A 57,671-nucleotide genomic window follows, 5' to 3' on the forward strand; every position below is an offset into this window, starting at 1 on the left:
AAACGGCCATGTCGCGATCGACGCTCTGGTGATCCCATTCAGTGTCGCCGGACTGCTTCACGCCGTTGAAACGAATCCCGAACTTGTCGTCTTCGCCAAACCGACGGGCTACATCGACTGCAGCACCCACCTGCCCCTTGGAGGCATAGCTGGTGGTGAGCTCGGTGATCGGTTTATCCGTCGCGCGCTTGGGGACCACGTTGATCCCGCCGCCGACACTGCCTCGCGGCGAAATGCCGTTGATCAACTGGCTCGGCCCCTTGAGGATATCCACCCGTTCGGCCATTTCCATGTCGATCGTGTAAGTGGGCAGAATGCCGTACAGGCCGTTGTAGGAAACGTCGCTGTTGAACAGGCTGAAGCCGCGAATCGTGAACTGCTCGTAACGCCCGCCTGCGGGGTTGGTGGCACGCACTGACGGGTCACTGGCGATCAGGTCGCCCAAGGTTCGGGCCTGCTGGTTTTTCACCGCGTCCTTGGTGTAGGTGGTCATGCTGAACGGCGTTTCCATGAAGTCCCGCGAACCCAGCATGCCCTGCGAGCCTTTGCGTGCCACTTGGCCGCCTGCGTATTCCTGGCCATCGGTAGAGCCGCTGTCACCGACAATCGAGGTGGGTGCAAGTTGCAGGCCTGCGCTGGCGCCGTCAGGTGCCGGGATCAGCGTGTAGGCCTGCTCCCCGACGGGCATCAGTTGCAGGCCGGAACCTTGCAGCAGGCGCGCAAAGCCTTCCTCGACCGCGAACTCGCCGGACAACCCCGAACTGTTCCGCCCATTCACCAGCGCAGGGTCTACCGACAGGTTGACCCCGGCCTGCCCGGCGAAACGGGTGAGCGCAGCGCTCAGGCTGCCGGCCGGCACCTCATAGGCGCGTCTGCCCGATGTGTCGGCCCAACTGGTCGAGACGAATAACGGACTGGAACTCAACGTCAGCAACAGGCTGAAATGCAAAAGTGGACGCAAACGGTAGGAAGACACTGCGGACATAGAGGGAAGCTCTCGTATTTTTTGTGCACTTACCTGGAATGACCAGCGAGACAAAAAAAAGGGACAGCATTACGCACTATTTTTTGTCGAAATGTTTTTTCGAGGCACCAGGGTCACCCAATAACGCGTGCGCATCTGCACGTCCACCGGCAGACTGGCCGCCAGCAAGGACAGCACGCGGTCGGTATTGTCGAGCCTGAAACTGCCCGTCACTCGCAGGTTTTCCAGCTCAGGTTCCCAGCGCAGCAGGCCCGGACGGTAACGACTCAGCTCGCGAAGGAAATCGCCCAGTGACTGGTTCTGCGCGCTCAGCACATCGTCGCGCCAGCCAGGCAGCAAGGCGTCGAAGGCACTGACAGGACCGATGCCGCTCTGCTTCAGCGTGACCTGCTGCTGCGCATTCAAGGCCAGCACCGGCCCGCGCAGGGGATAAAGCTGCACCGTGCCGCTGATGACCGAGACCCTGCAATCGCTGGCGTTGAGACGCACACAGACTTCACTCCGGCCAACCACGATGCGCCCGTAAGGACCGTTGATGGTCAGCGGCGCGCTGCCAGGCACCTTGAGGGCTATTTCGCCCCGTACAAGGGTGATTGCCCGGGCGCCCATGTCCACGTTCACCGCACTGTCGGTATTCAGTTGCAACATGCTGCCATCAGCCAGCGACAGGCGCTTGTGCTCGCCGACTGCGGTTTGCAGGTCGGCACGCCAGACATCCAGCGGCAATTGACGCCCCAGCAGCCAGACTGCAGGGACCAGTGTCACGGCGCCCAACGCTCTTTTTAGCGTCGCACGCCTGGCCTTGTCAGGACGATCCAGCGTCGCCATGGCGAGGTTGGCAGGCAGACCGAAAAAACGCTGACGCAGCTGTTGGGCCTTTTGCCAGGCGCGTTCGTGACTGGCGGAGCTGTCACGCCAGTGTTGCAGCATGGCGTGATCTTCATCGCTGGCACCACCGGATTCCAGAAGCGCCAGCCACTGCGCCGCTTTGCGTACTACCTCGCGTTCTTCGGTAGAAGGTGCCGGACGAATCACCAGTCCACCAGCAAACAGTGCTCGTAGGCTTGTGCCATATAGCGTTTGACGGTGCGTTCGGAAACACTCAGGCGTTCAGCGATTTCCCGATAGCCCAGCCCCTCGAGCTGACTCCAGAGAAACGCCCGCCGCACCACTGCCGACAGACCATCGAGCAGCTCGTCCAGCGCCTGCAGGGTTTCCAGAAGCAACCAGCGCTGCTCCGGCGACGGCACGCTTTCTTCGGGCAACTGCGCCAGCGCTTCCAGATAAGCCTGTTCAAGGCTGCGGCGAGTGTAGAAATTACTCAGCAGCCGCTTGCCCACGGTCAGCAGGTAGGCACGCGGCTCCTGCATATCGGCGATCTGCTGGGAGCTGGAGAGCACGCGCAGGAACGTATCCTGACTCAGGTCAGCCGCATCCCAGGCATTGCCCATGCGTCTGCGCAGCCAGCTTTCCAGCCAGCCATGATGATCGCGGTACAGGGAATGCAAGGTCTGCTGTGATAGCGTCGCTGCTTGAGTCATGTCAAAAGCCTTGAGCGATGGGATGCGCCAAATGAGACTGATTCTAATTAGTGTTATATCCCGAGTCCACGCTCTTTTTTTCAAAAAGCCCATCGCCACTGCGTGAAATCGGGGCTGTCAGCCCGCAACACGTTGATCCGCGCTGCATCCGGGCGATTCACCCGGACGACAAATGAGCGCTGAAAAAGCGTCCTGCGTGTCCTGTTTGTATCCTTTTCGACGTAAAGTCGGACTGTGGCCGATAACCAGGCAGCTTGCCGCGGCTCATTCAAACGAGCGTGACCAGGATGTGGTTCCGCATGTTGGTAGCAGAGGACCTCTTAGGACCTTGGCCAAACAATGCGATCGAGCGCAACTCGTTCATGAATGAGCGCCGCAATCACAGCAACGAGCCCCCTGGCTCTTTTCATGCTGCTTCGAATTTGATGTAAGGTGTGATGGGTAATGAATATTGAGAAGGCCAGTCATTTGGAAGTTTGAGGTTAGGCGTAATCATTGCGCATAAACAGGACGACTATTAAAAACGGACGAACACTGTGCACACCCTTCCCTGCTCAAACAAAAAGATACTGTACATATTTGCTTCGGTGGGCGTGCTGATTGCGCTCTCCGAAGCGGTATACGACTTGGCATTTGCCAACCTGGCCTACACATTGACGGGCTCAACCCTGTCCGTCATGACGACGTATGCAATAGGTTACAGCGCTGAAATACTGGTCACCCTGCTAGGGGCGGGGTTTATTGATCGATTTGATAAATGGAAGCTGTTCATCGCCACGCAGATCATAAATATCATTGTTTTTACAGTGGCTGTTACGACCCTTTCGACGCCAGGCAGTTCTGTCGAACAGGTATGGTTATTTGCTTTCCTGGTTGACCTCGTGCATCAGTACGTCCGGCTTATCATGTTTTCCTTTATTCCTTTCCTCTTTTCAAGAGAGGAGATAATACGGGTCAATGGCTTTCTTGCAATTATCAACGGCGTCGCCAGAGCGGTAGGGCCTGCCATTGGTGCGCTGGTGATTTTCCAGGTCGGCTTGTCCATGGCTCTTACTGCCTCAATCGTCTTCATGATGGGCGCTTTGTTTCTTGCGCTCAGTCTGTGGTCAGTGGCCGCAGGCACGAGTGTTACCCGCCCAGATGTCGAGTCTTCATCATTCAAAGCGCGTTTCCAGGAAAGCGTGACCGGCGCTTCGATGGCAACCGTGAACCTTCTAAGGTCCTCGCAGTGGCGTAATTTCCTTGCCTCTTACTCTACCTGCGTTCTGGTGATAAGCGTGCTGGCGCTCTTATGGATTCCTTTTCTCCGAGATTTCCATGCGTTTTCTCCCGAGCAAACAGGTTATCTTTATGCGCTCGGAACCACTGGCGCAGTGCTGGGAGGATTTACGATGTCGTCTTTCCAGGACAAAAGCCTAATCACCACCATACTGTCCGCCCACGCGTTAATGTTCGCCGGTATCGCAATGACCCTGTGGTTCCGAGGAAGTTTCTTATGGGTGGCTGTCGGTATGTTTCTATTCCAGTTTGGTACCACTGTATACTTTCGCAGTACAGCTAGCGCCATTCAGCTTACGTTACCCAAGGAGATCATTGGAAGCTGGTACGGCGCCATTGATTTCATGAGTCGTTTTGCAGGGCTGGTGGGCGTTATTCTGGCCGGTTGGTCATACGATTGGATCGGCGCGTACTGGGTGTATTCCGTGTTGTTGGGGCTCCTTGTCCTAAGCGGACTGGCATGGAAGGCAGGAAATCAGGTCGCCTGGTTGAGCCCTTCCTGAATGAGGCTCCCGGGTTGTTCGCTATGTAATCGCACCCAGGCGACCAATCAAATCCGGCCCACAACCCCGACCCTTCTATCAACCGCACGCCGGTGCAGCAGCGCTATCAGGCACAAAGCCGATACCGACAGCCAGACGCTGACCAGCAGCACCGGTTGAGCGTTGTCGCCAGACACCCATTGCGACGCCAGCAGCGGTCCGAATGCGCAGCCCAGCAGTTGCATGCCGGGAATGAGCCCTGCGATGCGTCCCGAGGGGTCTATCTGCAGCGCAATGCGCACCTGAAACGGGGTCAGCATCAGGTAGATCAGGGCAAACAGCGCGCACAGGCCCAGAAATACGTTTACCCCCTGATCGGCTGTGATGTACATGCCCAATGCAATGCCAGCCAGAAGAAACGCGGCGGTAGCCAACATCGAGTAATCAGGCACCCTGCGTACCAGCAGAATGCCCAGGCAGCCGCCCAGAACCTGCATGAATAACATCGCGGACACCAGCAATTGCGCCGCATGAGCGCCCAGCCCTGCGTGGATGCCCAGCGGCTCCAGATACGCCCACAACCCGCCAACGGCCGAGAGCTGCATGAACACCAGCATCAGCAGCAGCACTTGCTTCAAATTCCATCTGAAACCTGATGTATCCAGCTGTCTGTCAGGCTGCTGCGGCAAGCGTCCGGGTAGCCAGACAACGAACAGCACTGAGCTTGCGGTCAGCATTCCCAGAAACACGAACCCTGCATGCACGCTACGATCAGGCAGTATCAGGTACGCAAGCGCTGCGGCCATCAGTGCCTGAGCCAGGGTCTGGACGACCATGAACACGCCTGCCACCCGGTCTGGCGCAGGCCCCTGAACGATAAGGCTGACGGCGCCCCAGAGCAGTAGGCCCTCGGCCAGGCCCGCCAGCGCGCGTGCAGCGGTCAACGGCCCGTCGCCGGTGACATTGGCCGTGACCAGATCCATTCCGGCAGCGCACAGGATGGCGATGACCGTCAGCAGGCGCAGGTTGAGCATCGAACGCAGCAGGTCGCCCAGCACCACGCCGGACCCCAGCGCGACGATTTCACCCATTGCGACCAGCCCGACACCTTCCAGTGATACGTGGTCTTGCGCCAGTAACTCGCCAAGAAGCAATGGTTGCAGCCCTACCATCAGCACCGCGACAGAGCCCAGTGCCAAGGCGGCACTCAGGTGCCTGCGAGTTACAGCGGACGACGTTTGCATGGCATGCGCCTCTTCGGAAGTTTCAGTAACCGCGGGTTTCAGGCGGAATACGGCCTTCGGCAAAACACTGCGCCGCCCGCTTCTCGTCTTTCATCAGCCTTCCGTTGGCCACCAGCACCACCCACCAGGGCAGTAACGTAAGGTGCGTGCCACATGCCTTGGCCAGCGTATAGGCCTTGGCGCATTTTTCGAACAACTCTGCATTGAGGACCATTCGCGCCCCTGTAGTACCCATCACCACCGGCGTGCTGTCGATCACCGCAGCATTTCCCCCACGCTTCAACAGTCGCGCCAGTGGTTGCTCGGAACTGGCAGGCGTAGCCATATGGCCTATATGGCGTGCCTGCTCATCAAATAGAATCGGCAGGACTCCGCCAAAATCCACCAGGCTTTTGGCAAAGGCACCGCCGCCGAGCAGAACGGCGCCGACGTCAGCTCGGGCGCGGTAGATCGCCGCGTGCGTCTGGCCGTCGCCCGCTGCCGAGTCGTTGCAATCAACCACCTGCGGCGCCAGGTCGTCGAGCTTGCCCAGCCACATGCTCTGTTCGCCCGGCAATCGCAACGACACACTGCTGTGTGAGTCCACCTGCCCCATCAGGCGTTCACGCAGATCAAACCACTGTTTTCGAAGTGAATCGCGCATGCTGCTCACCTCACACCAGCTGAAAGACAGCGTCGAAGCGTTCGAGCGCGTCGTCGATGACATCGTCGGTGTCAGCCAGGCTGGTGTACAAGCGGCTCCCGGCCAGCGTGATCAGGCCGTGAGCGGTATACGCGGCGCCCATCTCTTCCATCATGTGCTTGCGAGTCTTGGCTTCATTGCGCGCCCTCAGCAGCTTGAGCGGGTTGCCGGTATCGAGCAGCAGGACGCCGGACGTCTGCAGGTGAACGATGGAGCCCATGTTGTACGCCACATAGGGCAAGCCGCGCCGATTGATGATCTCTTCCAGTCCTGCGCGCATACGGTCGCCCGCCCTTCCCGCCAGCGCCGGCGCGTTCAGCCGGCGGGCTTCGACCAGCGCGTAATAACCAGCGACGCATGACAACGGATTGGCCGACAGCGTGCCGCCGACGAACGCCCGTCGCGAGGATGTGCCGATGCCACCGGCAAGCAGTTGCATCACGTCCCGGCGCCCGCCAATGGCACCCGCCATCGGATAGCCCCCGGTCAGGCATTTGCCCAGTACCGTGATGTCCGGCATGACATTGAAATAAGCCTGTGCGCCGCCCAGACCGGCACGGAATCCGGTGACCACTTCGTCGAAGATCAGCAGGGCATCGAATTCGTTGCACAGCGCACGCAGCTGTCGGTTGAAGTCGGCGTGCACCGGACGCGTGCCGCTTTCCGGGCCAAAAGGTTCGACCATAATGGCTGCGGTGCCACCACGCAGACGATTGATTTGCAGCCTGCGACGCAACGCATCGAGATTGTTGGGTGGGCTCTCCTGAGTGTTTGCGGTGGCGCCTCGCGGGATTCCCACTGCCTCCATGCGCCCGGTGCCCGGCAAGCGCATGCCATAGACCAACTGGTCGCTCCAGCCATGGTAGGCGCCGCCGATCTTGATCACCCATTTCTTGCGGGTATAGGCACGGGCCAGGCGAACCGCGGCCATGACCGCCTCGGTGCCCGAGCCCAGCAAGCGCAGCATGTCGACGCCCGGCATCGATTGGCAGACCAGTTCCGCCAGTTTGACTTCATATTCATGCAGCAAGCCGGTCACCGGCCCGCACTCATCGAGAATCCGGTCAACCTGTTCGCGAATGGCCGGATGGTTGGAGCCCAGCAACGTCGGGCCGCCTGCCTGCAGGAAGTCGGTGTAGCGATTGCCATCGACATCGGTCAGGTACGCACCGTTAGCCTGGGCGAAGGCCAGCGGAAACGGATAGTTGAACGCCAGGTTATGTTGCACGCCTCCCGGTATGACCTTTTTCGCCGCCTCGGAAAGCCGCTTCGAGCCTTGGCAGCGCTCGTCGAAATAGCCCATGATCTTGTTCATCGCGTCGCGCTTGATCGGGCGAATCGGCTGTTTCACCAGCTCATCGAAGCGGCGATACAGTGAATCGACATCGGGCCATTGCGACACGGCCGATGCGGGAATGTCAGGGATGTTGGCAGGATCGAGAGGTCTGTTCATGATTGAGTCTCTGAAAAAGTCTGAGGGCTGAGGGCGTGCGAGCCGGCACTGGTCAGGGCGTCGATCAGGCGTGCTATTGCAACGCGTGATTCGGGTTTGCCACGGCTGTTGGCTTTGATCTGGTTGAGAAGATGGTCACGACAGAATGTTTCCAGGTCCTCCAGGCGCTTCAGGGTGGCTTCTATGTCCGGGCCACAGCACAGAACGCCGTGATTGCGCATCAGGTAGGCGTTTTGGTCAGGCCGGATGGTCTTTTCCAGCTTGCCCGCCAGCCAACCGGAACCGGACGGCGCATAACCCACCAGCTGAATTCGCCGCCCCAGCGATTGCCACAGCGGCGGGTATGGCACTTCCAGCGATTTGCCGAACAATGTGCAGGCGCTGGCCAACGGTTGATGGGTATGAATGCTGCAATTGACGTCCGGGCGACTGCGCAGGACTTTCGCGTGCAGCTCGCTTTCAACCGAGGGCGAACGTTCGCCCGACAGCTGTTTGAGGTCCTTGAGTCGCAATACGCAGACGTCCTCTGGCCGCATGCTGAAGTAGTCGGTGGCCGACGGAGTGACCGCGATGTGCAATGCGTCGATACGCAGCGCAAGGTTGCCGCCGGTTGCGGCAAAGAAGCCGCGGCGTGACAGATGCCGCGACAGGTCGACGATCTGCTGTTGAACATTGCTCATGGTGCCGTCTCCTGCGATGGGTTCAACCTGCGATAGAGCGGCGCCAGACGTTTGCGGACTTCCTTGAACGTGGCGAAGCGGTCGTCATACAGGTTTCGGGTTGATTCGGAGGGTTCGTACAGCCGATGCGGCCGTTGCAGGGCCGGCAGATCGTTGAACTGCAGTTTTTCGAGCGCTACTGCAGCAATGAAGGCCGCACCGCGTGCGTTGGTCTGAATCGGGTTATGCGGTTGCTGAATGACTCGCCCGCAGACATCGGCCATGATCTGGCACCACACATCCGATTGCGCTCCGCCCCCGGTGGCGACGATGACTCCGCGCGACTGGCCGATAAATTGCGAGAACGGTTCCAGCATCCAGCGCGTGTTGTGCGCGACGCCCTCCATGAAGGCCCGGATGATGTCTTCCCGCGAGTGCTCGAGTTTCAGGTTGATCAGGCCGGCACGCAGGCTCGGATCACCTACCGGAGAGCGCTCGCCACACAACCATGGCGTGTAGATCAGCCCCCTCGAACCCGGTGGCACTCGGGCGGCGATACGGTCCAGCAAGGCGTACACGTCCGGCTGCTGCTCATCGCTCAGCAACTCGTCCGGGTGATACAGCACCTTGTCGCGCAGAAACGACAGATTGGCGCCCGCCGCCGATTGCATGGCCATTGCCAGATACCGGCCCTTGACCGCACTGGGTACCGCAGCAATGTGGTGGCGAACACTGGATTTCTTGAACGGCACGTGAGCGCCGACCCACGACGAGGTGCCCAGATAAAGATGCGGAGCGAAGTCGCGCACGGTGGCGCCAACGGCCACCGCCGAGGTGTCCACAGCACCCGCCACCACAGGTGTGGATCGAAGCAGCCCTAAAGCATCGGCGAGCTCGGGCTTCAAGGTGCCGATGACTTCCGTCGAGCCCACCAGCTCAGGCAGTTTGCCTGCGTCGATACCCAGAGCCCTGATCAGGCTGGCGTCGTAACGGATGTGATGAGGATCGCGATTGTCGGTTACCCAGGCGGTCAGCATCGAGTCACCTGTGGCGCAGAAACGCCCCGACAAGCGCATGTTCATATAGTCGAGCACATTCAGAAACTTGTGCGTCTGGTCATACCTTGCCGGATCGTGGTCAAAGATATAGGCCATGTGCCCGGCCGAATCCATGCCCGACAGCGACGCTACCCCGCCGGTCAGTCGCAGCGATTTCCAGAGTTTGAGCGGCCCGTAGCCGCCCAGATTGCACCAGCCTCCGCCCATGCGTTTTTTGATCGAGTCGGCGCCGCGTTTGTCCAGCCACAGCAGCGCCCGGCCAATCGCGGTCCCGTCGCGATCGACACAGACCGTGCCTTCGCTTTGCGTCGAGCAACACACGGCCACCACCTGACGACGCCTGAGCGGGTCGGCTGCCAGCAATTCGTGGGCACCAAGCAGAAACGCGTTCCACCAGTCCTCGGGTTCCTGCTCGGCACTCAGACCACTGACGTGCAGCGGTACACCGTGAAACGCCCAGGCGCGGATGTCTCCCTCCATGGAGACCAGCGCGCACTTGCAGCCGGACGTTCCCAGGTCGATCGCGAGGACGAGTTGCTCCAGACCGGTAGCCGCCTCAGGCGTCCGGGAAATGAAAAGCGAAGTCATAAAGGTCTACTCAGAATGTGCGGGAAATCGACGCTACCCAGCGACTGCCGTCCGTGGTGCGCACATGTCCGTCGTCCTCGGCCATATACAGCTCGCGCGCCCTGGTCTTGGTCGTCACCCAGTCAAGCCCCCAGTCGAAGCCCCACCAGTGGTGGACCAGACCTGCGCCATAATCGGCAAAGTCGGCTTCCGAGAAGTTTTCGATCTGTTGATAGCCGGCGTGCAGCTTCAGGTTGGTGTTGATGCCCAGCGCGTATTTGTAATCGAGGTCATAGAGCATGCTGCCCCGGGAGTTGCGGTCACCCTTGGCATAGCAATCGAGGCCTTTGGTCGGGTCATCGCGGAACTGCAATTGCGCGCCGCATACCCCGCCACTGTTGGCACCCCGGTAGTTTTTCGAGAGCACCCGGGCGATTCGCCCTTCGAGCGCGCCGTAACCGATTTCAAGCACGGCGAACTGGCTGTTGTAATTGGTCGAGTGCTCTTCACCTGGCGTGAACGTTTCGAAATCGAACCGGTTCGGTGCCTTGAACTGAGCCCCTGGAAACATCTCGGCCGCAAGCCCGACGCCATAGTGCCAGGCATCCGGATCGCCGAAGCGATAACCGCCCGCCAGCAATACACCTGCACCGTCGCCGTCGAGGAACTGTTTCTTGCTGACCGTGGTAAATTCGGCAAGCGCCACCAGGCCTGTTTCATGGACGACCTGGAGGGTCACCTTGGCCCCGGGCCGATTCAGAGAATCGGAAATCCCACGGGTACGAATGTCCGAGCTGACCTTGGCGGTAACATCCACTGCGTAGCTCGACATTTCATCGGCGATGGCAAGAGTCGGGCCTGCTGCGCAGCACAGGGCTGCAGCCATTACATAACGGGTTGTATACGTGCGCATGATTCTCTCCCACGCTAAAGGGCCGGATTTACGATTTGCAAACCGGGGCAGGAGGCAGTGTTGCGATTCGCTCGAATTGCTCTGTCTTGCCGAGAACTTCGGTGCCGACAAAAGCCCTTACATTGAGGCGTCCATCCTTGACTCGAACGGCGCCCTTATATTTTTTCTGATCACGGGGGTCATACACCCAGCCATCGCGCCAGGCGTCCTGGTCGTAGCGGGTCAGCTGCAGAATCTGTACGCCGCAGTCACTCGACGTCGAAGCAGCATCCTTGACCCAGACAATCTGGCCGCAGATAGCGCCGGTCTTGTCTGCGCAGTCGTCAAGCCTGACTACCGCGTCCTTTTCCGCCGTCAGCCAAAGGCCCTTGGCCTCAAGCGGACCGGCAGCAGCATGAATGCCGGTGGAGCACATCAGAACCGAAGAGAGGAAAAGCCACTGCCGTACGTTCATAGCGTCACCTTTTTTATTTTTTGTTTTGACAGACCGTCACAATAACGACGCTTCAGTTATGATAGTCATCGCTACAAGATAGTTATAACTATCATTTTATCGTGCAGCAACTGTTTTTTTGATCGTCATGCTGGCGCCCCATTCTTCTTGACAGGTACTTATGGCCAGGCTGAAAACCGAAACCCTTCCCGAGCAGGTCGCCGGGAAAAGCGTTGAACGCAAGAAGTTGCCCGCGCAGCAGCGTGCTACCGAAACCTACGAACGCATTCTGGTCGCCACGGCAAACACCCTGTGCGAGGTCGGCATAGAACGTTTGTCGACCAATCTGGTATGCGAACGGGCCGGCCTTACGCCGCCCGCGTTGTATCGCTATTTCCCCAATAAGTACGCGCTGTTGACGGTGCTGGGCGAACGTCTGCTCGAGAAACAGAACGAGCGGATCGATCACTGGATTACCCCCGAGCTGATCGCAGGTCCGCCTCAGGCGCTTGAGCAGGCGCTCGCCGAGCTGATTCTGGATACGTACCGGGTCACCGATGCCACGCTGGGCGGCATGTGGACGCTCAAGGCACTGAGGGCGGTTCCCGCGCTGGAGCATGTGCGGCTCGACTCCCACCGCAGGGTTTCCAAGGCTCAGGCCGCCATCATCGGCAGTGCTTTTCCAGACGCGGCGTCCGAGGACATCGCCATGGTTGCCCGCGTTGCGGTGGAAATGATTCACGCGACCATTGAGTTGTTGTTCGATGAACCGCTGGAGCCCGCAAAAACCTGCGCGATGGTGGCAGCGATGATTGTCAGTCATCTGGATCGCCTGGCGCCCGAACCTGTGCATGGCGAGCAATGATTGCAATACAGGTTGGCCGTTCCAGCCACTTTAACCGGCCGGATCGCCCCTCCATTGGCTTTGCAGTGTCCTATACGGTTAGGTGAGCCAGGACATCGACACATTACCGCTGACACGCCTGCACTTGCGGCAGGTTCGGTCGCAGTGACTATAAAAAACACGCAGCCACAGGAGCAGCGTCATGAATCAACCCGCCAGGGTTCCGCCAGGTACCACGTTCCACGCTGCCGGGCTAACCGAGCTGTTCGAGGCACAGCAGGCTGCATTCCGTGCTCAGGGCGCACCTTCCTACGATCAACGAATCGCAGACCTCAACGCCGTCCTGCGTATGGTCAGCGATAATCAGGACAGGTTGCTCGAGGCGGTCAGCGCAGACTTCGGCAACCGTTCGTTCGACGAGACCCGGCTCGGTGAATTGATGCCGGTGGTCAACGGCATCAAGCACATCCGCTCGCACCTCAAAGCGTGGATGCGTCCGTCCCGGCGCAAGGCGGGTATTGTCTTCAGGCCCGCCGCAGCACGGGTGGTTTATCAGCCGCTGGGCGTCGTCGGCATTCTCGCTCCGTGGAACTACCCGTTGACGCTGACGCTGGTGCCCTTGATAGAGGCGCTGGCTGCAGGTAACCGGGCGATGATCAAACCTTCGGAACTGACACCCCGAACCTCCGAGCTGCTCAGGCAGTTGCTCGGCGAAACGTTTCCCGCCGAGCAGGTTGTCGTGGTCACTGGCGACGCCACGCTGGCGGGCCAGTTCAGTGAGCTGCCTTTTGACCATCTGCTGTTTACCGGCTCGACCCACGTGGGCCGCCAGGTCATGGCGGCGGCGGCACGCCATCTGACACCGGTCACACTGGAGCTGGGCGGCAAGTCGCCAGTCGTGGTCTGCGACGACTTTTCGATCACGAAAGCCGCTCGGACGATCGCTATCGGCAAACTGTTCAACGCCGGTCAGACCTGCGTAGCACCTGACTATGTCCTCGTCCCGCGCGAACAGGTGGACAGCTTTGCCAGCGAGTGGCTGGCTGCGGCAAAAAAACTTTACCCGACCCTCGATGGCAATCCGGACTACACCTCGATCATCTCCCAGCGCCACTACGACCGGCTTATGGCGATGGCCAGTCAGGCCGTCGCGACGGGGGCCAAGGCGTGGCAACACAATGCGCCTGCAACGGCGGGCGAACGCAAGATTGCACCAATGGCACTCACTCAGGTGTCCCTGAACGCAGATGTCATGGGCGAAGAGATTTTCGGCCCGCTGCTGCCGGTGCTCGCGTATGACTCTCTGGATGAAGCCATCGCCTTTATCAATGCTCGTCCGGCACCGCTGGCCCTTTATTGCTTTTCCAACGTTCAAACGTCTGTGGACAGGGTGCTGAACCGCACGCAGTCCGGCGGCGTGACCATCAATGGCACCATGCTGCACGCAACCCAGGATGACCTGCCCTTTGGCGGTGTCGGCGACAGTGGCACCGGGGCCTATCACGGCTACGAAGGCTTCGTTCGCCTGTCCCATGCCCGCGGCGTTCTCAAGCTCGGTCGTTTCAACATGTCCGACAAGGTCTCGGCACCTTACGGACGGCTTACGCGTCTGGTCACCCGACTCATGATCGGAAAGTAGGCGCCTGCCGAACGATGTTACCCCGCCATATCACGACGTTTACATGCATATGCGCGGGGGGGGGGGGGTATTCACTTTCTACTTCCCGTCACAACATCAGGCACCATGAGCTAACGCCGGCCAGCCCGCCCCACTTCTGCGACGCCATTGTCCGCCGTCCGACCGATGACCATCACTCTTTCTGATAGTGAAGTATTTAGGTAACCTCAGGACGATACTCTTTGCTGTACTCCACTAGAGATGATCTAGTGGGCATCTAACGCTGATCTCGCGCCGAAGACACCAGCGACTAAGTTGATGTGACTGCGCCATGCTTACAGCGTCTATAACATTGTCAGCAGTTCTAAACTCATGGATGACTAAATGCCTCACACACTACTTCCGCAGATTGGCAGGGCCATCGCCAGCATCGGTAGCGGGAATTTTTCCAGCATGTTCCACAAGCTGATCGATACTCAGCTTGCCGTAGATGCCACGCACCTCTCATCACTGCCGCAGCCCTGGCAAACGCCGCCTGCCTCTGCACCAACGGTCTTTAACGAGACCGTCACATCATCGCGGGGCACGCTGTTGCTCAGTGACTCCATTCATCTTTACCCTGATCAGGCCTCGGAAAGCTTTAGTTGTAAAATAACGGTATTTCGGGCGCTTCCCGCGCACGAATTCTCAGAAAAGGAACGCCGGCAGCTGGGCGACATTTCCCCTCTGCTGTTTTCGATACTTGAAAAACATGTCAATGCCCTGCAATCGGCAATGCCCGGCATCGAGCATAAAAAGCCCGAAAGCATTGAGAAGCGCTTCCAGGAACGACTGCGCGAAACGGGTCTGACGTTGTCCGAACGCGAAACCCAGGTGTGCCTTGGGCTGCTCGCCGGTCATACCGCGCTTGAGCAGGCCGAGCGGCTCGCACTCAAGGTCAATACCGTGGGCAGTTACCAGCGCCGTGCGGCGATCAAACTGGGCATCAGCGGTCGTAATTCACTGATGCGCTGGATGTATGGCTCATCAGCGGGCGTTTTTTCAACCTGCTGACCGCCCGATGCAACGGAAGGGGCGATACCGATCGCCCCTCCCGGATCCACCCTCACCGCCTCCGATGCAAGACCTCCCTGCGCCTGCAATCACGCTTTATCAATACCCACCAAGTCATTGCGTTTCCCCCACACCGACTGTCAATCCGTCATACCACCAGGCCGCCAGGCTGTAGACGTCCGGAGCTTTCAGGACGCTGAAGTGGTTACCCGGCCCCTCCCAAAGCGAAAGTTGCGGCAGCAAATGCTGCCATTGGCTTGCGCAAGCGGCATGTTCGAGTTGATTGTCCAGCGCATCCAGATGCGGGTCATTCACCAGTACCAGACTTGCCCTGCCGCTGTAGCCTCCCGGCTCAGGTCGATAGACCGTGCGCAAGGCGCTGGCAAACGTGCGGACGATCCCTTGCAGGGCCTGTGCCGCCAGACGTGGCGGCAATAACCCGACGCGCACCATGGCCTGCTGAAGCAGGTGCATTTGCGCGACTGTGTCGCTGTCGGCAAACGCCAGTGGGGCGAGCTCCAGGCTTCTTCCACTGGACAGCTGCAGCGCCTCGATCAGGCGTTCCAGCACGGCGGTGGCGGTATAAGGCTTGCTGCTCAGACCCTCGCCGCCAGGCGCCTCGCTGTCGATCAAGGTCAACGAGACAACCTCGCGGCCTCGGGCCTGAAGCTTGACCGCCATGGCGTGCGCCGCCCAGCCTCCGAACGAATGCCCAACCAGATGCAGCGGGCCTTTCGGATACAGCGCTTCGATGGCCTGCACATGGCTCTGCGCTGCCGCTTCCACCCTGCTGTGCGGAACACTGCGACCATCCAGGCCGCGCGGTTGCAGGCCGTGGATCGGCCAGTCCGGCCCCAGCGCCTCTGCCAAGCCAATGAAGCTGGTGACGCTGTCACCGGCGCCCGGTACACAAAACACTGGCGCATGCCCGTCACGCCCGCTCTGGATCGCCAGCAGCGATTGATGAGCCGGTGCCGGCGGTGGCGTGGCGGGCACGCTGTGCAACGCCTGAACGATGCTCCGACCGAGCACGGCCACGTGCGGTGCCTGCATCATCGTCATGTGATCCCCCGGGACATCGACGCACTGCAGTTGATTTCTGGGGAGAATCTCACCCCAGCCCAGGGTCGAACTGCTTCCGATCGGCGCCATTGGACGCTGTTCGGCGCGGAACAAATGGATCGGCAGGCTGAGCGGTTCCAGCTGGTAATGCGCCAGGGCCTGACCATGCGCCACTTCCCGGTCCAGGTAATGGTGCAACTGCTGATCGCTCGCCAGCGCCAGCTCCTCGTACAACAGACCTTCGTCGCGGCACAGTTGCAACAGCGTCGCGAAGTCCGGCAGCGGTGCTTGCTCGCTCAATGAGGTGAGGCGCGCCAACCTGGCGGCACCCTCACCCGCCTGGGCTTGCCAGTGCGCAGTGCAGTGCGAGAGCAATTGCCGCTCAAGCAAGTCAGGTCCCTGCCAGCGTGCCTTGCCCTGATCGGTCAGGCGTGGCACATAGCTGTCGATCAGGCCGAGGAATGTGACGGCCTCGTCCATGCCCAGCAGTTGAGTAGCCACTTCGTAGGCCAGAACCCCACCAAACGACCAACCGGCCAACCGATACGGACCGCGCGGCTGGACCTGACGAATGCGCTCCACCATCCGCGCAGCCAAGCACTCCATGGTGCGTAATTGCTGCTGCCCAAGGCCAATGCCCGGCAAGCCGTAAATCGGAAAGTCGCCCTGAAGATGTTGCCCAAGCACAGGGAAATAAGCATCCAGCCCTGTGAAATCGTGGAGCAGAAACAACGGTGACTCGCTGCCACCGGCACGCACTGTGATCACCTCGCGAGCTTCGTCCGGTGATCCTGGACGCTGGTCGAGCAACCCTGCCAGCGCTGCGACGCTAGGGTGCTGAAACAGTTCGGCCAGTGTCAGTGACACGCCTGCTTTTTGCAGCAGGCTGACCAGACGAATGGCCGATAGCGAATGACCGCCCAATTCGAAGAAACTGTCGTGCCTGCCTATTTTTCCGACTTCAAGAACCTCGGCCCACACCTCCGCCAGACGCTCTTCCAGCGCTGTCGATGGCGCTTGGTAGGCGAGGTTCGCAAGAGCGGCCAGGTCCGGCGCAGGCAACGCCTTGCGGTCGACCTTGCCGTTCTGGGTCAATGGCAGCGTATCAAGACCTACAAATACCGCAGGCACCATGTATTCCGGGAGCTGCCCCAACAGATGCGCACGCAAGGCGGCACTGTCGAGCGATGCATCGCGACGGGTGAAGTAGCCCACCAGACGCAACGAACCATCGTCCAGACGCTGGGTGGTCACCACCGCTTCGCCGACGCCCGGGCATTGCGCCAGGTGCTGTTCGATCTCGCCCGGCTCGATACGCACGCCACGGATCTTCACCTGATCATCGTTGCGGCCCAGGTATTCAAGCGTCCCGTCGGACAGCCAGCGCACCAGATCGCCGGAGCGATACATTCGGGCGCCGGGGCTGTCGCTGAACGGATCGTCGAGGAAGCGTTCTGCGGTCAGGTCCGCACGGTTCAGATAGCCGCGAGCCACGCCTGTGCCGCCGATGTACAACTCGCCGGGCACCCCGAGTGGCACTGGCTGTCCACGCGAATCCAGTACGTACAGTCGGGCATGGGAAACCGGCTTGCCGATGTGCAGCACCTTGCCCGGCTGCATCCGGCCAGAGCTGGCCACCACCGTGGTCTCTGTCGGGCCATAGTTGTTGACCACGGCGAAACCCGGATCACGGTTGAAATGGCGTAAACGATCACCGCCAATCAACAAAGTCTGCAGCGTCGGATGGTGTAATTCACGGCTGAAGGCGTATTCGGCCACCGGGGTCGGCAGAAACGCCACCTGCAGCGGCTGAGCCAGCCACCAGTCGAGCAGCACATCGAGCTGTTCGTTGCCAATCTCAGCTGGCGGCAGGTGCAGCACCGCACCGGCACACAGCGCAGGCCAGACTTCCCAGGCCATGGCGTCGAAACCAAACCCGGCAACGCTGGCGGTATGACTGCCGGCACGCAGGTTGAACGCTTCACAGTGCCAATCCACCAGATTGTTCAGCGTGCGGTGCTCGACCATCACGCCCTTGGGCAGCCCGGTGGACCCCGAGGTGTAAATCACGTAAGCCAGATGGTGCGTGGTCATTTCCGGCACGGACGGGTTGTCGGTGCGCTGTGACCAGTCCGGGCGATCAAGCGCGATCACCGGCACCTGCAGTTCGGGCAGACGCGTCAGCAGGTCGAATTGAGCCAACACCACCACGGGCGCGCTGTTCTCCAGCAGATAGCTGATGCGTTCATCCGGGTGGGCCGGATCGACCGGTACGTAGCTCGCCCCGGCTTTCAGCACTGCCAGCAGCCCCGTCAGCGTCTCCAGACCGCGCCGCGCGACCACCGCCACCCGGTCGTCAGGACGTACGCCCAGTCCGATCAGATGATGGGCCAATGCGTTGGCACGGGCATTCAACTCGCCGTAGCTCAAATGCTGGTCGCCCGCCTGAGCAGCCAGTGCGTTCGGCTGGTCAAGCGCCTGCTGTTCGATACGTAGGTGAACGGGCAGCGGGTACTCCGCCGTAAGGCGATCGGCATTGAAGCCATCGAGCAGTTCGGTTCGCTCGGTGCCGGGCAGAATATTCAGTGTTTGAATCGGTTCCGCCGGTGACTGCTCAAGGGCATCGACCAGCCCGTTCACGGCACTGGAAAGGTACGCACAAATACGTCGGGCATCGATACCTGTCGAGGTCAGCGCAGTCAGGTCGAACGCTTCGCCCAGATCATCGACGCTGAGCGTCAACGGATAGCTGCTGCGCTCGCCGGACTGCAACAGCTCGATACCCTGCCAGGCCTCGCCGGCAGCCTCGTTTACCTCACTGGGCACCGCGCTGTGGCGGTAATTCAACAGCGCACTGAACAGCGGTACGCCCGCAGGCAAGGCGCTGCAACGCTGAGCGATTGCCAGAGAAGCCTGTTCGTGGGCAAGCAATCCGGTCAGGCGGCGGTGAGTCTGGGACAGAGCATCGCGTGCACTCTGATCGGCCAGGTCGATGCGCAGCGGCAAGGTGTTGATGAACACCCCGAGTGTACGTTCTGCACCCTCGCTGCCATTCAAGCGACCCAGCAGTACGGTGCCGAACACCACGCTGTCACGCCCGGACAATCGGCCCAGTACCTGCGCCCACGCCAGGTGCATCAGGCTGGCAGGACTGACACCCAGCTGCCGCACCTGATGGCGTAGCCGCCTGCTCAGGTCCGCATCCAGACGCACTCGGGCCTCGCCTGCAACCTCCGGCCCTGGCAACCAGGTCTGAGCGTACGCCAGGGTCGGCTCATCCAGATCGCCCAATTGCTCGCGGAAGAACGCTTCGTGCGTGTCGTCCCCCGCCCCCAGCAAGGTCTGCGCGATGTAGTTGCGGTAAGGCACTGGTGCAGGCAGTTGCGCTGCCTGATCGAGCAGTACCGCCTGCAATTCCTGGCTCAGCAGGTCCAGGGCAACGTGGTCCATGATCAGGTGATGGAACAGCAGGACCGCGACGATACGCCCGTTTTCCGGGTCATCGGCATGAACCAGACGCAACAGCGGTGCACGCACGAGCTCCAGTGGCTCGGGCGCATCCAGCGCCGCCAGCGGCACCTCGATCACCGGCAGATCGGCATGCCGCCAGACCACTTGCACAGGCGTTTCCAGACCTTCCCAGCACAGTGAAGTCCGCAACACGTCGTTGCGGGCGATGACCTGTTGCAGCGCCTGGCTGAAGGCATCCAGTCGCGAGCGGTCGGCAAAGGCGAAGCGTGCCTGCAAGCGATAGGGATCATCCTCAGCGGCGGACAGGTAGTGATAGAAAATGCCCGCCTGCAGAGGCCCCAGCGGGTAGATGTCCTGAATATTGCTCGCCCCCCCGGTAACGCTCGCGACAATGCGATCAATCCCTGCCTGATCCAGTTTCACCAGCGGCAACAGGTCCGGGGTGATTGATGTGCAATCCACACCGATCAGGTTGGCCGGAATCTTCACCTGAGCGCCGCTGCCGACGGCACGCGCCAGGGCGGCCAGGGTCGGCTGGGCAAACAACACGCGAATATCGGCATCCATGCCACGGCGACGCATGCGCGCGATCAGGGTAACGGCGAGCAGTGAATGGCCGCCGAGTTCGAAGAAATGATCGTTGCGCCCTATTTGCTCGACTTGCAGCAGCTCGCTCCAGATGTCGGCCAGGGCCATTTCCAGCTCGCCTTGCGGCGGCTCGTATTCGCGCCCTGGCATGGCGTCGCGATCCGGCACCGGCAAAGCACGTCGATCGACCTTGCCGTTGGCGGTCAGTGGCCAGGCATCAAGGCGCACGAATGCACTCGGCACCATGTAGCCCGGCAGGCGATCCAGCATGTCGGCACGCAGCCTGGCGATATCAAGCGCCGGGCGCGGGCCTTGTTCAATGAAATACGCCACCAGACGTGACTGTCCAGGTTCGTCCTCGCGCGCGACCACCAGCGATTCCTCGATACCCGGCAACGAGGTCAGTTGCGCCTCGATTTCGCCCAGTTCGATGCGCATACCGCGGATTTTCACCTGATCGTCGTTACGCCCCAGATAGTCCAGCGTGCCGTCGGCATTCCAGCGTGCCAAATCACCGGTGCGGTACATGCGCGCCTGCGGGTGCTCACAGAACGGATCGCTGAGGAAGCGCTCGGCAGTGAGTTGCGGCTGATTCAGATAACCGCGCGCTACGCCTTCTCCGCCGATGTACAACTCGCCAGCAACACAGGTCGGCACCAGTTGCTGGTGGTCATCCAGCAGGTACACGCGGGTGTTGGCGATCGGCTTGCCGATGTCGAGGCTGCCGTCAGGCAACAGACGACCGGAAGTGGCGACCACCGTGGTTTCGGTCGGGCCATAGTTGTTGATCACTGCGAAACCTGGCTCGCGGTGGAACTGCCGCAGGCGGTCGCCACCGATCAGCAGCGTGTGCAGCGTTGGGTGATAGAGCTCGCGGCTGAACGCATATTCAGCCACCGGTGTCGGCAGAAACGCCACGTGCAGCGGCTGCGTGAGCCACCAGTCGAGCAGCAGATCGAGCTGTTCATTGCCGATCTCGGCGGGCGGGATATGCAGCGTTGCCCCTGCACACAGCGCCGGCCAGACTTCCCAGGCCATGGCATCAAAGCCGAAACCGGCCACCGTGGCCGTGTGACTGCCGGCGTGCAAAGCGAACGCCTGGCAATGCCAGTGGACGAGATTGGCCAGCGTGCGGTGTTCGACCATCACGCCTTTCGGTTGCCCGGTCGAGCCGGAGGTGTAAATCACATACGCCAGATCGCCGGGCGTCAGCCCCGACACCCGCGGATTTGCCGGTTGCTCAGGCCATTGAGGTCGATCAAGCGCGAGCAGCGGCACTGTCAGTGCAGGCAGGCGCGCCATGAACGCCTGTTCCGCGAGCACCACTGCTGGCGCGCTGTCGGTCAGCAGGTAGCTTATGCGCTCATCGGGGTGCGCCGGATCCACCGGCACATAGCAGGCACCGGACTTGAGCACGGCCAGCAGGCTCACCAGCGTGTCCAGCCCACGACGCGCCACCACCGCGACGCGATCATCCGGGAGCACGCCCAGGCTGATCAGATGATGGGCAAGGCTGTTGGCCTGACGGTTCATCTGCGCGTAGCTCAGTGACTGCTCGCCGACCCTGGCGGCAACGGCTTCGGGCGTGCCTTCGGCGCGTGCTTCTATCAGGGCATGAATGGTCTGACCTTGCGGCAGATTCACCGCGCTGGCATTGAGGCTTTCGAGCAGATACTCGCGTTCCTGCTGGCCCACCAGCGGGATATCAGCAAGCACCACCTGCTGGTTATTCACCAGCGTGCGCAGCAACTGTTCGAAATAACCGCAATAACGCTGCACTGTTGCCTCGTCGAACAGCGCAGTGGCGTAGTCCAGCGTGCCGAACAAGGCATCACCCTGCTCGCCGAGGTTAAGCGACAGATCGAACTTGGAGACCTGACTCTGCTGCTCGACCGTTGCCAGCAACAGCCCGTCCATCTCCGGTAACGTCGTTTCCCCGGCCAGCCAGTTCAGCGTCGTCTGGAACAATGGACCGTGGGCCAGACTGCGTGTCGGGCGGACGATTTCCACGACCTGCTCGAACGGCAGGTCCTGATGGTCCTGAGCCTCCAGTACTCGCGTCCTGACCTGTGCCAGCAGCGCCTCACCGGTGGGTGCCGATGCGGTGTCGATGCGTATGGCCAGCGTATTGACGAACAGACCGATCAGCCCTTCCAGCTCGGCCCGGCCACGGCCCGCGATCGGGCTGCCGATCACCACCTCGGCCTGACCGGAAAGACGCGACAGCAGTGCGCCCCACGCAGTCAGCAAGGTCATGTACAGCGTGACACCTTGCCGCTGTGCCAGCGCACGCAGACCTGCGGTCAGTTGCCCATCCAGCCGCACGTTGAGGCTGGCACCGGCGAAATCCTGCTGCGCCGGACGCGGCCGGTCTGCAGGCAGGGTCAGCAGTGTCGGTGCGCCTTCCAGCGCCTGCCGCCAATAGGCAGCCTGATGTTGCAGACGTTCGCCGCTCATCCAGCCCTGCTGCCAGACCGCATAGTCGGCGTACTGGATGCTCAGCGCCGGCAGTGGATCGGCCTCGCCGCGACGCAGCGCCGGGTACAACGCCAGTAATTCGCGGGTCAGAACTCCCATCGACCAACCATCGGAGACGATGTGGTGCACGGTCAGCAACAACACGTGCCGCTCGTCCTCCACCTGTATCAGGCAGCCACGGATCAGCGGCCCACGCGTCAGATCGAACGCTGCGGTGGCCTCTGTTACGACGCGTTCGGTCAGGGTGTGCGGGTGTTGACGCAGGTCTTCGATCTGCAGGAACGACATGGCCGTCGGAGCTGTAAACACCACTTCGGCACCCTCCTCGCGGGCGATGAAGCGGCTGCGCAGGGTTTCGTGGCGCTCGACGATCCGCCCAAGCGCGGCCGTCAACGCCGCCACATCCAGCGATCCTTGCAGACTGAGGGCCAGCGGGATGTTGTAGGCCTGATTGCCGCCCTCCATTTGTGCCAGAAACCACAAACGCTGCTGGGCAAACGACAGCGGTAGCGACTGATCACGCGGCGCAGGCAGGATCAGTGACAGTTCACTGCGTCCCGTACCAGCCAGCGCACTGGCCACGGCTGCCAGTTCGCCCAGCGCGAAGAGTTCGCCCAATGGCAATTCCATCCCCATCTGCTGACGCACCTGCGACACCATGCGCATGGCCAGCAGGGAGTGCCCGCCCAGATCGAAAAAGTGATCGTGGCGACCGACCCGCTCGAGCTGCAGAACTTCAGCCCAGATCTGCGCCAGAGCGATTTCAATCTCGCCCTGCGGTGGCTCGTAGGCCAGCCCCAACAGCGACGAATGATCCGGTTTGGGCAGTGCACGGCTGTCCAGCTTACCGTTGGCCGTCAGCAGCAGAGCGGTCAGCTCGACAAAGGCTCCAGGCACCATGTATTCCGGCAGGTTGGCCTGCAAGTGAGCCCGTATTTGCTCTGTGGCAGGCGCTTCGGTGTCCAGTCGGCTGGTGAAATAGGCAACCAGACGCACATTGCCCGGCTCATCCTCGCGCGCCAGAACGACAGCCTCCCTGATGCCCGGCAACTGGTGCAGGCAGTTGACGATCTCGCCCAGCTCGATACGGAAACCGCGGATTTTCACTTGATCGTCGTTGCGTCCCAGACATTCCAGCTGGCCGTCCTCCAGCCAGCGGCCCAGATCGCCGGTGCGGTACATCACCGCGCCGGGCTGATCGCTGAACGGGTCGGCGATAAACTTCTCTGCGGTCAGGTCCGGGCGATTCAGATAGCCCAGCGCTACACCGTCACCACCAATGTAAAGCTCGCCAATCGCGCCCAACGGCGTCAGGTGCTGATGAGCATCGAGTACGTAGACCGTCGTGTTACCGATAGGCCTGCCGATCGGTATTGATTCGGCATTATCGTTCAGCGTTCGTACATCGCTGGCGGTCGCGAAGGTAGTCGTTTCTGTGGGGCCATACACATTCAACAAGTGCAGGCCCGGAGCCTGGGCAAGCAGCGTGCGGAAGCTCGCCGTGTCGGCACGCTCACCGCCGGAAAGCAACAGCCGAAGGCCGCCGAGTGCCTCGGGGATCAGTTGCACGTACTGGTTGAACAGCGCGCTGGTCAAAAACAGCACGCTGACATTGCCCTGACGCAGGGCTGCACTGAAACGCGTCGGGTCGATCAGCGTGGTGTGTTCGATCACCAACAGTTGCCCGCCGTTGAGCAAGGCACCCCAGACTTCCATGGTGCTGGCATCGAATGCCGGGTTGGAGGCAAAGGCGATGCTGTCCTGCTCGTTGAAGTCGGCATAACCGTTGTTCAATACCAGCCTGGCAATGCCGCGATGGGCCACGCGGACGCCTTTCGGGGCGCCCGTCGAACCGGAGGTATACATGACGTAAGCCGCTGTGTCGGACGCCTGTGGCAGGCCCGGGTCATGCGCAGGCTGGTCATCAAGGTTCAACCGGTCCAGATCGATGCGCTGCACCGTCGAGCCCATCGAGGTGGCGCTCTGTGTCAGCACACATTTCGCCTGGCAATCATCGAGCATGTAATGCTGGCGCTCGGCAGGCGCGTTGACGTCCAGCGGCACGTAGGTCGCTGCGCACTTGCAGATCGCCAACTGGCTGATGAGCAGCTCCAGCGAGCGCGGCAGCAGGATTGCCACGTGTTCGTTCGGCCGCACACCTTGTCCCAGCAGGTAGTGAGCCAAGTGGTTGGCGCGTTCGTTCAACTCACCGTAAGTGAGTGAACGACGGCCATGTACGGCAGCCACTGCATGCGGGTGAAGTGCAGCGCGGCGTTCGAACAGAAGGTGCACGGGCTGTTCGCGGGGGTAGTCACGCCGGGTATCGTTGAACGTTACCGACAGACGCTCGCGTTCTGCCTCCGGCACCACTGACGATTCGATCAGGGCTGCTGCCGATTGCTGCTCCAGGGCCTGCACCAGGTGGACAAGGGCTTGTTGTACGTAGACGCAAATCCGTTGCGGATCAATGCCCGGCGCAGCCTGGGCTGTCAGGCTGAAACCATCGCCGAAGTCATCGATACTCAAGGTCAGCGGGTAGTTGCTGCGCTCCTCTGCATGCACCACCTCAATCCCCTGCCATGCCGTGTTGTTCGCCTGGTCATCGACCTCAGGCACAGCACTGTGGCGGTAATTGAGCAGCGTATTGAACAGTGGCGCGCCAGCCGGCAAGGCACTGCAGCGCTGGGTCAAAGCCAACTGAGCGTGCTCGTGGGCAAGCATCCCGACCAGACGACCATGAAGGTCGAGCACCGCACTGCGCGCGCAATGCCCGCCCAGATCCATGCGCAATGGCAAGGTATTGATGAACACACCCAGGGCGCGCTCACCGCCTTCACCGCCGCGTAACCGTCCAAGCAGCACGGTGCCGAATACCACGCTGTCACGCCCGGACAACTGGCCCAGTACCTTCGCCCAGGCAAGGTGCATCAACGTGGCAGCGCTGACCCCCAACTGCCTTGCCTGATCGCGAACCTGACGGCACAGGCCGCCGTCCAGCGTGAGACGGGCTTCGGCAGGAATCTGCTCTGCGGATGCCGTTACCAGGCCGTAAGGCAAGGTCGGCTCATCGATATCGCCTAACTGCTCGCGGAAGAACGCTTCATGAGCGTCGTCGCCAGGCCCTTGCACAACGTGGGCGATGTAGTTCCGGTAAGGCACGGGCGCTGCGAGCTGAGCTTCGTTGTCCAGCAGTATGGCCTGCAACTCATGGCTCAATATATCGAGGCCGATATGGTCCATGATCACATGGTGGTAGCGCAGCACCGCTGCGATCCTTTTGTTGGCTGGATCATGGGCATAAACCAGCTGCAACAGCGGCGCCTGCGTCAGGTCCACGCGTGGTGCATTGAAAAGGTCCTGCAAGGCGGTCTCTTCAACCTGCAATGGCGCCTGACGCCAGACCACCTGCACCGGCGCTTGCAAACCCTCCCAGAACAACCCAGTGCGCAGAATATCGTTGCGCTCGATCACGCGCTGCAAGGCATGGCAAAAAGCGTCGAGACGCGAGGCGTCGGCAAAGGCGAACTGCGGCTGCAGCAAATAAGGATCGCGGTCCCCGGCTGTCAGGTGGTGATAAAGAATACCGGTCTGCAACGGGCCCAGCGGGTAGATATCCTGCACATTCGCAGCACCGCCCGGCACCCGCGCCACGATACGGTCGATAGCGGGCTGATCCAGCGCCACCAGCGGCAGCAGTTCAGGGGTGATGCGCTGACAGTGCGCATCGATCAGGTTGGCTGGCACATTGATTTCAGTGTCGCAACCTACGGCCGCAGCCAGCGCCGCCAGCGTAGGCTGGACAAACAGAACGCGAATGTCCGCACGCATGTCCAGACGACGCATGCGCGCAATCAGGGTCACGGCCAGCAACGAGTGGCCGCCCAGTTCAAAGAAATTATCCTGACGACCGACCTGCTCTACATGCAGCAGCTCGGCCCAGAGGCTCGCCAGGGCGATTTCGATCGCCCCTTGCGGCGCTTCATAGGCGCGGCTGGCAATGCTGTCGCGATCCGGTGCCGGCAGGCTCTTGCGGTCCAGTTTGCCGTTCGCCGTCACCGGCAGGCTGGCCAGCCGTACATAGGCCGCAGGCACCATGTAATCGGGGAGCAGGCCCGACAGCCAGGCACGCAACTGTTCGATATCCAGCCCGGGTTTACCTTCACCCGAGGTGTAATAGCCAACCAGTCGTTTGTCACCCGGCACATCCTCGCGCGCCACCACCACAGCGTCGAGAACATCTGGATGATCGTTCAGGCGAGCGGCGATCTCACCCAGTTCGATACGGAAACCACGAATCTTGACCTGTTCGTCATTACGGCCCATGTATTCCAGGCTGCCATCGGCCAGCCAGCGGCCCAGGTCACCGGTACGGTACATACGCGCATCAGGGGCGTGGCTGAACGGGTTGTCGAGGAAACGTTCGGCCGTCAGTGCTTCACGGTTCAGGTAGCCGCGTGCCACACCGGCGCCGCCGACATACAGTTCGCCAACCACGCCCATCGGCACCGGCTCGCCGCGGGCATCGAGGACATACAGCTGCAAGTCGGGAATGCGCCTGCCAATCGGGCTGGCACCGAGGCGCTGGGCGTCTTCGGGCTGCAACGGATAATAGGTCACATGCACGGTGGTTTCAGTGATGCCGTACATGTTCACCAGTTGTGTGCCGGCATTCACGTTGCGGGCATACCACGGCTTGAGTATGACTGTGTCCAGCGCTTCACCGCCAAAGATCACCTTGCGCAACGCATGCGCCTGGCCGTTCTCGCCCTGTGCAGCAATCAACTGACGGAACGCACTCGGCGTCTGGTTGAGCACCGTCACCCCGGCGCGGCACAGCAACGTATAGAAGTCTTCGGGCGAGCGGCTGACCAGTTGCGGCACGATCACCAAATGCCCGCCATGCAGCAACGCGCCCCAGATTTCCCAGACCGAAAAGTCGAAGGCGAACGAATGGAACAGCGCCCAGACATCCTGCTGGTTGAAACCGAACCAAGCTTCGGTGGCCGAGAACAGCCGCGCAACGTTGCGGTGTTCGATCATCACGCCTTTGGGCTTACCGGTAGAGCCGGAGGTGTAGATCACATAAGCCAGGTTGCCGGGCTTTACCAGCACCTGCGGATTGCAGACGGATTCGTCCTGCAAGTCGTCGTCGAGACTGATTACCGGCACTTCCGAGACCGGCAAGGTGCCCTGCACTGACCGCTGACTCAACAACGCCACCGGTGCGCTGTCCTCGAGGGTATAAGCCAGACGTTCAAGCGGATAAGCCGGGTCCAGTGGCACGTAGGCGGCACCGGCTTTGAGGATCCCCAGCAGGCCGGCGATCATCTGCAGGCCGCGAGGCGTGCAGATGGCGACTCGGTCGTCCGCACCAATGCCCATGCCAATCAGGCGATGCGCGATCCTGTTGGCCTGGGCGTTAAGTGTCGCGTAGCTCCAAGACTCCTCTTCATAGCTGACGGCAATCGCTTCCGGCGTGCGCTGCGCTTGCGCTTCAAACTGACTGTGCAGCGTCTGCTCTTGCGGATAAACCGCATCGGGTGCATTGAAATCTTCGGTCAATTGCAGACGCTCGGCCTCCGACAGCAGCGGAATGTGGCTCACAACCGTCTGGCTGTCAGCCACCATGGCGCGCAGTATCGCCTCCAGATACCCCAGATAGCGTTCGATGGTGCCGTGGTCAAACAAAGCCGTGGCATATTCCACGATGCAGCGGAAATGGTCGGGGCCATCGCTGACGCTCAGCGCCAGGTCGAATTTCGCAAAAGCGGCCTGTTCATCCAGCGGTTCGAGCTGCATATCGCCCAGTTGCAATTCCAGCCCCTGGCTGCCGTCCCAGGTCAGCGATGCCTGGAATAACGGGCTGTGCGCGAGGCTGCGCGGCGGCCGCAGGCGCTCCACCACTTGTTCGAAAGGCAGGTCCTGATGGTCCTGCGCTTCCACCACGCGGGCCTTGATGCGCTCCAGCAGCGTCACCACATCCGGCTCGCCCGACGTGTCGACACGCACGGCCAGGGTGTTGACGAACAGACCGATCAAGCCTTCGATTTCAGCACGACGGCGGTTGGCAACCGGCATGCCGACGACGACCTCTTCCTGCCCGGACAGCCGCGCCAGCAATACGGCCCATGCGCCCATGAACAGCATGAACGGTGTCATCGACTGTGCCTGGCAGAAGGCTCTGAGGTCGTTGCTCAGACGCGGATCGAGATCCAGCGCGACGCTGGCCCCGGTGTAGTCCTGATGCGCAGGACGTGGACGGTCGGTGGGCAGGGTCAGCAATACCGGCGCCCCCGTCAGGGTCTGCTGCCAGTAATCGGCCTGATGACTCAACCGCTCGTCGTCCAGCCAGTTGCGTTGCCACACGGCGTAATCGCCATATTGCAGCGCCAGCGCGGGCAGTGGGTCGTCCTGCCCTTGACTGAACGCCTGGTAGAGCGCGGTCAGCTCGCGGGTCAGTACGCCCAGCGACCAGCCGTCAGCAACGATGTGATGCACGGTCAGCAACAAGACGTGACGGTCTTCAGCCAGACACAGCAAACGGCCACGGATCGGCAGGTCATGCTGCAAGTCGAAGGGCTGCGCGGCCTCTTCCCTGATCGCTGCCTGCAGCGCTTGCGGGTCCTGATCGCGTAAATCCTGCCAGCAGATGCGCGGCACTTCAGTCACCGGCGCTGCCTGTACCCAGGCATTGTCGTCTTCCTGGCTGAAGCGGCTGCGCAGGCTGTCGTGGCGGGCCACAATACGTTCCAGCGCACGCGTCAATGCTCGACTGTCCAGCGGACCGCTCAGTTTCAGGCCCAGCGAGATGTTGTAGGCGCTATTGGCATCTTCCATTTGCGCCATGAACCAGATGCGCTGTTGAGCAGAAGACAAAGGTACAGGACCATTGCGCGGCTGCACTTCGATGGCCGGCAACTGACTGCGAGCGGCAGCGGTCAGGCAGTGTGCGACCGCGATCAGCGAACTGTCGGCAAACAGGTCGCCAAGGGCCAGTTCCAGTGACAGGCGCTGACGTACCTGAGAAACCATGCGCATGGCCAGCAGCAAATGACCGCCCAGCTCGAAGAAACGGTCATGACGCCCTACTCGCTCGACCTGCAGCAATTCGCTCCAGATCAGGGCCAGTGCGCTCTCCAGATCGCCTTGCGGGGCCTGGTATTCGCCGGTCGACAGCGCGGCGCGGTTGGGTACCGGCAAGGCTCGGCGGTCAACCTTGCCATTGGCCGTCAACGGCCAGCTGTCCAGGCGCACCAATGCGCCGGGCACCATATAACCCGGCAGACGGGCCAGCAGCGCGGTACGCAATTGTTCCACGCTGCTGGCGACAGCGCCTGCACGCTCGGTGAAGTAGCCCACCAGCCGTGGTTGCCCCGGTTCGTCTTCACGAGCCAGTACCAGTGCTTCCTCGATACCCGGCAATTGGCTGAACTGGTTTTCGATTTCTCCCAGCTCGATGCGCACCCCGCGAATTTTCACCTGATCGTCATTACGACCCAGATATTCCAGGGTGCCATCAGCATTCCAGCGCGCCAGATCCCCGGTGCGGTACATGCGCGCCTGTGGTTGCCCGGCGAACGGGTCATGCATAAAGCGTTCTGCTGTCAGTTGCGGTTGATTCAGATAACCGCGGGCGACACTGTCGCCGCCGATATACAGCTCGCCCGGTACCCCGAGCGGGACCAACTGTTGGCGTTCATCAAGCAGGTAAATCGAGGTGTTGGCGACCGGTTTTCCGATGTCCAGGCTGCCGTCGGGTAGTAAGCGACCGGAGGTGGCGACCACCGTGGTTTCGGTGGGGCCATAATTATTGATCACCGCAAAACCGGGATCGCGATGGAACTGGCGTAGCCGGTCACCGCCGATCAGCAGCGTGCGCAGGGTTGGATGACGCAGATTGCGACTGAAAGCGTATTCGGCCACCGGAGTGGGCAGAAAAGCGACCTGCAGTGGCTGGGCGATCCACCAGTCAAGCAGCGCATCGAGCTGCTCATTGCCGAAGAATGAGGCTGAGTATCGCGATCACGATACCGGTCACTTTGAGAATCATCTTCCTTGCCCTTTATTGTTATTCAATCTTGCGCCGCGACACTTTCGACCACGGATTTCGTCCGTAGTGTCAGTTTTTGCGTGTCGCGTCATCCAGGGCAAGGATGGTGTGGGCGTTGGTGACGGTGGTTGCCAGGGTGTTGATCACGCCTGAACGCAAGGCGCCCAGCGTGGCGGCGGCCTTGGTGTTTTCGCTGGCAATGGCCACTACATCGGGGATACGAAACAATTCCTGCACGGTAAGGCCGATTACCCTGCCCTGTATGGCATTGACCGCAGGCTGGCCGTGAATGTCGATGAAGTCATAGCCCATCATGTCGCCCACCGTGCCGGACAGCCTGGCCTGAGCGATTTCCTGCGGAGAGAACCAGCCCATGCGCACCATGTTGCTGTTTTCGCTCATGTCACCAATACCGATCAGCGCCATGTCGGCACGCCGTGCACGGTCAAGCGTCGAGCGCACAGTGTCGTTGCTGATCAGAATACTGCGCAACTCAGGGTTGGCGACCAGCGCCGGAGCGTACAGGCTTTCGCTTTCGCCACCGAACCGCAGCGCCAGACGGCGGCAAATGTGGTCGGGGTTCATGTACTCGCCCGCCTTGAGCGAGCCGCCAATAGCACAGACAAATGTGCAGTTGCGCGTCACCGGCAGGAACACGTTGTCCGCGACCGCACCCACATTGCGGCCCATGCCCACGGCGACGATCATGCCGTCACCAAGGGTCTTGTTGAGGTAGTTGGCAACCAGACTGGCGACCGCCGAGCGCTGAGTATCCGGGTCACTGTGGTCGACTGCAATCAACGCCCTGTCCAGCTGAAACCGTTCGACCAGCGCCAGTTCCAGCTCGTTGTTCATCGCCGGGTGCTGCAGCACCCGTACTTCGACAATCCCTTCATCGCGTGCGCGTTTGAGCAGTCGGCTGACTTTTGCGCGCGACAGGTCAAAGCGTTTGGCGATGGCTTCCTGAGTGACGTTCTCAAGGTAATAGAGCATCGCGACTTCAGTCATCAGATCGATGTCGCTGGCCATGCGCTGGGTACTGTCACTCATGTGGACGGGCTTCCGTTTCGGCGTCAAAGGCACATTCTCCCTACTCCCGCCCTGTCCCGTCCACTGACTATTGATGCCCGTCACGCTCTATCGCGTTGATGCGCTCGACCTTGGCGCCGGAGCGCGCGGCTTCGAACTCCGACTCCAGGAACGATTTGACGATGCTTTTCGCCAGTTCCGCGCCGATCACCCGTGCACCGATGGAAAGAATTTGCGCATCGTTGCTCTTGCGCGCTCGCTCGGCCGAATAGGTGTCGTGGGCCTGGGCCGCACGAATGCCGAAGACCTTGTTGGCGGAGATGGCCATGCCTATTCCGGTCCCGCAGACCAGCACGCCAAGCCGCTGCTGCCCGGCATTAATGGCTGTGGCCACGGCCAGAGCAATGTCCGGGTAAAGCACCGGTGCCGTGGAATGAGTACCGAAATCGGTTACCGGATAACCCAGCGACTCGATATGGCGCTTCAACAATTCCTTGAGTTCATAACCCGCTTCATCACATCCGATAGCCACCGGGAAAGGTGTGTTCATGGCATCAGGCTCCGCTGCCGAGGTCTTATTATCTGACCAAATGTTCAATCGGTGAAATTCCGATCAGTCATTTGTGAAACATTAGCCCTGTTCTGTCAAGCAAGTTTTCCAACGAATCCTGAACAAAAGCTCATAACTGCCGCAGTACTGCCTTTAAGCGGACACTTGAAAACTTTTACAGGAAACAGATTGACTGATCAGAATTTCATTTGGTACACATATGCTCACTGAGCAACGCATCAGCACCTAATAAGAATTCACAGCACGAGGACACGCCAATGGCCAAGCCATTACTGCTCCAGGCTGAACACGTCACCAAGGCTTACGCTGGCATCCCCGCCCTGCGTGACGGGCGTCTCTCATTGCGAGCCGGAAGCGTGCACGCCCTGTGCGGCGGCAATGGCGCGGGCAAGTCCACTTTTCTGAGTATTCTGATGGGCATCACCCAGCGCGATGCCGGGACCATTCTGCTCAACGGCGAGACAGTGCAGTTCAGTCGCCCCGGCGATGCTCTGGCTGCCGGGATTGCGATGATCACCCAAGAGCTGGAACCCATTCCCTTCATGACCGTCGCCGAGAACATCTGGCTGGGCCGCGAGCCGCGTCGGGCCGGGTGCATTGTCGACAGCAAGGAACTGAACCGACGCACCCGTGCACTGCTGGACGAACTGGAATTCGACGTCGACGCCACCAGCCCCATGCATTTGCTGAGTGTGGCGCAGATACAACTGGTGGAAATCGCCAAGGCCTTCAGCCATGACTGTTCGGTAATGATCATGGACGAGCCCACTTCGGCCATCGGCGAGCGTGAGGCGCAAACACTGTTCAAGGCCATCCGTCGGCTTGCCGCCCGGGGCGCGGGCATCATCTATGTTTCCCACCGCCTCAGCGAGCTGGCGCAGATTGCCGACGATTACAGCATCTTTCGCGACGGCGCCTTTGTCGAAAGCGGACGCATGGCCGATATCGACCGGGCCCACCTGGTGCGCGGCATCGTCGGCCAGGAGTTGCAGCGTATAGATCACAAGGTCGGCCGCGAATGCGCGGTCGAATGCTGCCTGAAGGTCGAGGGCCTGAGCCGCAACGGCGAGTTCGAAGACATCAGCCTGCAGGTGCGTCACGGCGAAATTCTCGGTATTTACGGGCTGATGGGCTCGGGTCGCAGCGAGTTCCTCAACTGCCTGTACGGCCTGACCACACCTGACGCCGGCAGCGTCACCCTGCAAGGCAAGCCAATGCCGGTCGGACTGCCCAAGGCGACCATTCGCGCGGGCGTCTCACTGGTTACCGAAGACCGCAAGGACAGCGGCCTGGTACTCAGTGGCAGCATCCTGTCCAACATCGCGCTGTCGGCTTACCGGCAGCTGTCGAACTGGTCGCTGATCGATGCCCGCAAGGAACACAAGCTGGCCGAAGACATGGTCAAGCGCCTGCAGATCAAGACGACGTCGCTGGATCTGCCTGTCGCGTCGATGAGCGGCGGCAACCAACAGAAGGTCGTCCTCGCCAAATGCCTGTCGACCGAACCGGTGTGCCTGCTCTGCGACGAGCCGACCCGGGGCATCGACGAAGGCGCCAAGCAGGAAATCTATCACCTGCTGGATCAGTTCGTACGCGCTGGCGGAGCCGCCATCGTGGTCTCTTCGGAAGCGCCGGAACTGCTGCGCCTGAGTGACCGAATCGCCGTGTTCAAGGGTGGCAGGCTGGTGACTATCAGCAGCGATGCCGATCTTTCCCAGGAAGTCCTGTTGAGTCTTGCCTCATGAATGCCAAAACCATCATTGCCCCAGCCTCCACGTCTCCACGCAGCCGCCTGCGCCTGTCTCTCGACCGTTTCGGGCTGCCGCTGGTGTTCATTCTGTTGTGCCTGGTACTGGCGTTTGCCAGCGAATATTTCATGACCTGGCGCAACTGGATGGACATCCTGCGCCAGACCTCGATCAACGGCATTCTCGCGGTCGGCATGACCTACGTGATCCTGACCAAGGGCATCGACCTTTCGGTCGGTTCGATTCTGGCGTTCGCCGGATTGTGCAGCGCCTTGGTCGCCACCCAGGGCTACGGTTTGCTGGCAGCAGTCAGTGCAGGCATGTTCGCCGGCGCCATGCTCGGCGTGGTCAATGGCTTCATGGTTGCCAATCTTTCGATTCCACCGTTTGTAGCCACCTTGGGCATGCTCAGTATCGCCCGCGGCATGACCTTCATCCTCAACGACGGCAGCCCGGTGACCGACCTGCCCGAAGAATACCTGGCGCTGGGTATCGGCCGCGTCGGCCCGATTGGTGTGCCGATCATTATCTTCGCGGTGGTCGCGCTGATTTTCTGGATGGTACTGCGCTACACCACCTACGGCCGTTACGTGTACGCCGTCGGCGGCAACGAAAAGAGCGCACGCACCTCCGGTATCGGCGTACGCAAGGTGATGTTTTCGGTGTACGTGGTTTCCGGGCTGCTCGCCGGACTGGCAGGTGTAGTGCTGTCCGCCAGAACCACCTCCGCCCTGCCCCAGGCTGGCATGTCCTACGAGCTGGACGCCATCGCAGCAGTGGTCATCGGCGGCACCAGTCTGTCCGGAGGCACCGGCAGCATCGTCGGCACGCTGTTCGGCGCACTGCTGATCGGCGTAATCAACAACGGCCTGAACCTGCTCGGCGTGTCCTCCTATTACCAGCAGGTCGCCAAGGGCCTGATCATCGTGTTTGCAGTGTTGATTGATGTGTGGCGCAAGAAAAAACGCTAAACCGGCATGAACGACTGACTACAACAATAACGAGGTTCTCATCATGAAATTCGGTACATCCCTGGCCGCGGTCGCGGCGTTCTCCCTGCTTGCCAGCAGTATCTCCATGGCCGCCGATGGCAAGACCTACAAGATCGGCGCGGCGGTGTATGGCCTCAAGGGCCAGTTCATGCAGAACTGGGTGCGTGAGCTCAAGGAGCATCCGGCGGTCAAGGACGGCACCGTGAAAATCACCGTGTTCGACGGTAACTACGATGCGCTGACCCAGAACAATCAAATAGAGACCATGATCACCCAGCATTACGATGCGATCATTTTCGTGCCCATCGACACCAAGGCCGGCGTCGGCACTGTGGCCAGGGCAATGGAAAACGACATTCCGGTCATCGCGTCGAACACCCGGGTTGCCGGCAACAAGGTGCCTTATGTCGGCAACGACGATGTCGAGGGTGGTCGACTGCAGGCGCAGGCCATGGTCGACAAGCTCAAGGGCAAAGGCAATGTGGTAATCATCCAGGGACCGATTGGCCAATCGGCGCAAATTGATCGGGAAAAAGGCGAACTGGAGGTCCTGAGCAAACACCCGGACATGAAGATCATCGAGAAGAAGACCGCCAACTGGTCCCGGGCCGAAGCCCAGACCCTGACTGAAGACTGGCTCAACGCGCATCAGAACGGCGGCATTTCCGGGATCATTTCGCAAAACGACGACATGGCTCTCGGCGCCCTGCAAGCGGTGAAATCCCGCAATCTGAAGCCTGCCGATGTGCCGATCACCTCCATTGACGGCATGCCTGACGCCATCCAGGCGGCGAAGAAAAACGAAATCACGACCTTCCTGCAAGACGCCCAGGCCCAGTCCCAGGGTGCCCTCGATGTCGCGCTTCGCACCCTGGCCGGGAAGGATTACAAGCCGCAGTCAGTGATCTGGGAGCGCTATGCCAAGGACGTCAAATGGGGCGATGGCACCGACAAGAACTACATCCTGCCGTGGGTGCCAGTCACCGATGCCAACGCCGACGCGCTGTACAAGCAGGTCAGCGGCGGCAAGTAACCGGTCTGAGATTCCCGCTTCTGCCCGAAGGGTGTGGGAGCGAACCGGGCGACGCTTCGCTTGTTCGCGAAGACAGTATTTCAAACGACGCATTTTCGGCGGTCATACCGGCCTCTTCGCGAACAAGTTCGCTCCCACGGCCTTAGGCCAGAATCAAAAGCTAACGTGTTTGAATCTTCAAAAAAACAGCGCTACAGGAGTCATCTTCATGTCTGAATTCTGGAACAAGGCGTTCGATCTCAATGGCCGTTGTGCGGTCATCACCGGCGGAGCAGCCGGGATTGGCCTTGCCTGTGCCAGCCTGCTGGTCGCACGCGGCGCACGGGTCGCACTGCTGGACCGTGATCCGGCAGTGGCCGAGGTTGCCGCCGGCCTGGGCAGCGGGCACCTCGGTATTGCCGTCGACCTGCGCCGGATCGATCAGGTCAACAGCACCATCGACAGCGTCTTCGAGCATTTCAAGCGCATCGATTATCTGGTCAACAGTGCCGGAGTTGCCCTGCTGGACAAGGCTGTTGACGTCAGCGAAGAGGCCTGGGACACGACGCTGGACATCAACCTCAAGGCCAGTTTCTTCGTCGCCCAGGCCTGTGCGCGACACATGCTCGGCCAAGGCAGCGGACGCATCGTCAACCTTGCCTCGCAGGCCGCGGTCATTGGCCTGGACAGGCACGTCGCCTACTGCGCGAGCAAGGCCGCAGTGGTCGGCATGACCAAAGTCCTGGCCATGGAATGGGCGCCGCACATCAACGTCAACGCCATCTCGCCCACCATCGTCGAGACCGCGCTGGGCAAAAAAGCCTGGGCGGGCGAAGTCGGAGAACGGGCCAAAACACAGATCCCGGCAGGCCGCTTCGCCCAGCCGGAGGAAATAGCCGGGCTGGCCCTGTACCTGCTCAGCGACGCCGCCAGCATGATCACCGGCGAAAACGTAGTGATCGACGGCGGCTACAGCATCCAGTAATTCATTTTCTGTCGTGAGGTTCATCGTCATGTCCACCGTCACCGAACGCACTGCCGAACAACTTTCACCGGTCATCCCGAAAACCATGCAGGCCGTGGTCTGCCACGGTCCGGAAGACTACCGGTTGGAAACCGTGGATGTGCCGACTCCCGGCCCCGACGAAATCCTGACCAAGGTCGAGCTGTGTGGCATCTGCATGGGCGACATCAAGACCTATCGCGGCGCACCCTCGTTCTGGGGCGATGCCGAGCAGCCTCGCTACGTCAAACCACCGATGATTCCCGGCCATGAATTCGTCTGTCGCGTGGTGGCGCTCGGCCCTGGTGCCGAAAAGCGTGGCGTGCAGATCGGCGACCGGGTGATCTCCGAACAGATCGTGCCGTGCTGGGGCTGCCGCTTCTGTAACCACGGACAGTACTGGATGTGCCAGAAGCACGACCTTTACGGCTTTCAGAACAACGTGCAGGGTGCCATGGCCCAGTACATGATTTTTACCAGGGAAGGCATCATTCACAAGGTGCCCGACTCGATCGCCCCGGACGAAGCCATTCTCATCGAACCTCTGGCCTGCTCGTTGCACGCAGCCGAACGGGCCGATGTCGACTTCGACGACATTGTAGTCGTCGCCGGTGCCGGCACACTGGGCCTCGGGATCATTGGCGCAGTACGCATGCGCAACCCGAAAAAGCTCATCGTTCTCGACATGAAGCCCGAGCGCGCTGCCCTCGCCCTGCGCATGGGCGCCGATGAGGTGTGGAACCCGGCCGAGGTCGACGTGCAGGCGAAAATCCGCGAGATAACCGACGGCTACGGCTGCGACATCTATATAGAGGCCACCGGTCACCACAAGGCCGTCAATCAGGGCCTGGCGATGCTGCGCAAACTCGGACGCTTTGTCGAGTTCAGCGTATTCAACGATGAAGCCACGGTGGACTGGTCGATCATCGGTGACCGCAAGGAACTGGACGTACTCGGCTCTCACCTCGGCCCCTACATGTACCCGCGCGCCATTGATTTTATCGGCAACCGCAAGATCGACATGCGCGACGTCGTCACGCACAAATTTCCCCTGGCGGAGTTCAAGGAGGCGTTTGCCGTCATGGAGCGCGGCGATAAATCATTGAAGGTGGTTCTGGAACCCTGATCCGCCCGATCCTTATAAAAAGAACACAGGAAATCGCGTTATGAACCGAGTGATAAACGATCCGGACCAGGTGGTCGAGGACATGCTGCGCGGCATTCTGGTAGCGCACCCCGAACTGTCGCAAAGTGACGGTAATCCACGGGTCATCAGCAAAACCCGGCCTTCGGAGCAAGGGCGCGTCGGTATCGTTACCGGCGGCGGCTCGGGTCATGAACCGGCCTTTCTCGGCTATGTCGGTCCAGGGCTGGTAGATGCGGTAGCGGTCGGCGAGATTTTTTCCTCGCCTACTGCCAAGAGCTTTTTCGACGCCTTTCGCGCGGCCGATCACGGTGCAGGCATCGCCTGCCTGTACGTCAACTACGCGGGCGACAATATGAACGTGAAGCTGGCGATGAAAATGGCCGCCAGCAAAGACCTGCAAGTGCGCACCGTGGTGGCCAACGACGATGTGGCCTCGGCGCCGAAAGCCGATATCGCCAAGCGACGCGGAGTGGCCGGGGAAATTTTCATGTGGAAGGTCGGCGGCGCTGCGGCCGCGCACGGTTACGATCTGGACGGTGTGATCCGTGTCGCGCAAAAGGCCGTGGATCAATGCCGATCCATCGGTATCGGCCTGACGCCCTGCACCATCGCGGCGGTCGGCAAACCCAACTTTCAGATCCCAGACGGCAAAATGGAGCTGGGCATCGGTCACCATGGCGAACCGGGTATCGAAGTCATCGACATCGAGTCTGCGGCGGCCATGGCAGAACGCATGCTCGCGCCGATTCTGGCCGACCGGGATTTCAGCGTGGACGACAGCGTAGTCGTGCTGGTTTCAGGCCTCGGAGCAACACCGGTAATGGAACTCTACGTGTTCTACGCCGAAGTGGAGCGTCTGCTCAAGGCTCGGGGCTTGAAAATCCATCGTTGCTACGTGGGCAATTACTTCACGTCGCTGGAGATGATGGGGGTAACCCTGACGCTGCTTGGCCTGGACGCCGAACTGAAAACCCTGATCGACCACCCTTGCCGTTCCATCGGCATGACCCAGGCGGAGTGAACCATGAGCGAGCAATTCTCTACCCAACATGGCACTGCCATCGTTGCCGACCTGGTGAGCGTGATCGTCGCCAATCGCGAATACCTCAGCGAAGTGGATGGCGCGATCGGTGACGGCGACCATGGCATCAATATGGCCAAGGGCTTCGCCCACTGCGGCCGTACCATCGAAGACCGCCAATTGAGCCTCGCCGAGGCGCTGGATGAGCTGACCCTGAGCCTGATGGAAGGCATCGGCGGATCCATGGGCCCACTGTATGGCAGCCTGTTTATCGGCATGGCCGATCAGGTACGCGGCTGCGAGGAGATCGATGCCGCGGCCTTCGCCAAACTGCTGCGCGGCGGCCTCACTTCACTGCAGGACATCACCGAAGCCGGCGTCGGCGATAAATGCCTGATGGATACGCTGATTCCGGCCGTCGAAGCCTTTGAGCAGGCCCACGCCCGGGGTGAATCATTCAGTGCAGCGCTCGATGCAATGAAAAGCGCTGCATCACAAGGGCGCGATTCCACCCGCGATCTGATCGCGAAGATAGGCCGGGCGAGTCGCCTCGGCGAACGCTCGCTCGGCGTGCTGGATGCAGGCGCGGTGTCGTGCTGCCTGATACTGACGCAACTGGCGGATTCAGTGCAGCCGAGGCTGGTATGAGCGGCTATATGACAGTCCAGTGTAAATAGGCACCTTCATTCATGAAGCAGGTTCATGAGCTTATGCTGATAAAACGGGGTCTATCCATTGCTGGATGCTGCACTCGATGGCTTCGGCCTGAGTTACATCCCGCATGACCTTGTCGCCCAGCATATCGAAGCCGGACGCCTGATTCAGGTGCTGGAAGACTGGTCACCGACCTTTGCCGGCTTCCACCTCTACTACCGAGCAGACGCCAGGCATCACCCGCGTTTGCCCTTTTGCTGGAGGCATTGCGCTACCGGTGATTGATTGCGGCCGTCATTCTGTTCAATCTCATTAACGACCAAGTGGCCTGACGGCGCTTGGCTACCAGGCTGATGCGGCGGCTCAGGCGAAGGCGAACGGTCCTTCAAATCGACCTATCGGCACCCAGTGGGTAATAAGACCGGTGTCGGCCTTCCATTGGTGCAGCAACAGCGCGGGAGGCTCGACATAGGAAGCGTCGGCAGCATCCGGGCGCAGTTGCAAGGCAATGGCCGTCGTCGTGCTCGGGGCCGTGCACATCAGCGTGCCGCCAAAGCGCAGCTGCATGAAACGATGAATATGACCGCAGACGATTCGCTCGACAGCCGGGTATCTGGAGACCACCTCGGCCAGCCGCTCGCCCCTTTCACAGCGATAGGCGTCGATGCAGTGAATGCCACTTGAAAACGGCGGCTGATGCATCATGATCAACGTCGGTTTGTCAGGCTCCAGCGCCAGTGTACGATCCAGCCATTGGGTGGCGGTATCGGTCATGTCGCCGTGGTGCTGGTCGGGCACGCTGATATCCAGCCCGATGATGCGCATCGGCGCGGAACCCGAGTCGACGAAGCTGCAGTTTTCCTCATTGATGAAGTAATCGTGCTCCGGGAAGGCACTACGCAGGTTCTGCCGATGATCATGGTTGCCCGGTATCATCAAAAGCCTCTGGCGCAGCGGCTGCAGCAGCTCTCGGGCCATTGCGTACTCCTCGGGTCGCCCCTCGTCCACCAGATCACCGCTGAACAGGATCAGATCAGGCGCCGGATCCAGGGCGTTTATCGTTTCGACGGCAGCCGCCAGCATTGCATTCGAATCGACAACGGCTTGATAGAGTAGCCCTCTGGGTCGTACATGCGTGTCAGAAATGTGCGCTATCAGCATTCCATTACCTCAATCGTGACCAGGTCGCTTATCCACTAGTACAGCGAACCTGCAACGACCGGACCAGACTTCGCCCCGGCCATTACTGAAGCGCGGCAGCGATTGAGAACACCGCAGTCTTTAAACCTCTGGAAACACTGGTTCTCCCAGATTGAGCATCAGCCGGTTCGCCCAGGCGAATATCGAGATGGCGTGAATCAGGTCCAGCACCTGTGTATCGTCCAGCCCCTGCTCGTACAGCGCCTGGATATGCCCGGCGTTGAGCGAGGCCGGTTCGAGCGTCAGGTCGATGGCGAACTGCACGATGGCTTTTTCACGCGCGGTCGTACCTGCGGTATGGGGGTCGGCAAATACCTGGGCGATAACATCATTGCGCTTGGCCAGTTGTTCGAAGCGTTGCGCGTGCACTGACGCGCAGTACACGCAACGGTTGATCCGCGACACGACAGTGCTCGCCAGCTCCCGCTCGGCGCGCGACAGGCCACCCGGTGCGTACATGATCGCGTTGAACGCCTGAGAGCGCTGGCGAAGAATGTCCGGATGATGGGCCAGCGTCAGGTAGTAATCCGAGGTCTTGGCCTGCGGGTGGCTTTCTTCAAGCACAGCGACCTGCTCGGCGCTTGCGCTGTCGAGGTCCACGGTGGGCAGCCAGGCTTTCCAGCCCAGTACCTGATTGGTGAAACCTTCAATTTCAATCAGTTCGCTCATCAGGCTGCTCCGGCAGACTTTAACGCATCCAGCCCTGCGGCCAGACGCACTTGATAGGACAGGAATGCGATCAGTTGTGCCAGCACTACGATTTCAGCGGTGCTCAGGCCCTGATGTTGCAGCGCCTGCAACGCGCTTTGATCGCCGTGTACCGGAGACTCGATCAAGGTCCGCGTGAAGCGCAGAATCGCCGACAGACGTGGGTCTTCCAGCAGATCGATTCGGCTGGCGTCCACATCGGCCAGCACATTTGCCTCGGCGCCTGCCGTTCGCAACTGCGACAGGTAATACCCGCTCAGAGTCGGCTGCGCGCTCAGCAGCGTTGCGTAATACGCCACCCAAAGGCGTTCGCTCAGTGACAGGTTGTGTGCCAGTGCCGGGTCGAAAAACAAGTCCTGACTGCCCTGGGTTGCCAGGGCCACCTTGTCCCGCGCATGACGAACCGCGTGCAGCGGACTGCCGGGTGCAATGCCCAACAGGCTATCGAGGGTGTCCGGAGTCGTTGAATGTTCAGTGGTCGATGTCATGAAAGGTCCTGCAATGCTGTGGTTGCATTCGCGCAGCCGCTGGCAAAAGCGGCGCGTTCATGGAAGAGAATCAAGGCTGCTCGGTGACCATGGTCGCTGCAGTGCGGTCGCTGACCAGCGGCTCGACCTTGAGGCCTTTGCGCGCGGCCCAGATGTTCTGGTAATGGAACAGCGGGATGATGCCGACGTCGTCACTGACAATCTGCACCGAGTCCTGGAGAATCTTGCGGCGCTTGGCCTCGTCGAACTCAGCGGTCGAATCAGCCAGGGCCTTGTCCACCAGCGGATTGCTGTAATGCCCCCAGTTGGAAGCGCCCTGCCCTTTGCTGCTGTCGACCGTGGTCAGAATATTGGTCAGGGCATACGCCGCCTCGCCGGTGCCATTGCCCCAGGCAATCACGCTGATCGCCAGTTCATTCTTGTTGGCCTTGCCCGCGTACACCGCCCACGGCAATACCTCCAGCTGAACCTTGACGCCGATCCGTGTCCAGAACTGCGCCACCGCCTGCATGACCTCCGGTGCCTGCGGATAACGGTCGCCTGGCACATGCACAGTCAGTTGGAAGCCTTCGGGAAAGCCTGCCTGCGCCAGCAGATCCTTGGCCTGCTTGACGTCATAGGGAATGTTCTTGATCTGCGGGTTGTAACCGAACGTATTGGCCGGCATCCATTGATTGGCTTCGGTGACGGTGCCCTGCATGATGCGTTCGTTGATGGCCGGGCGGTTGATGGCCAGGGACAGCGCCTTACGCACCCGCACATCCAGCAGCGGGTTTTCGGCCAGCGGCTTGCCTGCGTTGTCACGAATGAACTCGTTCGGCCCGGCACGGAAACTCGGCTGAATGATCAGCGCACGCAGCCCCTGATAGGCGAAGACATTGACGTTCGGCGTTTTGCGCAGGCGCTCCACATCAGTAGGCGATACCTTGTCGATCACGTCGACATCGCCCGCCAGCAAGGCTGCAGTACGGTTGGCGGCGTTGGCGATGAAACGGAAATCAACCTTGTCCCAGGTCGGTTTGCCACCCCAGTAACTGTCATTGCGAGCGAATATCGTGCGATCACCCGGCACGAACGAGACAAACCGGTAAGGTCCGGTGCCAATCATCGCCTTGCCCGAGTTGTAATCGGCGCTGCTGGCTGCCGCACCGGCGTGGCGACTGACGATATAGATCGAATCGACGTCCGGCAGCAGATTGGCGTTGGGCGAACGGGTCTTGATGATCAGTGTGTGATCGTCCTTGGCCTTGACCGATTCCACGGTACGCATGGCCCCTGCGTAAGAGGCCACGCTGCCGGGTACGTTTCGCGCGCGCTCGAAGGAGAAGACCAGATCATCGGCGGTCAGCGGCGTGCCATCCTGCCATTTGACGTCATCACGCAGGGCGAACTCCCAGGTGGTGTCGTCCACGACCTTCCAGCTCTTGGCCAAGCCTGGCAGGGTCTTGTCATCACGGCGGCTGACCAGCGATTCGAAGGCATGCAACGCTACCGAACGGTCTCCGGCGTAGTTATTGAGCTGTGGATCGAGAGACGAGACCGGGTCGGCATAGCCGATGCGCAAGTCCTGTGCCGTGACACTGCCGGCGGCCAGCATCAGGGCCGACGCTAACAACGAACGAACGAGTGGTTTCATGGGTGATTCCTTGTACGCAATGGCAGAAGGTGACGGGTTTGAAGTGCCCGTTCAGCGTTGGTCATTCAGGTGACAGGCGCTCTGGTGATTCGGCGAAACCTCCCGCAGCGCTGGAACTTCCTCGCGACAGCGCGCCATGGCGTGCGGGCAGCGAGGGTGGAAATGACACCCGGCAGGCGGGTTAAGCGGGCTGGGGATTTCCCCTTGGATCGCGTCATAACGGGTACTGCGAATATCGAAGCGCGGGATCTGCGCCAGCAAAGCCTGGGTATACGGGTGATTGGCCCGTGCGAACAGGTCATCGACCGATGCTGTCTCGACCACACGACCCAGGTACATCACGATGACGCGGTCGCAGAGGTGCTCGACGACGCCCAGGTCATGGCTGATAAACAGATAGGTCAGCCCCAGTTCGTCGCGCAGGTCCATGAACAGATTGAGGATCTGCGCCTGAATCGACACGTCCAGCGCCGCCACCGACTCGTCGCACACCAGCAGTTCCGGTTGCACCGCCAGCGCACGGGCAATCCCAATACGCTGACGCTGACCACCACTGAACTGATGCGGATAGCGCTGGCGCAATTGCGGGCTGAGCCCGGCACGCTGCAATTGCGCACTGACGTAATCGTCTGCGCCCTTGCGGTCGGTCAAGCCGTGCAACAGCGCACCTTCGCCGACGATCCGGTCGACCCGCAGACGCGGGTTGAGGCTCGACGACGGGTCCTGAAAAATCATCTGCACTTTCAGGCGCAGCGCCTTGCGCTCACGTGTGGTCAGGCTGTCCAGCGGCCTGCCGTCCACCGACGTGGTGCCTGAAGAGACCGGCAGCAGCCCGGCAACCATGCGCCCCAGGGTCGATTTGCCACAGCCTGACTCGCCCACCAGCCCGACCACTTCACCGCGCATGATGCGCAGATCGACACGATCCACCGCATGGGTCAGCGGTTTTGCACGGGTAAGGTGCAGCCGTTGCAGGAGCCCCTGAAGGGAGCGCTTATCCACGGCTTTGCCGAAGGTCTTGCTGACCTGATGCAGCTCGATAAGGGGAATCTGATCACTGGGCATCGGCCGCTCCTGGGTGAAAACAGCGAACCATCTGGCCCGGTCGTGCCTCGTGGGGTTGAGGCTCCTGCGCACAGACCTGCGAGGCTCTGGGGCAACGCGCCGCGAAAGCACAACCGACCGGCATCGACAGCAGGTCGGGTGCCATGCCCGGGATCTGCCGCAGGCGCTGACCGCGCTGGTTGCGACTTGGCAGGCTGTCGATCAGCCCTTGTGTGTAGGGGTGTTGCGGGCGATCCAGTACATCGGCGACCGAACCCTGCTCGACGATGCGTCCGGCGTACATCACCGCCACATCGTCAGCCAGCCCCGCGATCACGGAAAGATCATGGGTGATCCAGATCAGCGAGGTGCCCTGCTCGCGCACCAGCTTCTGCACTTCACTGAGAATCTGCGCCTGAATGGTCACATCCAGCGCCGTGGTCGGCTCATCGGCAATGATCAGGTCCGGTGCATGCAGCAGCGCGATGGCAATCGCCACCCGCTGGCGCATACCGCCAGACAACTGATGCGGATAGGCGCGCAGACGTTCTTCCGGGCTGGCGATGCCCATCAGCGCCAGCGTGCGGCTGGCATGTTCGCGGGCCTCGCGCTTGCTCAGCGGGCTGTGCGCACGTACGGCCTCGATCATTTGCGTGTCGACCCGCAACACCGGATTGAGGGTCATCATCGGGTCCTGAAAGATCATCGCTACCCGGTTGCCCTGAATGTCACGCAGTTGCGCGGCAGACAGTCTGGTCAGATCGCGCCCCTTGAACAGCACCTGGCCGCCGCTGATGCGCCCAGGTTCATCGACAAGACCGAGGATCGAAAAGCCGGTGACCGACTTGCCCGAACCGGACTCACCCACCAGGCCCAGAATGCGTCCCGGCTGTACCCGCAGCGAAACGTTGCGCACCGCTGGCAGCACACCGGCGCGGGTATGAAACGAAGTGCACAGGTCGCGCACATCCAGGGTCGGCTGTTGGGCTGCGTCAGGTGCAGGCGACATTTCAGACACGCTCATCGCTGTAACCTCGGGTTCAGGACATCGCGCAAACGGTCACCGACCAGATTGATCGCAACGATAGTGATCAACAGCGCCAGGCCCGGAAACAGGCTGATCCAGTATTCATTGCTGAGCATGTATTGAAAGCCGTTGGCAATCAGCAGCCCCAGAGACGGCTCGGTGACCGGTACGCCCAGGCCGAGAAACGACAGGGTTGCTTCCAGCGTGATGGCGCGGGCGATCTGCAAGGCACCGATCACGATCAGCGGTGGCAGGCAATTGGGCAAAATGTGGCCAACCACAATACGCAGCGGCCCCACGCCCTGCCCGCGCGCCGCATCGACGTATTCACGGCGGCTTTCGGTCAGCGCCTGACCGCGTGCGGTGCGCGCGTAATAGGCCCATTCAAGCATTATCAGAGTCAGCATCACGTTGCCGACGCCCTTGCCCAGCCAGGCAAGAATCATCAGCGCCATGAGAATCACCGGGAACGACAGCAGCAGGTCGACCAGACGCATCAGCAAAGCATCGAGCCAACCGCCGACATACGCAGACACCAGCCCGAGCAGCGTACCGATCACTGCCGCAATCAACGCCGAGCCAATGCCGACCCACAGGCTGATGCGCAGGCCATAGATAATCGCCGAGACCAGATCGCGGCCCTGCCCGTCGGTACCCAGCCAATAGGTGTAACCGCTGTCCCCATTGAGGCTGCCAGGCGGCATGCGCGCGTCCATGACGTTAAGCTGCATCAGGTCGTAGGGGTTCTGCACCACAATCCACGGAGCCAGGGCTGCAACCAGCACAATGAGCAGCAGGACCACCAGGCCCGTCACCGCCGTGGGCGAGCTGAAGAACTCGGTCAGCACTCGTCGCCAGGGTGACTGGGCCTGCAACAGCGTGCTGCCGATCGGGGCTTTTTCAATGACATTCATCGGGAGGCCTCGATGCGTACACGTGGGTCCAGCAGGTAATACAAGCCGTCGACGATCAGGTTGAGCACCACGAAAATCACCACGACCACCATCAGGTAAGCGACCACCACCGGGCGGTCAAGCATGTTGATGCTGTCGAGAATCAGCTTGCCGGCACCCGGCCAGGCGAAAATGCTTTCAGTCACCACGGCATAGGCGATGGTCGAGCCCAGTTCCATGGCCAGCACTGTCACCACCGGAATCATGGTGTTGCGCATGACGTGCATGCACATCACGCGCATCGGTGACAGGCCCTTGGCGCGGGCGAATTTGACGAATTCCTGGGGCAGCACTTCGCGCACACCGGCTCGGGTCAGGCGCAGCACCAGGGAAATCTTGAACAACGCCAGGTTCAGCGCTGGCAACAGCAGGTGCTGCAAACCGTCCAGCGTCAGCCATGACCATTGCACGCCCAGCCACTCACGGGTCTCGCCCCGGCCGCTGGCCGGTAGCCAGCCCAAGGTGATGGAGAAGAGCATGATCATCATCAATGCGACCCAGAAGGCTGGTAGCGAGAAGCCGACAATGCTGGCGGCCATCATCAGCCGGGACAGCGGATGCTCGGGGTACATGCCGGCAAACATTCCCAGCGGCACACCGATGACCACTGCCAGAAACAGGGCACTGAACGCCAGCTCGAAGGTTGCAGGCAAACGCTGCAGAATCAGGCGCATGGCGTCCTCGTGATACACGAAGCTTTGCCCCAGATTGCCGTGAACCGCACCCTTGAGAAAAATCAGGTACTGCTGCCACAGCGGCTGGTCCAGCCCCAAATGCGCGATGGCCTGCAGACGCTCGGCCTGATTGAGGTCTTCACCCACCAGAATGTCCATCGGGTTGCCGATGGCATTGAGGCCGACGAACACCACCAGCGTCATCAACAGGATGACCAGCAATGATTGAGTCAGCCGACGCAGCGCCCAGCCGATCATTGGCGCAGCTCTGCAGCGCCTGGCTGGCTGGCGACCCACTCATCGCCCAGCAGCTCTGGCTCGGCGTAATCGAGCATGGTGTCGAAATGCAGGGCGATGTCCTCGTTGAACAACTGCCCGACCAGGGCATGGGCCAGACGTTTGGAGCCCTCGCTGATAGCAGGAATGTCACCGGATACCGCGCCGTAGCTCAATGCTGCCGGGTAACTGAAGCAGTGAATGTGGTTCAGCCCCGGGCAGGCGCCTGGGGTCTTCTCCTGAAATTCGAAGCAGTTGCCCAGATCCGGCAGCGCAGCCAGTTCGGCATCGGTTTCGCCGCTCGGTGCCTGGAAGCGATCCTGCCAGACGCGGATCTGCGCAGAGAATGGCGCAAATTCCGGGCGCTGCCGGAAGTCGGTGCGAAACCCGGTGGCAAATACCACGAAATCTGCTTCGATACGGGCCTTCGGCGTATTCAGCCAGACGCCTCCAGCAGCGCTCTCCTCGACGGAAAGCACCGGACTGTCGAGCATGAACCGCGCCTTGCCGGAAGCGGACACTCTGAGGGTACTGCCGCGCGGCGGTGGGACCTGCTGGGTATTGAGGTAGTGGCGAATGCGCCATTTCCAGACGTCGGGCAGGCGCCAGTAGCCATGGACCATGCCTGGATTGCCGACGCCCTTGCCTTTGTTGATGCGCGGCAGCTCGGCACGCCGGATCAGCAGATCGACCCGCGTTGCGCCAGCCTCCAGCGCCGTGGCAGCGCTGTCCATCGCCGAGGCGCCACCGCCGATGACCGCAACGCGTCTGCCGGCGAACCAGCTGTCCTGCAAACCCGCCGCCGAGTGTGTCCACAAGTGCTGCGGCAACTGCCGGGCAAAATCCGGCACCCAAGGACCGCCCAGACCGTCCCGACCCGTGGCGAGCACCACATGGCGGGCCAGCAGGAATTGCGTCTGCACCGGCGTGACGACATCCAGCTCAATCAGACCGTCCGTTCTGGGCGCTACCCGGCTTATGCGGTGCTCATTGCGTACGTCCAGGGCCAGCACCTTGCGATACCAGCGCAGGTACTCGGCCCATTGCAGACGTGGAATCTTGTCCAGCAACGCCCAGCCGTCGACGCCGAATTGCGCTTCGTACCAGGCGCGAAATGTCAGCGCTGGCAAGCCCAGCGCCGGCCCGGTCAACTGCTTTGGCGAGCGCAGGGTCTCCATCCGTGCGGTGGTGGCCCAGGGGCCTTCGAAACCTGCTGGTGATTGATCGAAAATGACCGCCGCTACGCCGAGGTTGCGCAGCTCTGCGGACAGCGCAAGACCGGCCATGCCTCCGCCGATGATCGCTACGTCGAGCACGGCCTGCCCTGCGCTGATCCTGGGCTTGACCCATGGCTTGGCGGGCAGATCCAGCCAGGCCAGATCCTGCTGCAAGCGAGCTTCCAGAGCGGCCAGGCCAGTGGGTGCGTTCACATCGGACATTGATCGGTACTCGAAAAAATGATCGGGCTACAAGCCCGAGCCTTGATTCAAAGCACTTCAAGAATCATTCCAATATTGTTTTAAATGAATTCTTAAAGCCTTTGAATGCTTAATTCGAATAGTAAAAGCCGATTTTTATTCTCGCAACGCGCAAAAAAGCATATTTATATTCCTAAATGGAATTTGAGCGAGCTTTGCGTGCCGAGAAACAAGGCGTTACGGAGGCTATTCATGGACGCGCTGCGTCCGGCTTTCAGTCTTGTGCGACGACAGGCGTTATCAGCAACCGGGCTTTCATGCCGTCTGCATGGCCCGCTCACTCGGCATAAATGCTCTGTAACAGGGCATCGTGCGCGCTGGCTTCGTGCATGATCATTTCCGGCAGCAGGATTTTTGCGCTGTCGGCAATTTCATCGATCAGCGCGCTCGCCACATCCGACAACGGGCTAGCGAAGGCTGAAATCAGCCCGAAGAAAAACGGAATGTTGCAGGCGATCGGTCTGACGACCAGGCCTTGTACCGGCACCCCCAGCGCTGTGAACGGATCGACCAGTGCAACGCCCAGCCCGACCCTGGCCATCTGCATGGCAATCAGCGACGTATTGGTGTCCAGCATGCGTGGCGGCTGACCACCCGCCTCCTGAAACGCCTTGTCGATGCGTCGACGAAAGCGATACGGGTTGGCCATGGTGATCAGCGTTTGCTGACGCAGCAGCTCCATCGACAGCACCTCATGAGCGGCCAGCGCCGAATCGGCTGGCAATACCGCCACACAAGGCGCCTCGCCGATCCAGTGGATTTCCAGACCACGATGCTCAAGCGGCAGGCTGACCGCGCCCAGGTCCATGGTTTTCGACAGGACAGCCTGAACCACGTTCTCCGGAGACATGCTCTGCAGCTGAATCTGTTGCGGACGCAGGTGCGCGGGCAGGCGCGACAGTGCAGCAGGCAGCAGGCCAGCCGCCAGGGCCGAGATCGCCACCAGCTTGATCTGATGGTTCTCCTCCTGGGCAATGTGCTGCGCGCGCTGGCGGATGTTGCGCACCCCCAGCAGCGCACTCTCCACTTCGCCATACATCATGAATGCCTTGTGGGTAGGCGTGACCTTTGGCCCGCTGCGCTCGAACAACGCAAAGCCCAGTTCCTGCTCGAGCTCCTGAATGGCCCGGGTGACCGAGGGCTGAGATCGGCCGAGCATTTTCCCTGCCGCCGTGACACTGCCTGCCGACATGACTGCCGCGAAGGCTTCGAGCTGACGCAAATCCATAAGCATGCCTTGATCGATACACCGCCGATGAGAAAGCACGACGCTGTGCTCCCCGGTTCAAAGCGCGAAAGTCTACACGCTGGTAGCGTCTGACGTGAGCCAGCACCTCATCCGGCGATCATTACCCGGTTTCGGCCCTGCTGTTTGCCCATGTACAGCGACGTGTCGGCGCGATTGAGGGCCAACTGAAACGCCTCGCCCGTGGCGATGGTCGCCACAGCGACTGTGGCGCTGACGGCGATGATGCGCTCGTTGATCAGACCGGCCTCTTCGGCGATACGCCGCCAGATACGTTCTGCCGCGCGCAGTGCGTCTTCGGGCGTAGTGTCAGGCATGAGCACCAAAAATTCCTCGCCGCCCCAGCGCGCTGCCATATCACTGCTGCGCACGCTCGAACCGATGATCTCGGCGACCCGTTGCAGAACCACATCGCCGGTTTCATGCCCGTGGATATCATTGATCTGTTTGAAATGATCGATGTCGAGCAGGATCAACGAAGCCGACAGCCCCTGCCGTCGGCCTTCCAGCTCGCGTATGCGATGCAGCACTCGTCTGCGCGTATAAAGATTGGTCAGGCTGTCGCGGTTGGCGATATGAAACAGGCTCAGTTGCATCGACGAGGTGAAACGTACCGACAGTGCAGTGGCGTAAATCGACAGAGTGGTCGCAGAGAGTACGTTGACTATACCGAACGCATCGAGCACGTTCTGGCTGAGACCGGATCCCTGCCCCGTGTATCGGCGAAAGGCAAAGCAGCCCACCAGCGACAGCAGAATCGCCGCGCTGTAGGCAATGCGTCTGATGACGTTCAGTTGAAACGTGAAGGCAATGACGGGAATCACGCAGAATAGGTAGAAACTGAAGTTGCTTTCCCAGCCCAGCTGCCACGTCGCGAGCACGGCATGGCCGATGATCTCCAGGCACATCAGTTGTCCGGCTTGTCGATGTCGACGCCTGCGGATCAGGTAGATGCAGTTGACGTAAACCAGCGTGCTGACGATGTTCGCCATCCACATGATCTTCATGCCCAACCCCAGGAACACTGTCAGCCACACACAGTGAATGCCCAGAGCGACATAAACGATCGGGGTGATGTGTTTCCAGAACTGGATAGCCGTGTCCTTGAACAGCTGGGTGCGGTCTTCCGTCGGAAGGCTCATCATCACGTTATCTCGAAATGCAGGTGGAGTATGACCATCAGCGTAGGGGCGAGATCATGATGTATTGTCGGCCTGAACCGACGCCGCTTTATACAGCGACTGGATAATATATTTGTCTGCAGCGCCCGAACCCCGTGAATGCCGGAAGGACTCAAATGGACATCATTGAGACCGTGTAGTGCAATCCCGTGCCTGACTTTTTCATAGTCAGCTGGCCGTCGGCAGCGTCCGGCAATATGCAGTGAGCTTGCACTCCGGGCAGCGTATGGCGGTTTTTCGTCGCTTTACGGTAGCGATCCTGATGCTCCGAAAATACTATCGGGAGCGGACCTTGTGTTGATCACGTATTGCTCATCAGCCCGCCAAGATGCAGGCAGCCCTGAATGATTCGGAAGGAAGCTTACCGATGGAACGTCTCACCGCAAAAGACTTTGCTCCTGAACTGCTTGAGCTTTATGACTACTACGCACACGGCAGGATCAATCGGCGCGAGTTTCTCGATCGTGCAGCGCTGTTCACCTTTGGCGGCCTGACCGCCAGTGCGCTGCTTGCCTCGCTGAGCCCCAACTATGCGCTGGCCGAACAGGTGGAATTCACCGACCCGGACATCATTGCCGAGTATGTCTCCTATCCTTCGCCCAAGGGGCATGGTCAGGTTCGCGGCTATCTGGTACGTCCGGCCAAAGCCGCCGGAAAAGTACCCGCAGTGGTTGTGGCACACGAGAATCGCGGCTTGAATCCTTACATCGAAGACGTGGCGCGCCGCGTTGCCAAAGCCGGTTTCATTGCGTTGGCACCTGACGGGCTGTCGTCGGTCGGCGGCTATCCGGGCAACGATGACAAGGGCCGTGAGCTGCAGCAGACGGTCAACCCGGAAAAGCTCATGAACGATTTCTTTGCCGCCATCGAGTGGCTGATGAAGCATGACGCGACCACCGGCAAGGTCGGCATCACCGGTTTCTGCTACGGCGGCGGTGTGGCCAATGCTGCGGCGGTTGCGTACCCGGAGCTGGGCGCTGCGGTGTCGTTCTACGGGCGTCAGCCCAATGCCGAAGACGTGGTGAAGATCAAGGCGCCGGTGATGATTCACTACGGCGAACTGGATACCCGCATCAACGAAGGGTGGCCGGCCTATGAAAAAGCCTTGAAAGCTGCGGGCAAGACGTACGAAACGTACATTTATCCGGGCGCCAATCATGGTTTCCACAACGACTCCACCCCACGTTACGACGAAGCCGCGGCCAAACTGGCCTGGGACCGCACATTGGGATGGTTCAACAAGTACCTGGTCTAAGTTCTGGCCGAACGGCGCGGCACAGATCTATGACGCGCAGCATCACGCAAGGCATTCCCACGCAGGAGCGTGAGGAACGATAGTCCTGTAACTATCGTGCCCATGCTCTGCGTGGGCATGCCGTTCTGGACGCTCTGCGTCCTCTCTATAGTGCCCTCACCCGTTCCAGCAGTACCTGTAGTGGATGCTGCACCACTTTGCCATCCTGGCGCTTGACCTGGCTGCGGCATGAGTAGCCATCGGCGACCAGTCGACCTTCACCGCCATGCCGCGCCACCAGTGGCTGCCAGGACTGACGATAGATGATGTCGCTGGTTTTCGCGTTTCGGGTTTCATGCCCATAGGTGCCGGACATGCCGCAGCAGCCGCTGGCCAGCACTTCCAGCTTGAGCCCGGCACGGGCGAAGGCTTTCTGCCAGAGGCCGACACTGGCGGGCTCGTTGGTCTTTTCAGTGCAATGCGGCAGGAAGTAGTACGTCTCTTCCGATGCCCCATCACGACCTTCCTCGACCGTGGACGCCAGCCATTCCTGCGGCAGCATGACCTCGGGTACATTCTCGCTGCCCAACGTCTTGCTGTACTCCTGGCGGTAAACCAGGGTCATGGCCGGGTCCAGACCGATCAGCGGGATGCCGTACCCGGCCAGCTTGCCCAGCGACTGGCTGTTGAAACCGGCAGCCTTCTCGAACGCCTGCAGAAAACCCTGCACCTGCAGCGGCTTGCCATTGGGCGCAAACGGTGCGAGGTAGACCTGATAACCGAGACGCGAAATCAGCTCCAGCCAGTCTGCCGCCAACGGGGTTTCGAAGTATCGGGTGAATGCATCCTGAACCAGCACCACCGTGCGCTTGCGCTCCTCCTCGCTCAACGCGGCCAGGCGCTGCGGCGTAGCGATGCCGACATTCCAGCGAGCGCAGGCCGCGCGGAAATCGGTCAGGCTCAATAACGGGCTGTCGACCATACCGGCTACATGCTCAAGCAGGTAACGCACCGGCCTTGCGCCCATGATCGCGTTATACAGCTTCGGAAAGCGCGCCAGGTGCGGAATGCTGAACTCCAGCGAGCCAATCAGGTAATCCTTGATCGGGCGCAGGTAGCGGCTGTGGTACAGCTCGAGAAAGCGCGAACGGAACTCGGGCACGTTGACCTTCACCGGACACTGTCCCGCGCAGGATTTGCAGGCCAGGCAACCGGCCATGGCGTCGTAGACTTCATGGGAGAAATCCTTCTGCCCCGCAACTCTGGCGACGCTGTTGACGGTTCGCTCGGCAAGACTTTTCAGCACATTGGCACTGCGCGTCCTGGCGCTGGCGGTGAGGACATTGACGTCCTGCTCGCCTTGCAGACGCAGCCACTCCCTGACCAGCGAAGCGCGGCCCTTGGGTGAGTGAATACGATCACGGGTGGCTTTCCACGACGGGCACATGGCATCGTCGGTGTCATAGTTGTAACAGGCGCCGTTGCCATTGCAGTGCAGCGCGCTGTCGTAGCTTTGCCAGACGCGTTCATCGATCGTGCGATCCAGGTCACCACGCAGTGTCACTTCATCCACCAGCGTCAAGCGCGATTCCGGCACCGTCGCAGGCGTGGCGATCTTGCCGGGGTTCAGCTGGTTGAACGGGTCGCAGGCAGCCTTAAGGGCCTGCAATGCGGGATACAACTCGCCGAAATATTCAGGCACGTATTGCGAACGCAAGCCCTTGCCATGCTCGCCCCAGAGCAGCCCGCCATAGCGTTTAGTCAGCGCGGCGACGGCGTCGGAGATTGGCCGAATCAACGCCGCCTGCGCGGGGTCCTTCATGTCCAGAATCGGTCGCACGTGGAGCACGCCGGCATCCACATGGCCAAACATGCCGTATTGCAGCCCGTAGCTGTCCAGCAGCGCACGGAACTCCTGAATGTAGTCGGCGAGATTTTCCGGAGGCACGGCAGTGTCTTCGACGAACGGCTGCGGCCTCGCTTCACCCTTGACGTTGCCGAGCAGCCCCACCGAGCGCTTGCGCATGGTGTAGACGCGGTTCACCGCTGCACTGCCAGCCGCCAGCGTGTGGCCGAGGCGCACCACCGATGTGTCAGTCTGCAAGTGCGCAACGAACGCATGAACGCGCTGTTCCACCTCACTCAACTCATCGCCGCTGAATTCGATCAGGTTGATGCCCAGCGTCGGCGTCGCAGGGTCCTGGGGGAAATACTCGGCGACGCCATGCCAGACGATATCCTGCATGGCCAGCATCAGCACCTTGGAGTCCACGGTCTCGATGGACAGTGGTTTGTGCGCCATCAGCGCCTTGGCGTCCCGCAGGGCGTCCATGAAACCGGCATAGCGAACGTTGACCAGAATCGAATGTTTGGGGATCGGCAGGACGTTGAGTCGGGCCTCGACGATAAACCCCAGTGAACCTTCGGAACCGCAAAGTACGCTGTTGAGGTTGAAACGCCCGTCTTCCTCGCGCAGGTGCGCCAGATCGTAGCCGGTCAGGCAGCGGTTAAGCGGCGGAAAGACATCCTTGATCAGTTGTGCCTGCGTATCGGCGATCTGCTGCGCGCAACGATAAACGTCGCCCGCGCGGTCGACGCGTGCCTGCTCGCTGGCCAGTTGTTCGACATTCAGCGCATGGCTGTTGACGTACGAACCGCCCAGCAACACCGTGGACAGTTCAAGGACGTGGTCACGGGTCTTGCCGTAGGTGCAACTGCCCTGCCCGCTGGCATCGGTGTTGATCATGCCGCCAATCGTGGCGCGGTTGGAAGTCGACAGTTCCGGCGCGAAAAACAGCCCGTGCGGCTTGAGCGCGGCATTGAGCTGGTCCTTGACCACACCGGTCTGCACGCGCACCCAACGTTGCTCGACGTTGATCTCGAGAATAGCGTTCATGTGCCGCGACAGGTCGACCACCACGCCGTCGGTCAGCGACTGTCCGTTGGTCCCGGTGCCGCCGCCACGCGGGGTCAACACCACTTGTTTGTGCTCGGGCCGCGCCGCCAGTCGGGCGACGATTGCGACGTCATGGCTGTCCATCGGGAACACGGCAGCCTGCGGCAGGCGCTGGTAGATGGAGTTGTCAGTGGCCAGTACTGTGCGCGAACCGTGGTCACGGGCTATTTCGCCACGAAAGCCGCCCTCCGCCAGGGCATTGAGAAAACGGTCATAGTGACCGACCTGCTCGGAAGTCGGTTTCAACAGCGCAATCATGGGTGGTGTTCCTCGCTAGGCGTTTTATATGCAAAGCACGTATGCTTCGAAACGCTCGAATACATGGCGTTATCAACGGTTAGCGTGATTCTCCGGCCTGTCATGCTTCAGTGCAAACGTAAAACCTGCCGTTTTTCCATGAGCTTTATGAATGAACACCCGAAGACTGACGCCCTCCATGTCGCTGCTGCTTGCCTTCGAGGCGGCCGCCCGGCATGGCAGCTTCACCAAGGCCGCAGATGAACTGGCCCTGACCCAGAGCGCCGTCAGCCGGCAGGTGCAGGCGCTGGAGGCACAACTGGAAGTCGAGTTGTTCAAGCGCGATGGCAGACGCATCGAGCTGACCACCGCAGGCGCGCTGTATCAGCATGAGCTGGCTGCCGCACTGGGCCGCATCCGCAGTGCAACTCTGCAAACCATCGCGCACAAGGCCGAAGGCGGCACGCTGCATCTGGCCGTGCTACCCACCTTCGGCTCGAAGTGGCTGCTGCCACGCATGAATGACTTTTACACCCGGCATCCGGGCTATGTGGTGCACATCCATTCACGCATCGTGCATGCCGACCTGACGCCCGCGGCCAGCGAAATGAACGCGATCATCTGTGCCGGCAACGGCAACTGGCCCGGTTACATCGCTCATCCGCTGGTCAGTGAAAAACTGGTGGTCATTGCCAGCCCGGCAGCCCTTGCCGGCTACCAGTCGATGACTCCGGCGCAGGTGGCCCAGCATGCGTTGCTGAGCGTGGTGTCGAGGCCCAATGCCTGGTCGGACTGGTTCGACAGTAATCGGCTGGACCACCACATCATGCGCCCCGGCCCGAGTTTCGAACTGACCTCGCACCTGATCCAGGCCGTCGCGGCCGGCATTGGTATCGCACTGGTGCCGCGCATTCTGGTGCAGGACGAAATCCACAGCGGCGAACTGGTCACCCTGTTCGAGCCTCTGGACAGCGGACGCAATTACTATCTGGCCTACGCCACGCGCTTTCAGAACCTGCCCTCGCTGTGTGTGTTCAGGGACTGGCTGCTGGCGACGCCGTTTCCCGACCCTTTGTAAAACCTGCCCGCAACAGGAGCCACTGTGCGTATCGAGCCCCTTCCGCCGCTGCAGAACCTGATCGCTTTCGAAGCTGCCGTCCGGCATGGCAGCTTCACGCGTGCCGCCACCGAACTGAACCTGACTCAGAGCGCGATCAGCCGTCAGGTCGCGCAACTGGAGGAATTTCTCGGCCGCGCGCTGTTTCGTCGCGAGCACAAGCGCATTCATCTGACAGTCGCCGGGCAGATTTACGCCGAGCAGATCCAGCGCGTACTGACCCTGTGCGCCGAGGCCACCGCACAGGTGATCACTCACAGCGGTGATCAGCAACTGACCCTGGCCTGCTCCAGTGGCGTGGCGGCCTTGTGGCTGGGGCCTTTGCTGGGACGTTATCGCGATGCCTTTCCGGCCGTGGATATCCGACTGCGCGTGGTCGATGGGCTGGATTCGCTGATTCGCGCCGAATTCGATCTGGCGCTGTATTTTCTGCGTGAAGTCTCACCGGCAGGTCTCGACAGCCGTCTGCTGTTCGCCGAATCGGTCAACGCCTATTGCTCGCCCGACTACCTCGGCGGGCGCCTGCTGGAGCCCGCGCAACTGCTGGATCATTGCCTGCTGATGCTCGAAGACGGCCAGC

The 57,671-nt window shown here is 60.8% G+C and carries 40 protein-coding genes (2 of these 40 cut by a window edge); 15 read left to right on the top strand and 25 right to left on the bottom strand.

Annotated features, from left to right (window positions below):
- The 3 genes from ACW55A_RS04675 to ACW55A_RS04685 all read right to left on the bottom strand — a co-directional run.
- Positions 1 to 985: the beginning of a TonB-dependent siderophore receptor gene (locus ACW55A_RS04675; RefSeq protein WP_498810733.1), read on the bottom strand. Its footprint begins 1,424 nt before the window's first position; only the first 985 of its 2,409 coding nucleotides appear in the window; the start codon lies at positions 983 to 985; its stop codon lies off the left edge, out of view.
- A gap of 69 nt (positions 986 to 1,054) precedes the next feature.
- Entirely contained in the window at positions 1,055 to 2,020 is a 966-nt protein-coding gene (locus ACW55A_RS04680) for a FecR domain-containing protein (RefSeq protein ID WP_054081424.1), read from the bottom strand.
- Positions 2,017 to 2,526, bottom strand: a complete 510-nt coding sequence (locus ACW55A_RS04685) for a sigma-70 family RNA polymerase sigma factor (protein WP_003318943.1) — start codon at positions 2,524 to 2,526, stop codon at positions 2,017 to 2,019. The genes ACW55A_RS04680 and ACW55A_RS04685 overlap by 4 nt, the downstream gene beginning before the upstream one ends.
- Before the next feature lie 536 nt (positions 2,527 to 3,062).
- On the opposite strand from ACW55A_RS04685, the gene ACW55A_RS04690 reads away from it, so the two are divergent.
- Positions 3,063 to 4,307: an MFS transporter gene (locus ACW55A_RS04690; RefSeq protein WP_044308137.1), complete on the top strand. Its 1,245-nt coding sequence runs from the start codon at positions 3,063 to 3,065 to the stop codon at positions 4,305 to 4,307.
- 47 nt (positions 4,308 to 4,354) lie between these two features.
- Here ACW55A_RS04690 and ACW55A_RS04695 read toward each other — a convergent pair whose 3' ends face one another.
- From ACW55A_RS04695 to ACW55A_RS04725, 7 genes are read right to left on the bottom strand one after another with little or no spacing between them, the layout of a single operon-like run.
- Positions 4,355 to 5,530 (bottom strand): MFS transporter, encoded by a 1,176-nt coding sequence (locus tag ACW55A_RS04695; protein WP_455808489.1) that lies wholly within the window; start codon positions 5,528 to 5,530, stop codon positions 4,355 to 4,357.
- 22 nt (positions 5,531 to 5,552) lie between these two features.
- On the bottom strand, positions 5,553 to 6,173 hold the full coding sequence (locus ACW55A_RS04700) for a hypothetical protein (RefSeq protein ID WP_003372840.1): 621 nt from the start codon (positions 6,171 to 6,173) through the stop codon (positions 5,553 to 5,555).
- A gap of 10 nt (positions 6,174 to 6,183) precedes the next feature.
- Entirely contained in the window at positions 6,184 to 7,665 is a 1,482-nt protein-coding gene (locus ACW55A_RS04705) for an aspartate aminotransferase family protein (protein WP_498810732.1), read from the bottom strand.
- A complete protein-coding gene (locus ACW55A_RS04710) occupies positions 7,662 to 8,345 on the bottom strand; it encodes a class II aldolase/adducin family protein (protein ID WP_003372838.1) in 684 nt (227 codons plus the stop codon). The genes ACW55A_RS04705 and ACW55A_RS04710 overlap by 4 nt, the downstream gene beginning before the upstream one ends.
- On the bottom strand, positions 8,342 to 9,970 hold the full coding sequence (locus ACW55A_RS04715) for a xylulokinase (RefSeq protein WP_455808490.1): 1,629 nt from the start codon (positions 9,968 to 9,970) through the stop codon (positions 8,342 to 8,344). The genes ACW55A_RS04710 and ACW55A_RS04715 overlap by 4 nt, the downstream gene beginning before the upstream one ends.
- Before the next feature lie 10 nt (positions 9,971 to 9,980).
- The gene (locus tag ACW55A_RS04720; RefSeq protein WP_498810731.1) at positions 9,981 to 10,862 is read right to left on the bottom strand and encodes a TorF family putative porin; all 882 of its coding nucleotides are present in this window, start codon (positions 10,860 to 10,862) and stop codon (positions 9,981 to 9,983) included.
- A 28-nt stretch (positions 10,863 to 10,890) separates the two neighbouring features.
- The gene (locus tag ACW55A_RS04725) at positions 10,891 to 11,316 is read right to left on the bottom strand and encodes a DUF2147 domain-containing protein (RefSeq protein ID WP_054081427.1); all 426 of its coding nucleotides are present in this window, start codon (positions 11,314 to 11,316) and stop codon (positions 10,891 to 10,893) included.
- Positions 11,317 to 11,476: 160 nt separating this feature from the next.
- Here ACW55A_RS04725 and ACW55A_RS04730 point away from each other — a divergent pair, with 160 nt between their 5' ends.
- From ACW55A_RS04730 to ACW55A_RS04740, 3 genes are all read left to right on the top strand, one after another.
- Positions 11,477 to 12,160 carry a TetR/AcrR family transcriptional regulator gene (locus tag ACW55A_RS04730; RefSeq protein WP_498810730.1) on the top strand — a complete coding sequence of 228 codons (684 nt, stop codon included), beginning with the start codon at positions 11,477 to 11,479 and terminating at the stop codon, positions 12,158 to 12,160.
- A 181-nt stretch (positions 12,161 to 12,341) separates the two neighbouring features.
- Positions 12,342 to 13,778: a coniferyl aldehyde dehydrogenase gene (locus tag ACW55A_RS04735; RefSeq protein ID WP_122241382.1), complete on the top strand. Its 1,437-nt coding sequence runs from the start codon at positions 12,342 to 12,344 to the stop codon at positions 13,776 to 13,778.
- A 363-nt stretch (positions 13,779 to 14,141) separates the two neighbouring features.
- Positions 14,142 to 14,810: a helix-turn-helix transcriptional regulator gene (locus ACW55A_RS04740; protein WP_003434001.1), complete on the top strand. Its 669-nt coding sequence runs from the start codon at positions 14,142 to 14,144 to the stop codon at positions 14,808 to 14,810.
- Between the two features lie 114 nt (positions 14,811 to 14,924).
- On the opposite strand, the gene ACW55A_RS04745 is transcribed toward ACW55A_RS04740, so the two are convergent.
- From ACW55A_RS04745 to rpiB, 3 genes are all read right to left on the bottom strand, one after another.
- Positions 14,925 to 30,332, bottom strand: a complete 15,408-nt coding sequence (locus ACW55A_RS04745; protein WP_498810729.1) for a non-ribosomal peptide synthetase — start codon at positions 30,330 to 30,332, stop codon at positions 14,925 to 14,927.
- Between the two features lie 196 nt (positions 30,333 to 30,528).
- Positions 30,529 to 31,509, bottom strand: coding sequence for a sugar-binding transcriptional regulator (locus tag ACW55A_RS04750; RefSeq protein WP_003369595.1), 981 nt, complete (start codon positions 31,507 to 31,509; stop codon positions 30,529 to 30,531).
- A gap of 67 nt (positions 31,510 to 31,576) precedes the next feature.
- Positions 31,577 to 32,038: a ribose 5-phosphate isomerase B gene (gene rpiB / locus ACW55A_RS04755; RefSeq protein WP_024659734.1), complete on the bottom strand. Its 462-nt coding sequence runs from the start codon at positions 32,036 to 32,038 to the stop codon at positions 31,577 to 31,579.
- A gap of 278 nt (positions 32,039 to 32,316) precedes the next feature.
- Between rpiB and ACW55A_RS04760 the strand changes: the two genes are divergently transcribed.
- The 8 genes from ACW55A_RS04760 to ACW55A_RS04795 all read left to right on the top strand — a co-directional run bounded on the left by ACW55A_RS04760 (position 32,317) and on the right by ACW55A_RS04795 (position 39,921).
- Positions 32,317 to 33,804, top strand: coding sequence for a sugar ABC transporter ATP-binding protein (locus ACW55A_RS04760; protein ID WP_455808498.1), 1,488 nt, complete (start codon positions 32,317 to 32,319; stop codon positions 33,802 to 33,804).
- On the top strand, positions 33,801 to 34,778 hold the full coding sequence (locus ACW55A_RS04765) for an ABC transporter permease (protein WP_003369589.1): 978 nt from the start codon (positions 33,801 to 33,803) through the stop codon (positions 34,776 to 34,778). Before ACW55A_RS04760 ends, ACW55A_RS04765 begins: the two co-directional genes overlap by 4 nt.
- Before the next feature lie 43 nt (positions 34,779 to 34,821).
- Entirely contained in the window at positions 34,822 to 35,832 is a 1,011-nt protein-coding gene (locus ACW55A_RS04770) for a substrate-binding domain-containing protein (RefSeq protein WP_003434012.1), read from the top strand.
- A 208-nt stretch (positions 35,833 to 36,040) separates the two neighbouring features.
- Positions 36,041 to 36,796, top strand: coding sequence for an SDR family oxidoreductase (locus tag ACW55A_RS04775; protein ID WP_003434013.1), 756 nt, complete (start codon positions 36,041 to 36,043; stop codon positions 36,794 to 36,796).
- Positions 36,797 to 36,824: 28 nt separating this feature from the next.
- The gene (locus ACW55A_RS04780; protein WP_003369582.1) at positions 36,825 to 37,940 is read left to right on the top strand and encodes an erythritol/L-threitol dehydrogenase; all 1,116 of its coding nucleotides are present in this window, start codon (positions 36,825 to 36,827) and stop codon (positions 37,938 to 37,940) included.
- Positions 37,941 to 37,980: 40 nt separating this feature from the next.
- The gene (locus tag ACW55A_RS04785; RefSeq protein WP_498810728.1) at positions 37,981 to 38,982 is read left to right on the top strand and encodes a dihydroxyacetone kinase subunit DhaK; all 1,002 of its coding nucleotides are present in this window, start codon (positions 37,981 to 37,983) and stop codon (positions 38,980 to 38,982) included.
- Positions 38,983 to 38,985: 3 nt separating this feature from the next.
- Positions 38,986 to 39,630 (top strand): dihydroxyacetone kinase subunit DhaL, encoded by a 645-nt coding sequence (dhaL, locus tag ACW55A_RS04790; RefSeq protein ID WP_003369578.1) that lies wholly within the window; start codon positions 38,986 to 38,988, stop codon positions 39,628 to 39,630.
- An 87-nt stretch (positions 39,631 to 39,717) separates the two neighbouring features.
- Positions 39,718 to 39,921 carry a LysR substrate-binding domain-containing protein gene (locus ACW55A_RS04795; protein WP_498810727.1) on the top strand — a complete coding sequence of 68 codons (204 nt, stop codon included), beginning with the start codon at positions 39,718 to 39,720 and terminating at the stop codon, positions 39,919 to 39,921.
- 78 nt (positions 39,922 to 39,999) lie between these two features.
- Here the strand turns inward: ACW55A_RS04795 and ACW55A_RS04800 are convergent, their stop codons facing one another.
- From ACW55A_RS04800 to ACW55A_RS04850, 11 genes are all read right to left on the bottom strand, one after another.
- On the bottom strand, positions 40,000 to 40,797 hold the full coding sequence (locus ACW55A_RS04800; protein ID WP_455808502.1) for a phosphodiesterase: 798 nt from the start codon (positions 40,795 to 40,797) through the stop codon (positions 40,000 to 40,002).
- Between the two features lie 120 nt (positions 40,798 to 40,917).
- The gene (locus tag ACW55A_RS04805; protein ID WP_096128020.1) at positions 40,918 to 41,505 is read right to left on the bottom strand and encodes a peroxidase-related enzyme; all 588 of its coding nucleotides are present in this window, start codon (positions 41,503 to 41,505) and stop codon (positions 40,918 to 40,920) included.
- Positions 41,505 to 42,032: a CMD domain-containing protein gene (locus ACW55A_RS04810; protein WP_455808503.1), complete on the bottom strand. Its 528-nt coding sequence runs from the start codon at positions 42,030 to 42,032 to the stop codon at positions 41,505 to 41,507. Before ACW55A_RS04810 ends, ACW55A_RS04805 begins: the two co-directional genes overlap by 1 nt.
- A gap of 70 nt (positions 42,033 to 42,102) precedes the next feature.
- Positions 42,103 to 43,668, bottom strand: coding sequence for an ABC transporter substrate-binding protein (locus ACW55A_RS04815; RefSeq protein ID WP_187599830.1), 1,566 nt, complete (start codon positions 43,666 to 43,668; stop codon positions 42,103 to 42,105).
- A gap of 51 nt (positions 43,669 to 43,719) precedes the next feature.
- Positions 43,720 to 44,733, bottom strand: coding sequence for an ABC transporter ATP-binding protein (locus ACW55A_RS04820; RefSeq protein WP_060707739.1), 1,014 nt, complete (start codon positions 44,731 to 44,733; stop codon positions 43,720 to 43,722).
- Positions 44,723 to 45,736, bottom strand: a complete 1,014-nt coding sequence (locus ACW55A_RS04825) for an ABC transporter ATP-binding protein (RefSeq protein WP_122240716.1) — start codon at positions 45,734 to 45,736, stop codon at positions 44,723 to 44,725. Before ACW55A_RS04825 ends, ACW55A_RS04820 begins: the two co-directional genes overlap by 11 nt.
- Positions 45,733 to 46,653, bottom strand: coding sequence for an ABC transporter permease (locus ACW55A_RS04830; protein WP_003369564.1), 921 nt, complete (start codon positions 46,651 to 46,653; stop codon positions 45,733 to 45,735). Before ACW55A_RS04830 ends, ACW55A_RS04825 begins: the two co-directional genes overlap by 4 nt.
- Positions 46,650 to 47,624, bottom strand: a complete 975-nt coding sequence (locus ACW55A_RS04835) for an ABC transporter permease (protein WP_003369562.1) — start codon at positions 47,622 to 47,624, stop codon at positions 46,650 to 46,652. The genes ACW55A_RS04830 and ACW55A_RS04835 overlap by 4 nt, the downstream gene beginning before the upstream one ends.
- The gene (locus ACW55A_RS04840; RefSeq protein ID WP_058396949.1) at positions 47,621 to 49,081 is read right to left on the bottom strand and encodes an NAD(P)-binding domain-containing protein; all 1,461 of its coding nucleotides are present in this window, start codon (positions 49,079 to 49,081) and stop codon (positions 47,621 to 47,623) included. Before ACW55A_RS04840 ends, ACW55A_RS04835 begins: the two co-directional genes overlap by 4 nt.
- Before the next feature lie 316 nt (positions 49,082 to 49,397).
- A complete protein-coding gene (locus ACW55A_RS04845; protein WP_046235611.1) occupies positions 49,398 to 50,348 on the bottom strand; it encodes a LysR family transcriptional regulator in 951 nt (316 codons plus the stop codon).
- 107 nt (positions 50,349 to 50,455) lie between these two features.
- Positions 50,456 to 51,508 carry a GGDEF domain-containing protein gene (locus ACW55A_RS04850; RefSeq protein ID WP_498810726.1) on the bottom strand — a complete coding sequence of 351 codons (1,053 nt, stop codon included), beginning with the start codon at positions 51,506 to 51,508 and terminating at the stop codon, positions 50,456 to 50,458.
- 406 nt (positions 51,509 to 51,914) lie between these two features.
- Between ACW55A_RS04850 and yghX the strand changes: the two genes are divergently transcribed.
- Positions 51,915 to 52,802, top strand: a complete 888-nt coding sequence (gene yghX / locus ACW55A_RS04855) for a YghX family hydrolase (protein WP_003416575.1) — start codon at positions 51,915 to 51,917, stop codon at positions 52,800 to 52,802.
- 145 nt (positions 52,803 to 52,947) lie between these two features.
- On the opposite strand, the gene ydiJ is transcribed toward yghX, so the two are convergent.
- Positions 52,948 to 55,995 (bottom strand): D-2-hydroxyglutarate dehydrogenase YdiJ, encoded by a 3,048-nt coding sequence (ydiJ, locus tag ACW55A_RS04860; protein WP_498810725.1) that lies wholly within the window; start codon positions 55,993 to 55,995, stop codon positions 52,948 to 52,950.
- Between the two features lie 151 nt (positions 55,996 to 56,146).
- Here ydiJ and ACW55A_RS04865 point away from each other — a divergent pair, with 151 nt between their 5' ends.
- Positions 56,147 to 57,052 carry a LysR substrate-binding domain-containing protein gene (locus ACW55A_RS04865; protein ID WP_003369550.1) on the top strand — a complete coding sequence of 302 codons (906 nt, stop codon included), beginning with the start codon at positions 56,147 to 56,149 and terminating at the stop codon, positions 57,050 to 57,052.
- Positions 57,053 to 57,076: 24 nt separating this feature from the next.
- Positions 57,077 to 57,671 carry the 5' portion of a LysR substrate-binding domain-containing protein gene (locus tag ACW55A_RS04870; RefSeq protein ID WP_003434056.1) on the top strand. The gene runs 317 nt beyond the window's last position, so only the first 595 of its 912 coding nucleotides appear in the window; its start codon is at positions 57,077 to 57,079; its stop codon lies beyond the right edge, outside the window.

This window comes from Plantibacter cousiniae (nom. nud.) (assembly GCF_977070315.1).

What these genes read in the sequence shown, in the direction of transcription:
- ACW55A_RS04685 (WP_003318943.1), bottom strand. Translation starts at nt 2,526, where the DNA reads ATGACTCAAGCAGCGACGCTATCACAGCAGACCTTGCATTCCCTGTAC.
- ACW55A_RS04835 (WP_003369562.1), bottom strand. Translation starts at nt 47,624, where the DNA reads ATGATCGGCTGGGCGCTGCGTCGGCTGACTCAATCATTGCTGGTCATC.
- ACW55A_RS04830 (WP_003369564.1), bottom strand. Translation starts at nt 46,653, where the DNA reads ATGAATGTCATTGAAAAAGCCCCGATCGGCAGCACGCTGTTGCAGGCC.
- ACW55A_RS04775 (WP_003434013.1), top strand. Translation starts at nt 36,041, where the DNA reads ATGTCTGAATTCTGGAACAAGGCGTTCGATCTCAATGGCCGTTGTGCG.
- ACW55A_RS04800 (WP_455808502.1), bottom strand. Translation starts at nt 40,797, where the DNA reads ATGCTGATAGCGCACATTTCTGACACGCATGTACGACCCAGAGGGCTA.
- ACW55A_RS04815 (WP_187599830.1), bottom strand. Translation starts at nt 43,668, where the DNA reads ATGAAACCACTCGTTCGTTCGTTGTTAGCGTCGGCCCTGATGCTGGCC.
- ACW55A_RS04825 (WP_122240716.1), bottom strand. Translation starts at nt 45,736, where the DNA reads ATGAGCGTGTCTGAAATGTCGCCTGCACCTGACGCAGCCCAACAGCCG.
- dhaL (WP_003369578.1), top strand. Translation starts at nt 38,986, where the DNA reads ATGAGCGAGCAATTCTCTACCCAACATGGCACTGCCATCGTTGCCGAC.
- ACW55A_RS04810 (WP_455808503.1), bottom strand. Translation starts at nt 42,032, where the DNA reads ATGACATCGACCACTGAACATTCAACGACTCCGGACACCCTCGATAGC.
- ACW55A_RS04865 (WP_003369550.1), top strand. Translation starts at nt 56,147, where the DNA reads ATGAACACCCGAAGACTGACGCCCTCCATGTCGCTGCTGCTTGCCTTC.
- ACW55A_RS04760 (WP_455808498.1), top strand. Translation starts at nt 32,317, where the DNA reads ATGGCCAAGCCATTACTGCTCCAGGCTGAACACGTCACCAAGGCTTAC.
- ACW55A_RS04700 (WP_003372840.1), bottom strand. Translation starts at nt 6,173, where the DNA reads ATGCGCGATTCACTTCGAAAACAGTGGTTTGATCTGCGTGAACGCCTG.
- ACW55A_RS04695 (WP_455808489.1), bottom strand. Translation starts at nt 5,530, where the DNA reads ATGCAAACGTCGTCCGCTGTAACTCGCAGGCACCTGAGTGCCGCCTTG.
- ACW55A_RS04725 (WP_054081427.1), bottom strand. Translation starts at nt 11,316, where the DNA reads ATGAACGTACGGCAGTGGCTTTTCCTCTCTTCGGTTCTGATGTGCTCC.
- ACW55A_RS04730 (WP_498810730.1), top strand. Translation starts at nt 11,477, where the DNA reads ATGGCCAGGCTGAAAACCGAAACCCTTCCCGAGCAGGTCGCCGGGAAA.
- ACW55A_RS04740 (WP_003434001.1), top strand. Translation starts at nt 14,142, where the DNA reads ATGCCTCACACACTACTTCCGCAGATTGGCAGGGCCATCGCCAGCATC.
- ACW55A_RS04780 (WP_003369582.1), top strand. Translation starts at nt 36,825, where the DNA reads ATGTCCACCGTCACCGAACGCACTGCCGAACAACTTTCACCGGTCATC.
- ACW55A_RS04710 (WP_003372838.1), bottom strand. Translation starts at nt 8,345, where the DNA reads ATGAGCAATGTTCAACAGCAGATCGTCGACCTGTCGCGGCATCTGTCA.
- ACW55A_RS04840 (WP_058396949.1), bottom strand. Translation starts at nt 49,081, where the DNA reads ATGTCCGATGTGAACGCACCCACTGGCCTGGCCGCTCTGGAAGCTCGC.
- ACW55A_RS04735 (WP_122241382.1), top strand. Translation starts at nt 12,342, where the DNA reads ATGAATCAACCCGCCAGGGTTCCGCCAGGTACCACGTTCCACGCTGCC.
- ACW55A_RS04705 (WP_498810732.1), bottom strand. Translation starts at nt 7,665, where the DNA reads ATGAACAGACCTCTCGATCCTGCCAACATCCCTGACATTCCCGCATCG.
- ACW55A_RS04720 (WP_498810731.1), bottom strand. Translation starts at nt 10,862, where the DNA reads ATGCGCACGTATACAACCCGTTATGTAATGGCTGCAGCCCTGTGCTGC.
- ACW55A_RS04820 (WP_060707739.1), bottom strand. Translation starts at nt 44,733, where the DNA reads ATGCCCAGTGATCAGATTCCCCTTATCGAGCTGCATCAGGTCAGCAAG.
- ACW55A_RS04770 (WP_003434012.1), top strand. Translation starts at nt 34,822, where the DNA reads ATGAAATTCGGTACATCCCTGGCCGCGGTCGCGGCGTTCTCCCTGCTT.
- yghX (WP_003416575.1), top strand. Translation starts at nt 51,915, where the DNA reads ATGGAACGTCTCACCGCAAAAGACTTTGCTCCTGAACTGCTTGAGCTT.
- ACW55A_RS04715 (WP_455808490.1), bottom strand. Translation starts at nt 9,970, where the DNA reads ATGACTTCGCTTTTCATTTCCCGGACGCCTGAGGCGGCTACCGGTCTG.
- ACW55A_RS04750 (WP_003369595.1), bottom strand. Translation starts at nt 31,509, where the DNA reads ATGAGTGACAGTACCCAGCGCATGGCCAGCGACATCGATCTGATGACT.
- ACW55A_RS04805 (WP_096128020.1), bottom strand. Translation starts at nt 41,505, where the DNA reads ATGAGCGAACTGATTGAAATTGAAGGTTTCACCAATCAGGTACTGGGC.
- ACW55A_RS04850 (WP_498810726.1), bottom strand. Translation starts at nt 51,508, where the DNA reads ATGAGCCTTCCGACGGAAGACCGCACCCAGCTGTTCAAGGACACGGCT.
- ACW55A_RS04785 (WP_498810728.1), top strand. Translation starts at nt 37,981, where the DNA reads ATGAACCGAGTGATAAACGATCCGGACCAGGTGGTCGAGGACATGCTG.
- ACW55A_RS04845 (WP_046235611.1), bottom strand. Translation starts at nt 50,348, where the DNA reads ATGGATTTGCGTCAGCTCGAAGCCTTCGCGGCAGTCATGTCGGCAGGC.
- rpiB (WP_024659734.1), bottom strand. Translation starts at nt 32,038, where the DNA reads ATGAACACACCTTTCCCGGTGGCTATCGGATGTGATGAAGCGGGTTAT.
- ydiJ (WP_498810725.1), bottom strand. Translation starts at nt 55,995, where the DNA reads ATGATTGCGCTGTTGAAACCGACTTCCGAGCAGGTCGGTCACTATGAC.
- ACW55A_RS04765 (WP_003369589.1), top strand. Translation starts at nt 33,801, where the DNA reads ATGAATGCCAAAACCATCATTGCCCCAGCCTCCACGTCTCCACGCAGC.